The organism is Acinetobacter nosocomialis (genome assembly GCF_041021905.1).
In the GTDB taxonomy this organism is placed as follows: domain Bacteria; phylum Pseudomonadota; class Gammaproteobacteria; order Pseudomonadales; family Moraxellaceae; genus Acinetobacter; species Acinetobacter nosocomialis.
The window spans coordinates 2,364,527-2,420,743 of record NZ_CP157432.1 but is presented as its reverse complement, the minus strand read 5'-3'; the positions used below and the strand labels follow the sequence as shown (position 1 = coordinate 2,420,743).

At 36.9% G+C, this 56,217-nt stretch carries 66 protein-coding genes (2 of these 66 only partly in view); 40 read left to right on the top strand and 26 right to left on the bottom strand.

All coding sequences use genetic code 11. The annotated features are described in order from the left end of the window. Window positions 1-826 carry the 5' portion of a transaldolase gene (gene tal, locus ABLC00_RS11315; protein WP_004886642.1) on the bottom strand. The gene continues 164 nt to the left of window position 1, outside the view, so 826 of the gene's 990 nt are visible here — the first part of the coding sequence; the start codon lies at window positions 824-826; its stop codon lies beyond the left edge, outside the window. Between the two features lie 130 nt (window positions 827-956). Then, a complete protein-coding gene (locus tag ABLC00_RS11310; RefSeq protein ID WP_004886644.1) occupies window positions 957-1,850 on the bottom strand; it encodes a LysR family transcriptional regulator in 894 nt (297 codons plus the stop codon). 90 nt (window positions 1,851-1,940) lie between these two features. Here ABLC00_RS11310 and aceI point away from each other — a divergent pair, with 90 nt between their 5' ends. Beyond that, entirely contained in the window at window positions 1,941-2,375 is a 435-nt protein-coding gene (gene aceI / locus ABLC00_RS11305) for a chlorhexidine efflux PACE transporter AceI (protein ID WP_004886645.1), read from the top strand. Window positions 2,376-2,442: 67 nt separating this feature from the next. Here the strand turns inward: aceI and ABLC00_RS11300 are convergent, their stop codons facing one another. Continuing rightward, a complete protein-coding gene (locus tag ABLC00_RS11300; protein ID WP_033846008.1) occupies window positions 2,443-4,011 on the bottom strand; it encodes an acetyl-CoA C-acetyltransferase in 1,569 nt (522 codons plus the stop codon). A gap of 235 nt (window positions 4,012-4,246) precedes the next feature. Here ABLC00_RS11300 and ABLC00_RS11295 point away from each other — a divergent pair, with 235 nt between their 5' ends. From ABLC00_RS11295 to ABLC00_RS11285, 3 genes are all read left to right on the top strand, one after another. Continuing rightward, window positions 4,247-5,638, top strand: a complete 1,392-nt coding sequence (locus ABLC00_RS11295; RefSeq protein WP_004886646.1) for a 3-oxoacyl-ACP reductase — start codon at window positions 4,247-4,249, stop codon at window positions 5,636-5,638. Between the two features lie 74 nt (window positions 5,639-5,712). Continuing rightward, the gene (locus tag ABLC00_RS11290) at window positions 5,713-6,567 is read left to right on the top strand and encodes a MaoC/PaaZ C-terminal domain-containing protein (protein WP_004708236.1); all 855 of its coding nucleotides are present in this window, start codon (window positions 5,713-5,715) and stop codon (window positions 6,565-6,567) included. Between the two features lie 71 nt (window positions 6,568-6,638). Next, window positions 6,639-7,898 carry a serine hydrolase gene (locus ABLC00_RS11285; RefSeq protein WP_033846007.1) on the top strand — a complete coding sequence of 420 codons (1,260 nt, stop codon included), beginning with the start codon at window positions 6,639-6,641 and terminating at the stop codon, window positions 7,896-7,898. Window positions 7,899-7,950: 52 nt separating this feature from the next. On the opposite strand, the gene ABLC00_RS11280 is transcribed toward ABLC00_RS11285, so the two are convergent. Further along, window positions 7,951-8,529, bottom strand: coding sequence for a TetR family transcriptional regulator (locus ABLC00_RS11280; RefSeq protein ID WP_004708240.1), 579 nt, complete (start codon window positions 8,527-8,529; stop codon window positions 7,951-7,953). Window positions 8,530-8,655: 126 nt separating this feature from the next. Between ABLC00_RS11280 and amvA the strand changes: the two genes are divergently transcribed. From amvA to ABLC00_RS11250, 6 genes are all read left to right on the top strand, one after another. Further along, window positions 8,656-10,134: a multidrug efflux MFS transporter AmvA gene (gene amvA, locus ABLC00_RS11275; RefSeq protein WP_032011776.1), complete on the top strand. Its 1,479-nt coding sequence runs from the start codon at window positions 8,656-8,658 to the stop codon at window positions 10,132-10,134. A gap of 256 nt (window positions 10,135-10,390) precedes the next feature. After that, window positions 10,391-12,172 (top strand): metalloendopeptidase CpaA, encoded by a 1,782-nt coding sequence (gene cpaA, locus ABLC00_RS11270; RefSeq protein WP_004886650.1) that lies wholly within the window; start codon window positions 10,391-10,393, stop codon window positions 12,170-12,172. Between the two features lie 22 nt (window positions 12,173-12,194). Beyond that, window positions 12,195-12,809 carry a metalloprotease secretion chaperone CpaB gene (cpaB, locus tag ABLC00_RS11265; RefSeq protein WP_031952701.1) on the top strand — a complete coding sequence of 205 codons (615 nt, stop codon included), beginning with the start codon at window positions 12,195-12,197 and terminating at the stop codon, window positions 12,807-12,809. 123 nt (window positions 12,810-12,932) lie between these two features. After that, a complete protein-coding gene (dnaX, locus tag ABLC00_RS11260) occupies window positions 12,933-15,122 on the top strand; it encodes a DNA polymerase III subunit gamma/tau (RefSeq protein WP_369028945.1) in 2,190 nt (729 codons plus the stop codon). Window positions 15,123-15,268: 146 nt separating this feature from the next. After that, on the top strand, window positions 15,269-15,421 hold the full coding sequence (locus ABLC00_RS11255; RefSeq protein ID WP_153564820.1) for a hypothetical protein: 153 nt from the start codon (window positions 15,269-15,271) through the stop codon (window positions 15,419-15,421). 26 nt (window positions 15,422-15,447) lie between these two features. Next, window positions 15,448-17,676: a phosphocholine-specific phospholipase C gene (locus ABLC00_RS11250; protein WP_004886658.1), complete on the top strand. Its 2,229-nt coding sequence runs from the start codon at window positions 15,448-15,450 to the stop codon at window positions 17,674-17,676. Between the two features lie 49 nt (window positions 17,677-17,725). Here ABLC00_RS11250 and ABLC00_RS11245 read toward each other — a convergent pair whose 3' ends face one another. Next, entirely contained in the window at window positions 17,726-18,160 is a 435-nt protein-coding gene (locus ABLC00_RS11245; RefSeq protein WP_002053618.1) for a thioesterase family protein, read from the bottom strand. Next, on the bottom strand, window positions 18,160-19,317 hold the full coding sequence (locus tag ABLC00_RS11240) for an iron-containing alcohol dehydrogenase (protein WP_002053664.1): 1,158 nt from the start codon (window positions 19,315-19,317) through the stop codon (window positions 18,160-18,162). Before ABLC00_RS11240 ends, ABLC00_RS11245 begins: the two co-directional genes overlap by 1 nt. A 294-nt stretch (window positions 19,318-19,611) precedes the next feature. On the opposite strand from ABLC00_RS11240, the gene ABLC00_RS11235 reads away from it, so the two are divergent. Together ABLC00_RS11235 and ABLC00_RS11230 are read left to right on the top strand one after the other, a co-directional pair. Further along, window positions 19,612-19,971: a YcgJ family protein gene (locus ABLC00_RS11235; protein WP_002049049.1), complete on the top strand. Its 360-nt coding sequence runs from the start codon at window positions 19,612-19,614 to the stop codon at window positions 19,969-19,971. A 280-nt stretch (window positions 19,972-20,251) separates the two neighbouring features. After that, window positions 20,252-20,794 (top strand): cysteine hydrolase family protein, encoded by a 543-nt coding sequence (locus ABLC00_RS11230; protein WP_348941283.1) that lies wholly within the window; start codon window positions 20,252-20,254, stop codon window positions 20,792-20,794. Window positions 20,795-20,995: 201 nt separating this feature from the next. Here the strand turns inward: ABLC00_RS11230 and ABLC00_RS11225 are convergent, their stop codons facing one another. Continuing rightward, window positions 20,996-21,469, bottom strand: a complete 474-nt coding sequence (locus ABLC00_RS11225; RefSeq protein ID WP_004886664.1) for a helix-turn-helix domain-containing protein — start codon at window positions 21,467-21,469, stop codon at window positions 20,996-20,998. 62 nt (window positions 21,470-21,531) lie between these two features. Here ABLC00_RS11225 and ABLC00_RS11220 point away from each other — a divergent pair, with 62 nt between their 5' ends. The 5 genes from ABLC00_RS11220 to ABLC00_RS11200 all read left to right on the top strand — a co-directional run bounded on the left by ABLC00_RS11220 (window position 21,532) and on the right by ABLC00_RS11200 (window position 25,780). Beyond that, a complete protein-coding gene (locus ABLC00_RS11220) occupies window positions 21,532-21,759 on the top strand; it encodes a 4-oxalocrotonate tautomerase family protein (RefSeq protein ID WP_004886667.1) in 228 nt (75 codons plus the stop codon). Window positions 21,760-22,059: 300 nt separating this feature from the next. Then, entirely contained in the window at window positions 22,060-22,563 is a 504-nt protein-coding gene (locus ABLC00_RS11215) for a low molecular weight protein-tyrosine-phosphatase (protein ID WP_004708263.1), read from the top strand. Window positions 22,564-22,582: 19 nt separating this feature from the next. After that, window positions 22,583-23,617, top strand: a complete 1,035-nt coding sequence (gene murB / locus ABLC00_RS11210) for a UDP-N-acetylmuramate dehydrogenase (RefSeq protein WP_033846004.1) — start codon at window positions 22,583-22,585, stop codon at window positions 23,615-23,617. 4 nt (window positions 23,618-23,621) lie between these two features. Continuing rightward, complete coding sequence (locus tag ABLC00_RS11205; RefSeq protein ID WP_002052109.1) at window positions 23,622-24,752, top strand: YdcF family protein; 1,131 nt, start codon at window positions 23,622-23,624, stop codon at window positions 24,750-24,752. Then, entirely contained in the window at window positions 24,752-25,780 is a 1,029-nt protein-coding gene (locus ABLC00_RS11200) for an alpha/beta hydrolase (RefSeq protein ID WP_002052112.1), read from the top strand. Before ABLC00_RS11205 ends, ABLC00_RS11200 begins: the two co-directional genes overlap by 1 nt. Window positions 25,781-25,840: 60 nt before the next feature. On the opposite strand, the gene ABLC00_RS11195 is transcribed toward ABLC00_RS11200, so the two are convergent. From ABLC00_RS11195 to ABLC00_RS11185, 3 genes are all read right to left on the bottom strand, one after another. Continuing rightward, window positions 25,841-26,344, bottom strand: coding sequence for a hypothetical protein (locus tag ABLC00_RS11195; RefSeq protein ID WP_079377094.1), 504 nt, complete (start codon window positions 26,342-26,344; stop codon window positions 25,841-25,843). Between the two features lie 56 nt (window positions 26,345-26,400). Further along, window positions 26,401-27,456, bottom strand: a complete 1,056-nt coding sequence (locus ABLC00_RS11190) for a linear amide C-N hydrolase (protein WP_348941284.1) — start codon at window positions 27,454-27,456, stop codon at window positions 26,401-26,403. A 210-nt stretch (window positions 27,457-27,666) separates the two neighbouring features. Continuing rightward, window positions 27,667-29,340, bottom strand: coding sequence for an FMN-binding glutamate synthase family protein (locus ABLC00_RS11185; protein ID WP_033846003.1), 1,674 nt, complete (start codon window positions 29,338-29,340; stop codon window positions 27,667-27,669). Between the two features lie 526 nt (window positions 29,341-29,866). Between ABLC00_RS11185 and ABLC00_RS11180 the strand changes: the two genes are divergently transcribed. The 4 genes from ABLC00_RS11180 to ABLC00_RS11165 all read left to right on the top strand — a co-directional run bounded on the left by ABLC00_RS11180 (window position 29,867) and on the right by ABLC00_RS11165 (window position 34,620). Further along, complete coding sequence (locus ABLC00_RS11180) at window positions 29,867-30,298, top strand: hypothetical protein (protein WP_004886671.1); 432 nt, start codon at window positions 29,867-29,869, stop codon at window positions 30,296-30,298. A 534-nt stretch (window positions 30,299-30,832) separates the two neighbouring features. Continuing rightward, on the top strand, window positions 30,833-31,363 hold the full coding sequence (locus ABLC00_RS11175; RefSeq protein WP_004886673.1) for a spore coat U domain-containing protein: 531 nt from the start codon (window positions 30,833-30,835) through the stop codon (window positions 31,361-31,363). 91 nt (window positions 31,364-31,454) lie between these two features. After that, window positions 31,455-32,165: a molecular chaperone gene (locus tag ABLC00_RS11170; RefSeq protein ID WP_004886675.1), complete on the top strand. Its 711-nt coding sequence runs from the start codon at window positions 31,455-31,457 to the stop codon at window positions 32,163-32,165. 40 nt (window positions 32,166-32,205) lie between these two features. Then, window positions 32,206-34,620 (top strand): fimbria/pilus outer membrane usher protein, encoded by a 2,415-nt coding sequence (locus ABLC00_RS11165; protein ID WP_081404967.1) that lies wholly within the window; start codon window positions 32,206-32,208, stop codon window positions 34,618-34,620. Window positions 34,621-34,630: 10 nt separating this feature from the next. On the opposite strand, the gene ABLC00_RS11160 is transcribed toward ABLC00_RS11165, so the two are convergent. The 16 genes from ABLC00_RS11160 to ABLC00_RS11085 form a co-directional block, all read right to left on the bottom strand. After that, on the bottom strand, window positions 34,631-35,839 hold the full coding sequence (locus ABLC00_RS11160; protein ID WP_004832869.1) for an IS256-like element ISAba26 family transposase: 1,209 nt from the start codon (window positions 35,837-35,839) through the stop codon (window positions 34,631-34,633). 43 nt (window positions 35,840-35,882) lie between these two features. Beyond that, a complete protein-coding gene (locus ABLC00_RS11155) occupies window positions 35,883-36,161 on the bottom strand; it encodes a DNA-binding protein (protein WP_348941142.1) in 279 nt (92 codons plus the stop codon). Beyond that, a complete protein-coding gene (locus ABLC00_RS11150; RefSeq protein WP_000993702.1) occupies window positions 36,162-36,644 on the bottom strand; it encodes a methyltransferase domain-containing protein in 483 nt (160 codons plus the stop codon). After that, entirely contained in the window at window positions 36,641-37,027 is a 387-nt protein-coding gene (locus ABLC00_RS11145) for a hypothetical protein (protein ID WP_006581312.1), read from the bottom strand. The genes ABLC00_RS11150 and ABLC00_RS11145 overlap by 4 nt, the downstream gene beginning before the upstream one ends. After that, a complete protein-coding gene (locus ABLC00_RS11140; protein WP_000655910.1) occupies window positions 37,024-37,311 on the bottom strand; it encodes a hypothetical protein in 288 nt (95 codons plus the stop codon). The genes ABLC00_RS11145 and ABLC00_RS11140 overlap by 4 nt, the downstream gene beginning before the upstream one ends. 5 nt (window positions 37,312-37,316) lie before the next feature. After that, entirely contained in the window at window positions 37,317-37,682 is a 366-nt protein-coding gene (locus tag ABLC00_RS11135) for a hypothetical protein (RefSeq protein WP_000434519.1), read from the bottom strand. After that, the gene (locus ABLC00_RS11130; protein ID WP_000986112.1) at window positions 37,683-37,973 is read right to left on the bottom strand and encodes a hypothetical protein; all 291 of its coding nucleotides are present in this window, start codon (window positions 37,971-37,973) and stop codon (window positions 37,683-37,685) included. Between the two features lie 137 nt (window positions 37,974-38,110). Beyond that, window positions 38,111-39,139: an ead/Ea22-like family protein gene (locus ABLC00_RS11125; protein WP_033846509.1), complete on the bottom strand. Its 1,029-nt coding sequence runs from the start codon at window positions 39,137-39,139 to the stop codon at window positions 38,111-38,113. A gap of 12 nt (window positions 39,140-39,151) precedes the next feature. After that, on the bottom strand, window positions 39,152-39,832 hold the full coding sequence (locus tag ABLC00_RS11120) for a PolC-type DNA polymerase III (protein WP_000644002.1): 681 nt from the start codon (window positions 39,830-39,832) through the stop codon (window positions 39,152-39,154). A 170-nt stretch (window positions 39,833-40,002) separates the two neighbouring features. Continuing rightward, window positions 40,003-40,374 carry a hypothetical protein gene (locus ABLC00_RS11115; RefSeq protein ID WP_017815855.1) on the bottom strand — a complete coding sequence of 124 codons (372 nt, stop codon included), beginning with the start codon at window positions 40,372-40,374 and terminating at the stop codon, window positions 40,003-40,005. Next, window positions 40,371-40,700: a hypothetical protein gene (locus tag ABLC00_RS11110; RefSeq protein WP_001072368.1), complete on the bottom strand. Its 330-nt coding sequence runs from the start codon at window positions 40,698-40,700 to the stop codon at window positions 40,371-40,373. The genes ABLC00_RS11115 and ABLC00_RS11110 overlap by 4 nt, the downstream gene beginning before the upstream one ends. A 58-nt stretch (window positions 40,701-40,758) precedes the next feature. Then, entirely contained in the window at window positions 40,759-41,019 is a 261-nt protein-coding gene (locus ABLC00_RS11105; RefSeq protein WP_033846510.1) for a hypothetical protein, read from the bottom strand. A gap of 85 nt (window positions 41,020-41,104) precedes the next feature. Then, the gene (locus ABLC00_RS11100) at window positions 41,105-41,908 is read right to left on the bottom strand and encodes a DUF2303 family protein (RefSeq protein ID WP_033846511.1); all 804 of its coding nucleotides are present in this window, start codon (window positions 41,906-41,908) and stop codon (window positions 41,105-41,107) included. A gap of 39 nt (window positions 41,909-41,947) precedes the next feature. Then, entirely contained in the window at window positions 41,948-42,280 is a 333-nt protein-coding gene (locus tag ABLC00_RS11095) for a hypothetical protein (RefSeq protein ID WP_000080848.1), read from the bottom strand. A gap of 215 nt (window positions 42,281-42,495) precedes the next feature. Continuing rightward, on the bottom strand, window positions 42,496-42,771 hold the full coding sequence (locus tag ABLC00_RS11090; protein ID WP_000922095.1) for a hypothetical protein: 276 nt from the start codon (window positions 42,769-42,771) through the stop codon (window positions 42,496-42,498). A gap of 11 nt (window positions 42,772-42,782) precedes the next feature. Next, on the bottom strand, window positions 42,783-43,472 hold the full coding sequence (locus ABLC00_RS11085; protein WP_000550612.1) for a S24 family peptidase: 690 nt from the start codon (window positions 43,470-43,472) through the stop codon (window positions 42,783-42,785). A 126-nt stretch (window positions 43,473-43,598) separates the two neighbouring features. Here ABLC00_RS11085 and ABLC00_RS11080 point away from each other — a divergent pair, with 126 nt between their 5' ends. From ABLC00_RS11080 to ABLC00_RS10990, 19 genes are all read left to right on the top strand, one after another. Further along, window positions 43,599-43,832: a helix-turn-helix transcriptional regulator gene (locus ABLC00_RS11080; RefSeq protein ID WP_000335919.1), complete on the top strand. Its 234-nt coding sequence runs from the start codon at window positions 43,599-43,601 to the stop codon at window positions 43,830-43,832. A 32-nt stretch (window positions 43,833-43,864) separates the two neighbouring features. Continuing rightward, complete coding sequence (locus tag ABLC00_RS11075; protein ID WP_000818521.1) at window positions 43,865-44,239, top strand: hypothetical protein; 375 nt, start codon at window positions 43,865-43,867, stop codon at window positions 44,237-44,239. Between the two features lie 33 nt (window positions 44,240-44,272). Beyond that, the gene (locus ABLC00_RS11070) at window positions 44,273-44,473 is read left to right on the top strand and encodes a hypothetical protein (RefSeq protein ID WP_000290738.1); all 201 of its coding nucleotides are present in this window, start codon (window positions 44,273-44,275) and stop codon (window positions 44,471-44,473) included. Next, complete coding sequence (locus ABLC00_RS11065; RefSeq protein ID WP_000200037.1) at window positions 44,470-44,655, top strand: hypothetical protein; 186 nt, start codon at window positions 44,470-44,472, stop codon at window positions 44,653-44,655. The genes ABLC00_RS11070 and ABLC00_RS11065 overlap by 4 nt, the downstream gene beginning before the upstream one ends. Then, window positions 44,652-45,107, top strand: coding sequence for a hypothetical protein (locus tag ABLC00_RS11060; RefSeq protein WP_000575717.1), 456 nt, complete (start codon window positions 44,652-44,654; stop codon window positions 45,105-45,107). Before ABLC00_RS11065 ends, ABLC00_RS11060 begins: the two co-directional genes overlap by 4 nt. Then, complete coding sequence (locus ABLC00_RS11055; protein WP_000218441.1) at window positions 45,104-45,733, top strand: hypothetical protein; 630 nt, start codon at window positions 45,104-45,106, stop codon at window positions 45,731-45,733. The genes ABLC00_RS11060 and ABLC00_RS11055 overlap by 4 nt, the downstream gene beginning before the upstream one ends. Next, window positions 45,730-46,269, top strand: a complete 540-nt coding sequence (locus ABLC00_RS11050) for an HNH endonuclease (protein WP_000817336.1) — start codon at window positions 45,730-45,732, stop codon at window positions 46,267-46,269. The genes ABLC00_RS11055 and ABLC00_RS11050 overlap by 4 nt, the downstream gene beginning before the upstream one ends. Further along, window positions 46,266-46,874: a hypothetical protein gene (locus tag ABLC00_RS11045; protein ID WP_000078472.1), complete on the top strand. Its 609-nt coding sequence runs from the start codon at window positions 46,266-46,268 to the stop codon at window positions 46,872-46,874. Before ABLC00_RS11050 ends, ABLC00_RS11045 begins: the two co-directional genes overlap by 4 nt. Before the next feature lie 5 nt (window positions 46,875-46,879). Further along, complete coding sequence (locus ABLC00_RS11040) at window positions 46,880-47,266, top strand: hypothetical protein (protein ID WP_004708298.1); 387 nt, start codon at window positions 46,880-46,882, stop codon at window positions 47,264-47,266. Beyond that, entirely contained in the window at window positions 47,263-48,741 is a 1,479-nt protein-coding gene (locus ABLC00_RS11035) for a DNA cytosine methyltransferase (RefSeq protein ID WP_004715049.1), read from the top strand. The genes ABLC00_RS11040 and ABLC00_RS11035 overlap by 4 nt, the downstream gene beginning before the upstream one ends. 3 nt (window positions 48,742-48,744) lie before the next feature. After that, window positions 48,745-49,788, top strand: coding sequence for a hypothetical protein (locus ABLC00_RS11030; RefSeq protein ID WP_000124477.1), 1,044 nt, complete (start codon window positions 48,745-48,747; stop codon window positions 49,786-49,788). Then, on the top strand, window positions 49,785-50,549 hold the full coding sequence (locus tag ABLC00_RS11025; RefSeq protein ID WP_006581303.1) for an ATP-binding protein: 765 nt from the start codon (window positions 49,785-49,787) through the stop codon (window positions 50,547-50,549). The genes ABLC00_RS11030 and ABLC00_RS11025 overlap by 4 nt, the downstream gene beginning before the upstream one ends. Further along, entirely contained in the window at window positions 50,546-51,079 is a 534-nt protein-coding gene (locus ABLC00_RS11020; protein ID WP_000991091.1) for a hypothetical protein, read from the top strand. The genes ABLC00_RS11025 and ABLC00_RS11020 overlap by 4 nt, the downstream gene beginning before the upstream one ends. 455 nt (window positions 51,080-51,534) lie before the next feature. Continuing rightward, entirely contained in the window at window positions 51,535-51,990 is a 456-nt protein-coding gene (locus ABLC00_RS11015) for a hypothetical protein (protein WP_001136753.1), read from the top strand. Between the two features lie 962 nt (window positions 51,991-52,952). Continuing rightward, window positions 52,953-53,642 (top strand): RusA family crossover junction endodeoxyribonuclease, encoded by a 690-nt coding sequence (locus tag ABLC00_RS11010; protein ID WP_000592658.1) that lies wholly within the window; start codon window positions 52,953-52,955, stop codon window positions 53,640-53,642. Then, the gene (locus tag ABLC00_RS11005) at window positions 53,643-54,329 is read left to right on the top strand and encodes a helix-turn-helix domain-containing protein (protein WP_001085639.1); all 687 of its coding nucleotides are present in this window, start codon (window positions 53,643-53,645) and stop codon (window positions 54,327-54,329) included. A 13-nt stretch (window positions 54,330-54,342) separates the two neighbouring features. Further along, the gene (locus tag ABLC00_RS11000) at window positions 54,343-55,179 is read left to right on the top strand and encodes a hypothetical protein (protein ID WP_006581302.1); all 837 of its coding nucleotides are present in this window, start codon (window positions 54,343-54,345) and stop codon (window positions 55,177-55,179) included. A 115-nt stretch (window positions 55,180-55,294) separates the two neighbouring features. Next, a complete protein-coding gene (locus tag ABLC00_RS10995) occupies window positions 55,295-55,558 on the top strand; it encodes a hypothetical protein (protein WP_000172662.1) in 264 nt (87 codons plus the stop codon). An 82-nt stretch (window positions 55,559-55,640) separates the two neighbouring features. Continuing rightward, window positions 55,641-56,217, top strand: the start of a protein-coding gene (locus tag ABLC00_RS10990; RefSeq protein WP_031952648.1) for a phage tail tip lysozyme. 1,667 nt of this gene lie beyond the right edge of the window; only the first 577 of its 2,244 coding nucleotides appear in the window; its start codon is at window positions 55,641-55,643; its stop codon lies off the right edge, out of view.

Here is a 56,217-nt window from a genome sequence, read left to right as displayed (position 1 = left end):
TAATCGCTTCTGCTTGTTTTGCTTGAGTTGCATCAAGTGCAGCTTTAACAGCACGTGTATCTTGCTCAAGTTGAGTAAGTAGTCCCGGCGAAATTGTTAGCAAGTCACATCCTGCAAGGCCAAGCACTTGATCGATACTACGGAAGCTCGCACCCATCACTTGAGTTGGAATATTTTGCTGTTTGTAATAGGTATAAATTTTCTTAACTGAAACTACGCCTGGGTCTTTTTCGATTGGGTAAGAGTCGACACCTTCAGCTTTTTTGTACCAGTCTAAGATACGGCCGACAAATGGTGAAATTAAAGTCACTTTCGCATCTGCACATGCCTGAGCTTGGTGTAAACCGAAAAGAAGAGTGAGGTTACAGGCAATACCTTCAGCTTCGAGTACTTTAGCAGCCTGAATACCTTCCCAAGTCGACGCAATTTTAATAAGAATACGTGACTGATCAATACCATAACCTTTGTAAAGTTCACATAATTCATGTGCTTTTTGAATGGTTGCTTCAGTGTCGTATGAAAGGGCAGCATCAACCTCTGTTGAAACTCGGCCTTCAATGAGTTTTAAAATTTCTACACCAAATTTTACGGTTAAAATATCAATGGTTCTTTCGATCAGCTCATCATTTTTATAGCCTTCTTCTTTGGCTTGATAATAAGCATCTTCAATGAGCTCTTTACTTTCTGGTTGTTCTGCTGCCGCAGTAATCAATGAAGGATTCGTTGTAGCATCTAAGGGACGAAATTTACGAATAGCATCAAGGTCGCTACTGTCAGCAACAACGGTCGTTAATGTTTTTAATTGGTCAAGTGCTGTATGAGTCATTGATATTCAACATCTTCAGTAATAAATCTTATGTTTTCTTTATAGCACAAACTCTATCCATACTGTCGATATATCAATTGTTATGTTTCAAAGAAAAACGTTTATGTTCTGCATCTAAATTGAAATTATTTTAAGGAACCTGCTGCATTCGCTTATTACGAATATAGTCAATCAGGAAGCGTGCAGCAGCGCCGAGTTCACTTTCACGACTCCAGACCAAATCAACGTAATATTCAAAGCGCGGTGTAAAATCAAATACATCTAATGCTTTAAGCTTGTTGTTTAACTCAGGGTTTTCTTTAAACATCTCTTGCGGCAGTACTCCCCAACCCAAATTACGTAAAATCATTAAGCACGCAGAGTGGTGGTTATCTGTACGCCAGTAATGTTTTGAAAATAATAATTCGGGTTTTAAGGTTTCATCTCGACTTGCTACCACAATTTGTCTCGTACCCAAAATCTGCTCATAAGAAACATGCTCTTGGCTTGCGAGCGGATGGGTTTTTGAAATAACAGGAATTAAGACTTCACGTTTGAGTTCAACAAACTGCTCTCTATTGTCTAAATGCTCACGTTCAAACATAAGGGCCAGTTGGGCAGAGCCATCTAATAACATTTGAAGCGCATCTTCTTGAGGGGCAGACACAATATTAATTTGTAAGTCTGGAAAACGGCTTTCTAGTAGACAAACATAGTCGGTCCAATTGGTATGTAACAGCTCAGACACTACAACAATAGTAAGATTTGGTTCCAGCCCAGTACTTAATGCATGCGCGTGCTGTTTCCATTGATTCATTTCAATCAATAGTTGTGCCGTCTTTTCATATAGCACTCGTGCTTCGGCTGTAGGAGTAGGTTCGCGCCCTTTGCGTTCAAATAAAGTCAGGTTCAGATCGATTTCTAAATTAGCAATCGACATGCTCACAGCAGAGGGGACTTTACCGAGTTTCCGTGCTGCTGCTGAAAATGAACCTGTTTCCATAACGGCTTGGAACATGAGAAGTTGTTCTTGATTAATATTCATCTGTCAAAAAAATTGAAAGAACCTGATTGGATTAATCAAAATTATAAAAATAAAATGCACATTATCCAAGTTATTATTGAGTATTTAAAAATGTTGATTTCCAAGAGAAGACTCATTCATGCAATCAGTTATGAAGGAATTTTGTTGGTCATCATTGCGATTGCATTAAGTTTTATTTTTGACATGCCGATGGAAGTGACTGGAACACTCGGTGTGTTTATGGCAGTGGTTTCTGTTTTCTGGAATATGATTTTTAACCACTATTTCGAAAAAGTAGAGCATAAATATAATTGGGAAAGAACGATCCCTGTGCGGATTTTACATGCGATTGGTTTTGAGGGTGGTTTGCTGATTGCGACTGTTCCAATGATTGCATATATGATGCAGATGACAGTGATTGATGCATTTATTTTAGATATTGGCTTAACCTTATGTATTTTGGTTTATACCTTTATTTTCCAGTGGTGCTATGACTATATTGAAGATAAGTTTTTCCCAAATGCTAAAGCGGCATCACTTCATTAATTCACATAGATTGAAATGAAATAAGCACCCATCTGGGTGCTTATTTTGTTAGGTCGATAAATAGAAATTATTTTTCTACAATCGCCACCACACCTTCACCACCTGCTGTACAGATCGAGATTAATGCGCGGCCTGAACCTTTTTCATTAATCAATTTAGCTGCAGTAGCCAAGATACGACCACCAGTTGCAGCAAATGGGTGACCCGCACCTAAAGATGAACCATTTACGTTCAATTTAGAACGGTCAATTGAACCTAAAGGTGCATCTAAGCCAAGACGTTCTTTACAGAATTTTTCATCTTCCCAAGCTTTTAAAGTAGAGAGTACTTGAGATGCAAATGCTTCATGGATTTCGTAGAAATCGAAGTCTTGCAGTTTAAGGTTAGCGCGCTTAAGCATACGAGGTACTGCATAAGCAGGAGCCATTAACAAACCTTCTTTAGGACCGTTCTTACCAATGAAATCAACAGCTGCTGTTTCTGAGAAAGAAAGGTAAGCTAAAACTTCATGACCGTTTTCTTTTGCCCATTCTTCAGAAGCAAGCAATACCACAGACGCACCGTCAGTTAACGGAGTTGAGTTACCTGCAGTCATTGTTGCAGTTTCGCCTTTACCGAAAACTGGTTTTAACTTAGCAAGTTTTTCAACTGTACTGTCCGGACGTAGGTTGTTGTCACGGTTAAGACCTAAGAATGGAGTCATTAAGTCATCAAAGAAACCGCGGTCATAAGCAGCAGCAAGTTTTTGATGGCTACTTGCAGCTAGTTCGTCTTGTGCTTCACGAGTGATACCCCATTCTAATGCAGTGATTGCTTGGTGCTCACCCATTGAAAGGCCAGTACGTGGTTCACCATTGCTTGGTGCATCAAGAAGCTTTTTAAAATCAATTTTTGTTAAAGCTTTAAAGCGGTCTTTACCTGTTTTAGCAACATTAAGCTCAAGTAAAACTTTACGTAAACCATCACCTACAGCAATTGGTGCGTCAGAAGTTGTATCTACACCACCTGCAATACCTACGTCGATTTGACCAAGGGCAATTTTGTTGGCAACAACAAATGCTGCTTGTAAACCTGTACCACATGCAATTTGAATGTCGTAAGCAGGAGTTTCTGGAGCAAGATCTGTGCTCAATACAACTTCACGAGTCATGTTGAAGTCACGGCTATGTTTTAAAACAGCGCCCGCAACAACTTCGCCAATACGTTTACCTTGTAAGTTAAAGCGCTCAACCAAACCATTCAATGCTGCTGTCAGCATGTCAGAATTAGACGCTTTAAAGTAAGCGGTATTTGAACGTGCAAATGGAATACGGTTGCCACCAAGGATTGCAACGCGGCGAACAGTGTTTTGACTCATGGTTTTATCCTGTTGAACAGAAGTTTTGGTTTTTGTTGCTTTTGGTGCTGCAGCTACATTTGAAGATGTAGACGGGGTTGCTGAAGCAGCGCTCTTACTACGAGGGCTACGTGCAGGTGCAGTCGTTGAACGAGTACGTGTCGTTTTTGGTGTATTAGTTGCTGCTTTAGGAGTAGTGCTGTTACGCTTAGCCGTGTTAGAAGCCGACTTTGATGTATTTGACACTTTTTCCTGAGCAGAATTCTCGACTGCTGGATTTTCTTGAGTTGTTTTGCTCATAAGGCTTTTCCAAGCATAATAACGATATTCTTGTAAGCTACCTTAACACAATTCAAATAGACCTGTATTGACTAGAATGACATTGTAGATAGCATTCAGGTCAAGACATCAAAAGATGAACTCAAGTATGATTTGGAGTAACTCTAATGAACGACTGCTTTCATATTGTTTCTTTCCATCTCATAACATAATGAAGCCTGTCGTAGAAAATTCATTTCTTTGAGAGATAATAATCATGACTGATCAATACCAAGCATTTACGCAATCTCCTATTGGTAAATTCGTTGTTAAAAATCTGGGTTTACCATCGCCAGTTGTATTAGAGCGTTTTGAAAGTGCTCAGCCAGTAGTGAATGGTGCAGTATTGGTTGGCGCAGCGCCGTCAAGTGTTTTGTCTGGTGCGATTGCACAAGTACTTAGCAATATTCATGCTGACAGCTATGTAGGCAATAATGTTGCATTACAACAAGAAGCTGCAAAAGTTGGCCTAAATTTACGTCCATTCAATGCGGGCGATAAAGAATCAAAATTCAAAGCAGTTGTATTTGATGCATCTGGTATTCAAAACTCAGAACAGTTAAACGAACTTTACAAATTCTTTAATCCGATTGCACGTCAAGTTGCGACTTCTGGTCGAGTGATTGTGATTGGTACAACACCTGAAACTGCAAAAACTGTAAAACAGGCAATTGCTCAGCGCGCACTTGAAGGCTTTATCAAATCTGTAGGTAAAGAATTTAAAAAGGGTATTACTGCTCAAGTTGTTTATGTTGATGAAGGTGCTGCTGCAAATCTTGAATCAACATTACGTTTCTTGCTTTCTCCACGTTCAGCCTATGTATCTGGTCAAGTAATTCGTGTATCTAAAGCAGATGTAGTGGATGTCGATTGGGCAAAACCGCTTGCTGGAAAAACTGCGTTAGTGACTGGTGCGAGCCGTGGTATTGGTGAGGCAATTGCACACGTGTTGGCACGTGACGGTGCTCATGTTATTTGTCTAGATGTACCACAACAACAAGCTGACCTTGACCGTGTAGCGGCTGATATTGGTGGTTCTACATTGGCAATTGACATTACAGCTGCTGATGCGGGCGAAAAAATTAAAGCTGCTGCGGCAAAACAAGGCGGTTTAGATATTATCGTTCATAACGCCGGTATTACACGTGACAAAACTTTGGCAAACATGAAGCCAGAGCTTTGGGACTTAGTAATTAACATTAACTTGTCTGCTGCTGAACGCGTAAATGACTACTTATTAGAAAACGATGGTCTAAATGCAAATGGTCGTATTGTTTGTGTATCATCAATTAGCGGTATTGCAGGTAACCTTGGTCAAACCAACTATGCTGCTTCAAAAGCTGGTGTAATCGGTTTAGTAAAATTTACTGCACCTATCTTAAAAAATGGTATTACCATTAACGCAGTAGCACCTGGCTTTATCGAAACTCAAATGACTGCGGCAATTCCGTTTGCAATTCGTGAAGCAGGTCGTCGTATGAACTCAATGCAACAAGGCGGTTTGCCTGTTGATGTGGCAGAAACAATTGCATGGTTTGCATCAGCTGCTTCTACAGGTGTAAATGGCAACGTTGTACGTGTGTGTGGTCAAAGCTTGTTGGGCGCTTAAGCACTCTTAGCTAAATAGGGGTGCTTGTGCATCCCTTTTTTATTCAAGAATCTATAAATTATAAAAGGTTAGGTATGAATACTCGTCATTTTAGCCAACTACCAAAAGCGGCATTGGCTTATCCAAAAGTAGTACAAGGCTTAATTTTTAAAAAGCCGCAGGGGCCAAAAATCTTACCACAAGTTGAATATGTGGTAGACCATCTTGAAATTGATCAGAGCCATCTCAAGGCTTATAACGAAGTATGTGGCTTTCAAAATAATGGCTTTGTACCGGCAATTTATTTAGCGGTACTTTCTCAAAGCTTGCAAATGCACATGATGACAGCAGAAGCCTTTCCATTTCCAATTTTAGGTTTAGTGCATATCCGTAACCAGATTAAACAGACTAGACCTATTGGTGTAACTGAAAAACTAACTTTGTCATGCAAATTTGGGGAATTAAAACCGCATGATAAAGGCGTTCAGTTTGACTTTATTACCACGGCAAAAGTTGGCAATGAAGTAGTGATGGAAGGCTTAACGACTTATTTATCTCGCCAAAAAGTCGAGAAAAGAGTGGGTGAGAAAGCCAAAGAAGAACAAGCACCAGTTTATGTTCCAAAGGCCCAGTGGGATATTTTAGAAAACACAGGCCGCCGTTACGCGAAAGTGTCTGGTGATTTTAACTTAATTCATATTCATGCCATTACTGCAAAAGCATTTGGCTTTAAGCAAGCAATTGCACATGGTATGTGGAGCAAAGCTAAAGCACTAGCGAATCTTGAATTACCTAATGCTTATGAAGCAGATGTCTGGTTTAAGCTACCAATGTTCTTACCATCAAAAGTTGAGTTTTTAACTGCCAATACAGACAAAAAGACTGACTTTTTGATTCGTAATGCAAAGTCGCAAAAACCGCATGTTGCAGGAACAGTAAAAGCATTATAAAAATATCAGCAGCCTGAACACAGGTTTGGGCTGCTTTTGAGCAAAATAACAAAAAATGCAAGGAACTTCATGTGATTAAAGAGATTTTACTGGCCGATACCCATAACTATCACGGTATTTTAGATGAACGTTTTATTGATTTAGCTCACCAGTTCAGCCGTCTTCAAGATGCTAGAACAGGACAAGGTGGAGCTGCTTTAGCGGTTTATTTTAGAGGTCAGAAAGTTGTAGATATCTACACCGGTCTAAAATCACAAACTGAAGCTTGGCAACCTGATACTTTGGCAGTTTGCTACTCTACAGGGAAAGGTGTACTTGCAACCTTAGCACATATTTTAGTCAGTGAAGGTTTTTTAGAATATGACAAACCGATTGCGACTTACTGGCCTGAGTTTGCTCAGAATGGTAAAGAGCAAATGACTTTGCGTCATGTCCTAAGCCATCAAAGCGGCATGTTTGATATTCGAAATATTATTGAAAGTGCGAGGGAAATGCTCGACTGGCGACATATGTTGGATGTAATGGCTATGTCCAAGCCAAGATTCATTGCAGGACAGGGCAACGCTTATCAAGCTTTAACATTTGGTTGGCTTGTTGGTGGAGTACTTGAAAAAGCAACTGGTCAATCTTTAGATCAACTCATGCAAAAATATCTCATTGAACCGTTGCAGTTAGATGGTGCTTATTTTGGTACGCCTGCAAGCCAGTTGGAACGGGTAGCTCGTTTAATTATTCAACCGAAACCAGAAAAACCAGCATCTGCTCAAGCTGAAAAACCTAACAAACCTCAGCCACGCAAAAGTTCACTTTCTGAAAAAATGATTACATGGACTGGGCAGGACCCGCAAGATTTTCAGGATGCTATGATTCCAAAAGGAATGAAGAATTTTAGTTTCTTTAGTGATGAAGGATTGCAAGCTGTTATTCCAGCAGCAAATGGTACATTTACTGCGAATAGTCTTGCTAAAATTTATGCGATGCTGGCAAATAAAGGCGAATGGGATGGACAGCAACTCATTCGCCCAGAAGTATTTAAAGAGCTGAGTACCATTCAAAGTTATGCACGTGATCGTGTCATGCCAATACCGATGAATTGGCGCTTAGGATATCACCGTATTATTACGATGGGTAAACGTGCTAAAAATGGCTTTGGGCATATTGGCTACAATGGTTCAGGGGCATGGTGTGACCCTGAGCGTGATCTTAGCTTTGCTTATACCCATAACTTTCAGATTGGTTCAATCACGGGTGACTATCGTTTATGGGGATTGACTCAAGAAACCTTACGCTGCACTGACCAAGTTTTAAAAGGGCGTAAAGGTTGGTTCTAAATTTTATGTAATCAATAAATGCTGGTGTTTTTTAATAAATGCCAGCTCCCATTTATAATAATTCTAGACGAATAATTGCTTCGGTATGACGCTTAAAGTCGTTTTCAGCTAAACCTTGTAATCCAAGTTGATAAATACCTTCTAATCCACACACAAAAGCAATGAGTCGCCATGCTATGTCTGTTGAATTAGATATATTTTTAAATTCACCTTCTTTCTTACCGAGTTCAATTGCTTGCACAATAGATTCATGCCAACTTTGCATAGCAAGGTTATAGGCCTTTTGTATTTCTGCATCTTGTTCAATTAAGAGTTCAGCTTCATTCCATAATCGTAAGTAGGGCTGAAGTCTATCTATGTTTTCTGCGCCTAATAAGATGAATAGCCTTTGAAATTGGCTAGTGGTTTTTAGGGTTTGTTCAATTTCATCAAGTTGTTCCATCAGCTTTAAAAAAGCTTCAGCTTTTAAATGAGATGCCGAAGAAAAATGATGATGAACTTGTCCGGTAGAGGTTTGTGCTTCTGTTGCGATTCTACGTACCGTCATGGCTGTAAAACCTTCAGCCAAAGCAACTTGCATGGCAGCTTGCAAAATCATTTCTCTGCGTTGATCGCGATTAAGATAGGCCATGTTTCTTTCACCTGACTGAATTCGACACAAACTACATTAAATTTAAAAATTGGACAAGTGTCCAATTGTGTATATAATAACCATGATTTGAACACATGTCCAATTTTTGGATATTAGAAGAATGTTATGCAAAAGAAATGGTTAATTCTGACAATTATTGTCCTTATTTATTTACCTGTGACAATCGATGCAACAGTGATGCATGTTGCTACACCGACTTTAAGTGAAGCATTAAATTTAACTGCCAATCAGCTTTTATGGATCATTGATATCTATTCACTGATTATGGCGGGTTTAATTTTGCCGATGGGTGCACTTGGTGATCGTATCGGCTTTAAAAAATTATTATTTATCGGAACTGCCGTTTTTGGTATTGGTTCTCTAGCTGCGGCTTTTTCTCCAACGGCCTATGCCTTAATTGCTTCACGTGCTGTTTTAGGCCTAGGGGCAGCGATGCTTATTCCGGCCACTTTATCAGGCATCCGTAATGCTTTTACCGAAGAAAAGCAGAGAAATTTTGCACTCGGTCTCTGGTCTACAGTAGGTGGCGGTGGGGCAGCTTTTGGCCCGCTAGTTGGAGGATTTGTGCTGGAACATTTCCATTGGGGAGCTGTATTCCTCATTAACATTCCGATTATTTTAGTGGTTCTAGTTATGATCGTAATGATCATTCCTAAACAGCAAGAAAAAACTGATCAGCCAATTAACTTAGGACAAGCTTTAGTTTTGGTGGTAGCCATTTTAAGCCTGATCTATTCGATTAAATCGGCTATGTACAACTTTTCAATGCTCACTGTTGTGATGTTTGTGGTGGGTATAAGCACATTAATTCACTTCATTCGAAGCCAAAAAAGAAGTACGACGCCAATGATTGATCTGGAATTATTTAAACATCCGGTGATTTCTACCAGCATTGTTATGGCGGTTGTTTCAATGATTGCTTTGGTTGGCTTTGAATTACTACTGTCTCAAGAGTTGCAGTTTGTCTATGGGTTTTCTCCCTTACAAGCAGCGATGTTTATTATCCCATTTATGATTGCAATTAGTTTAGGTGGTCCACTAGCAGGAATCTGTTTAAATAAATGGGGACTTAGACTTGTATCTACTGTTGGTATTTTAATAAGTGCACTCAGTTTATGGGGACTTGCCCAACTTAACTTTTCGACTGATCACTTTTTAGCGTGGACGTGTATGGTCTTTTTAGGCTTTAGTATTGAGATTGCCTTACTGGCTTCAACTGCTGCCATTATGTCATCTGTACCCCCACAAAAGGCGAGTGCAGCAGGTGCGATTGAAGGTATGGCCTATGAGCTTGGAGCTGGTTTAGGCGTCGCTATTTTTGGTTTGATGTTGTCTTGGTTTTATAGTCGCTCAATTAGTTTACCGGCCGAGCTTCCGTCAAACTTAATTGAAAAAGCGAGTATTTCAATTGGTGAAACTATGCAATTAGCATCTAGCCTTGAAAAACCTTTAGGAGAGCAATTAGTTGCGGTTGCGCAGCAAGCTTTTAGCTATGCACATAGTTGGGTGCTTACTATCTCAGCCATTTGTTTCTTCCTGTTAACTGTATTTGTCTGGTTTAGTTTTCCTAAGAAAGTAAACTAAAATAAAGGGTAAAAAGAGAGATTTATCTTTCTTTTTACCCTCAAATGTCTTTTTAATATTTTCTTTATATTCAATTTAGTTATTTAATTCTCATAAACAAACTATTATTTAATAAATTTCATGTTTTTATTTCAAAATGATTCAAACATCATCTTATTGAAATTTAATAAAAAATTAATGATTTGAAAATTGACTGCAAAAAAATGGTTTGTTAACCTGCTATTCGAAAATCTAAAAACAAATAAAAGAGGCTACTGTGAATTTTAAATTAAAAACATCACTTATTATTGGTGCAATTGTTGCATCTTCACTTGTATATGCTGCAACCGTACTCTCACCAAATCAGAATAATAATAGTGGATCAATTCCGACGGGTTATTCAGATTTAGAGTTTTCTTTAGCTAATGGAAATTGGGTAAAAAATCTCTCTTTACCAACAAATGCTAATAATTCAGACAAAATTACAATTCGTTCTAGTGCTGCTTATAGTAGTTATTTAGACACTTCTAATACGAATATTCCGTTAGAAGTGTTGAAGATAAATAGCGGAGATATCTATCAATTCATTTTTAATAGTAGTCAAAATAAATGGATTGCTCAGCTAGCAACGGTTAGTCCTACTACAGGGGCTAACTATGAGTTAATACCGTTAACGACTGCAACCATGCAAAAAGTACTTATTCAAGATGGCAAATGGGCACAAACCATTGCTTTACCAAGTGATGTGCGTGACGGAACAACCGTACAAGTTGTTTCTACAGCAAGTGTAAGTTCGGATATTGATAAAACCAACTTACTATTCCCGAGCAGTTTTACATTAAAAAATGGTTCTGAATATTGGTTTAAATATTATTCTGCTTTAGGAAAATGGGTGCCAGAATACATAAAACCTCAGAAGTTAAATGTTCAGCAAATTGGAACATCTTTAGCAGCCGTAAATAGCCCACTTACCGAAATTGCATTTGGAGATGGAAATTGGGTTTCTAATTTCACTTTACCTACCACTGCAAATGATCGGGATAGGATTATTATCAAGTCTACTGCAACTTGGTCTGCAAAAATTAATAATACCAATGTTAATAGCCAAGCGACCTTAACCCTTAAAACAGGCGATCAGTATGAGTTTATGTATGTAAGCGACAAAGGCTATTGGCAGCTCATCTCTTCACCAACAAAAGTGATTGATTCAACGGCAACAATTCCTGCAATTTTACCGAATATGACCCAACCCACTTTAAAGGTAAAACTGTCTACATCCAATTGGCAGCCGACCTTGCAGCTACCAGTTCAAGCTCAAGTCGGAGATAAGGTGGTCATTGTGTCGAATTCATCGGCCGACACCTATATTAATGCTGCTAATGGTTTGTCGACAGCAATTAAAAATGGTGAAAACCGCCGTTTTATCTACACCGCTCAAGGTTGGACAGTAGATAGTTATACAATTGATATGTTGTTGGTTTCTAGCCCAGAAGTAAACTCAATTTTAGGTGAGAGTGCAGCAAAACTTAGAATGATTGAAGGCGTAAATTTAACAAACTTAACCGCTGAAAATTCAAATGCACGTTTTTACTTAAGAGATGTGGGCTATTTAACTTATAAAATCCCAGCTACTACTTTAAAAGAAGCAATCTCGACTGGACGAGATGACACGACGGTACAAAACGAGCGGAAACGTGTATTGGCAGACGGTGTTTATTATCAAGGTAATGAACCTGGGGATGGCGGTTGTGGCTGGGCTTGGATTAACGCTTCGGCATATAACATGATTGGTGCAAATGATATTGCAGGTTGTTCTTTTGCAGCCATGCGTCATGAAGTTGGGCATAATCTTGGTCTATATCATAATGGCTCAACCAATATCGGTTCAGGTTTTGCTCATCCCTTAGGTAGTACTGCAATGGGTGGCAATAATATTAATTTTTATTCTAGTCCATACCTTTACAATCCTAAATATGGTGTTCGTTTGGGTGAAGAAGGAAAAATTGATGCGGTTAGTGTGATTAACCTGAACGCACAAAAAATTTCTCTATATAACTAATCTCTATTTTTAGCTGTAAATAATGAAGAAAAATAAGTTGTTAATAGGAACTGCTATCGCTTGTGTGGCGTTAGCAGTTTTAGTCTGGTTTGCTTTTTCACAGCAAAGCTCTTCTGCTTTAACGTTCTCTCCAGAAAGTCGGCAACAATCTGGGGCAAAAATGATAGAGAGTCAAAATATTCTGAATTTGAGTCCGTCAGAAAAAGAAAGGTTGTCTCAGCAACAAATTGTTTTTAATGAAGTAGAAAAAGATCAATTGCATTCTAAAGCTAATTTTCCCTTGCTTAAAAATGCTAAAGGTATGGCCATTAAATATGATCCAAATGTGATCGAACTTAAAAAAGTCGGGGACACTGTTAAATTTCAGATGTTGGAATATGGCATTAATCGTACAGGGAAAATTGTAGAGATCGAACCTGTTGATCAGGATATTATTCGATGGACTGGTAGATTTGATCAAGGCGATCCGAACCAAAATTTCTTTACCATTACTCAAAGTCAAAAAGACCACTATACGATCATGCAAATTTTTACCGAGAAAGGAAATTATTCGGCTGAAATTAAAGATGGTGTCGGGTTGGTACAAACTATGGATGAGGGGGTTACGGATCAAGAATTACATCATGATCATCCATAAAGGAATAAATGATTTTGGTAGAGAAAAGAAGCCAGTTCGCAGTTTATCTGTACGGATATGAGCTTTATGCGTTCACACTCTTTTAAAAACAAAGTATGCTTATGCCTGTAACAAGGAGCATACATGTATCAAGTACTTGCTAGAAAATACCGTCCACGTAATTTCAATGAGTTAGTGGGACAAAACCATGTTTCTCGTGCATTAAGTAGTGCATTGGAACGCGGTCGTCTTCACCATGCTTATTTATTTACAGGAACGCGTGGTGTAGGTAAAACTACAATCGCCCGTATTTTAGCCAAGTGTTTGAACTGTGAAACAGGTGTGACTGCTACACCATGTGAAGTCTGTGCAACCTGCAAGGCGGTAAATGAAGGCCGTTTTATTGACTTAATCGAAATTGATGCTGCTTCAAGAACAAAAGTAGAAGATACGCGTGAACTTTTAGATAATGTTCCTTATGCGCCAACGCAAGGTCGTTTTAAAGTTTACCTGATTGACGAAGTACATATGCTTTCTACGCATTCTTTTAATGCGTTATTAAAAACACTAGAAGAACCACCAGAACACGTTAAGTTTCTGTTTGCAACGACTGATCCGCAAAAGCTACCAATTACGGTTATTTCACGTTGTTTACAATTTACTTTAAGACCTTTAGCGGTAGATGAAATTACCAAACACCTTGGCGCTATTCTTGAAAAAGAACAGATTACTGCTGATCAAGATGCAATTTGGCAAATTGCTGAATCTGCTCAGGGTTCACTGCGTGATGCGCTATCATTAACTGACCAAGCCATAGCTTATGGCCAGGGTTCTATACATCACCAAGATGTGAAAGAAATGCTTGGCTTGATTGACCGTACGATCATTTATGATTTGATTTTAGCGGTTCATCAAAACCAACGTGAAAAAGTAAGTCAGTTATTACTCCAATTTAGATATCAAGCCTTAGATGTATCGTTAGTGCTTGATCAGCTCATTTCAACATTACATGAGTTAGCTTTATTACAGTATTTACCAGAGCTTGGCTTAAAGTATAGTGAAGAAATTAATGCCAAAATTCTTCAACTTTCTAAGTTAATTTCTGCTCAAGATTTGCAGCTTTACTACCAAATCGCATGTAAAGGCCGTTCAGACTTGCAACTTGCTGTAACGCAAGAGCAAGGTTTCGAAATGTGCATTTTACGCTTATTGGCTTTCCGCCCTTTAGCACTAAATGAAATTTTAGTTTCAGAGCCTGTTCAACAAAATGTACAAGCAGAAGTAGATTTAAATTCGCAAGCTCAGCCAATAGCTCAAGAGATTACTCCTGTGAGTGCTGTTCAGCCTGTTGAAGTTATTAGCCAACCCGCTATGGTTGAACCTGAACCTGAACCTGAACCTGAACCTGAACCTAAACCTGAACCTGAACCTGAACCTGAACCTGAACCTGAACCTGAACCTGAACCTGAACCTGAACCTGAACCTGAACCTGAACCTGAACCTGAACCTGAACCTGAACCTGAACCTGAACCTGAACCTGAACCGCAGTCTAATCAGGATTTAATGGTATTTGACCCAAACCATCATGAGTTGATTGGGCTTGAGACAGTACCTGTTCAAGAAACGATTAGTGTTCTAGAGGAAGATTTCATTCCAGTACCAGAACAAAAGGCAGTACATGTTCAGGCTGAAACCCAAGCCAAACAAATTGAACCTGAGCCAACATTTACTGCTGAGCCGCAAGGTTTGTTTGAAACATCTGATACTGAATTTTCTCTGGGTCAAGATGCACCTGTAACTCATGATTTGGTTTCTGAGCCTGTTATTGAGCAGCAAACATTGGTGCAAGCTGAAGTGGTGGTTGAAACTGCTACAGTTATCAAAGAGTCTAGTGCAACTGATAACGCGCAATTGATGCCTCAGGATATTTTGAAGCTTTCTGCTCAAGTTTTAGAAGGCGAGTGGACACTTGAAAAGTGGGAATATTGGTTTAGAAATAGTCAGCTTTCCCCAGCCGTTCAAGAACTTGCTCAACATGGTGTGATGACTGGTGAAATTGGAGGCAACACGATTTTCCATATTCCTCAAGAATATGAAAATATGTTAACCCAATTACAGCAAGGCCTAATTGATGCTTTAAAGCAACAATGGGCAGATACACAGTTTACAGTTGAATATGGTGCAGTTCATACATCTACACCTTATGTTATGCAAAGCATTCGTAAAGAAAAAGCTTTCCATAGAGCGACAGAGCTATTACAGCAACAACCCGTTATTAAAAGTCTTATAGAGACTTTTGATGGTGAACTACAAAATATTCAATTAAAGCCTTAATTCCAATTGAGTTTTGATTTGGTGAAAAATATGGAAATAATAGAATTTTCATATTTTTCACTGGATTGAAATATTCAGGTCACGCCACTGTCATTGTACTTTTCTATGTTAGCCATTTTAGATTTTAAAATGGACTATATATCGTCATGAAAAGGCAATGTACAGGAATAACTTCCTTTAAATATTCATATTTCTTACTCATCGGTGCACTCTTACTGAGTGGTTGTAACGACTCTGCAAATGATAATTCGAATACACCAGACACAGGTAAAAAGCCTGTCATGCGCTGTGCTCCATAACCTTAAATAATAAAAAGAATTTGATCATGATTACACGTCGTAAATTTTTAAATTACTCTTTAAATATGGGCTTTGGTGCTGCAGCGTTGGCGGCTTTCCCATCAAGTATTCAAAAGGCTCTAGCAATTCCTGCAAATAATAAAACGGGCACCATTCAAGATATTGAGCACGTTATTATTTTGATGCAGGAAAACCGATCTTTTGATCATTACTTTGGTACGTTAAAAGGCGTTCGAGGTTTTGCTGACCGCTTTACAATTCCTTTGCCAAATGGTCGTAAGGTTTGGGAGCAGCTTAGACGCAATGGGCAAGTTTTAACGCCTTTTCATTTAGACGGTACAGCCAATAATGCACAGCGCGCAGATGGTACGCCGCATACGTGGAATGATAGTCAGTTGGCTTGGGACAATGGCCGTATGGCGAACTGGCCAACCCATAAAACTGATATATCCATGGGCTATTTTAAAGAAAAAGAAATTCCATATCAGTTTGCACTTGCCAATGCCTTTACGATTTGTGATGCCTACCATTGTTCCATGCACACTGGAACAGATGCGAACCGATCTTTTCATTTAACTGGTACCAATGGGGCAACACCGACTAAGCGTTCATTTGTAAATAATGAATGGGACTGGATTGATGGTAATCCCGCTACGGCAGATCGTGGTTATACATGGAAAACCTATGCTGAACGCTTAGAAGAAGCAGGTGTTAGCTGGATTTGCTATCAAAATATGCCGGATGAATGGGGCGATAATATGTTGGGTGCGTTCCGTTCTTTTAGAAAGGCCAACATTGCATCCGGTTATCCCGTTTCAAGCGGTGGAGAGCCGAATAAACCGTATGCCGATACGGGTCAAAAACTACCGTATAAAGCCTATGATGCGGCTACTGATAATGCCAAAAATCCACTATATAAAGGCATTGCCAATACGCTACCGGGCAATAAACCAGAAGAGTATCTTGACGCTTTTAAAAGAGACATTCGTGAAGGGAAGTTACCTCAAGTTTCTTGGATTAATGCGCCATCAATTTACTGTGAACATCCGGACCCTTCAAGCCCGGTTCAAGGAGCTTGGTTTATTCAAGAAATTATTGATGCATTAACTGCTGTACCAGAGGTGTGGAGTAAAACAGTACTACTTATTAACTTCGATGAAAATGATGGTTACTTTGACCATATGCCGTCGCCATCAGCACCATCTCGACTCAAAAACGGCCAGTACGCAGGTAAGTCGACACTAAGCAATGCTGATATGCAGGATGAATATTTTGATCATGCTGCACCTGAGGGGAGCCATTCACAGCCTACACCTGATGGACGAGTTTATGGTCCAGGTCCTCGTGTTCCTTTATATGTGATTTCTCCATGGAGCCGTGGAGGTTGGGTGAACTCACAGGTGTTCGACCATACTTCTGTGCTCATGTTCTTAGAAAAACGTTTTGGTGTAATAGAACCGAATATCAGTCCATACCGCCGTGCAGTGTGTGGTGATTTGACCAGTGCATTTAACTTTAAAACACCAAATGCAGATGTTTTACCGCAGCTTAATGGTAAGCAAACCCGTGTGCAGGCAGATGCGCTAAGGGAAAATCAAGAAGCTTTGCCAGCTGTTCCCGTACCAACTGACATTAAATTACCAATTCAGCAAAGTGGCATACGTCTGTCGCGTGCGCTACCTTATGAGTTACATACCAGTGCACGTTGTAGCACTGATGGTAAAGTGCAATTAATTTTTTCTAATACAGGTACGCAAGCAGCGGTTTTTCATGTTTATGACAAACTTAACTTAGACCGTATTCCAAAGCGATATATTGTCGAGCCGAATAAAACACTAGATGATGAATGGGATGCTTTAAAAGATAACTTAGGCCGTTATGACCTATGGGTACTTGGTCCAAATGGCTACCATCGTCATTTTAAAGGGGATACTCAACGTATTATCGATAGTGGTGTTAAACCTGAAATTCGAGTGTGCTATGACATCGCGAATGGTGATGTGTATGTCGAACTTATGAATGAAGGAACCAAGGATACAATATTAACGGTAAAACCTTGTGCATATCGACAAGATGCGCCATTACAACTGACCGTAAAAGCGGGACAAGTTGTTAAGCAACATTGGTCGTTGGCTGATGTTGGGCATTGGTATGATTTTGAAGTAACTAATCAAAGTGATCCATATTATTACCGACGTTTTGCTGGCCGAGTCGAAACGGGAGAAGACTCTTTTAGTGATCCTGCAATGATGTAAGTTAAGACGAGGCAAAAAGAGCAAATTATTTTCTTTTTGCCTCATCTTTTTATAATAAAAAATTATCTAAAACTTCACGAACTGACTCGGAAATTGGCACAGTCTTGCGTGTTTCGCGATCAACAAACACATGCACAAAATGTCCTTGAGCTGACGCTTGGTCTTGACCTTGTTTAAAGATTGCCAATTCATAGCGTAAAGATGTTGTACCAATTTTACCAATCGCAACACCTACTTGAATAACTTCTGGAAATGATAACTCTTGAAAAAAGCTACAAGCTGAGTCGACGACTAAACCAATTGATTTTGCTTCATGAATATCAAAACCTGTTTTTTGAATGAGTAAAGCATTGGCAGCCGTATCGAAGTAGCTATAGTAAGTCACATTATTTACATGACCGTAAATATCATTATCGGCCCAACGAGTTTGAATATCTAAAAAGAACTTAAATTGATCACGGGTTTTTAAAACGGGTTTAGTCATTAATAAATCGCCTGATAAATTGCTAAAGCAGCGGCTTCTGTCATATCACGTGGGTTGTTTTGTAGTAAGCGGGTTTGCAACATGGCATCTTGAGCAAGTCTTGGTAAGCTAGACTCTTCAATACCCAAATCACTAAGTTTTAAAGTCAAACCGCTACGGTCTAAGTGATTTTGCATATGGTCAATAAACAGATCACATAACCCATCGGTGCTGCCATTACTATATGGATCTAGCCATTGCATAAGTTCTGCATAGTATTTTTTTGCATTCGGCGCATTAAATTTTAAAACTTCAACCAGCACTAAAGCATTGGTATGTCCATGCGATAAATGAAAATGTCCACCCAGTGGGTAAGCTAGAGCATGCACAGCTGCAACAGGTGAGTTAGCAAATGCCTGACCTGCAAGCATTGAGCCGAACAGCATGTTCTGACGTGATTCTAAATCATTACCATCTTTAAGAACTTTCGGTAAATTATGGTTCAATAATTTCAGTGCATGTTTGGCTAAAATATCGGTATAAACATTTTTTTTGTGTTTAGAAGTATATGCCTCAATGGCATGGACCATCGCATCGATACCAGTTGCAGCGGTAATATGTGCTGGAAGGTTTTGAGTAAAAGTTGCGTCAAGAATTGCTGTATCAGCATATAATACTGGGGAAACAATCCCCATTTTTGTTGTCTCGCCAGTAGTTACAATTGAGATTGGCGTTACTTCTGAACCTGTGCCCGCAGTAGTAGGAATCAAAATAAGTGGTAGACGAGTGGTTGTTACTTGGTTTACGCCATACATCTCTTGCAAACTTTGAGTTTGATCAGGATGCGAGAGCAAAGCGATTACTTTTGCCACATCCAAAGAGCTACCACCTCCAAAACCAATAATGACATCTACATTTTGCTGTTTTGCATAATTGGCCGCATCTAAAACGACTTGTTCTGGCGGATCAGCCTGCACATCTGCATAAATGACATATTCAATATTGAGGGTATCTAAAATTTGCAGGATGGGACGGTGTAATTGGTTTTTAACCATACCAGCATCTGTGACTAGCAATAACTTACGGTAAGATTTTGAAGACAAAACATTCTGTAATTCTTGTATAGAGCCTAAGCCAGAGATGATATTTGGAACAGTTTGAAATTGAAAATGGCTCATATACATTATTTCCTTATTCTTGAAAATTATTGTTGAACGGTTCTATTCAATCTTTAAGTAACTTAGCATAAGACGCTTTAAAATAAAGTAGTTCTAAGGCAATTATGTTGAGGGTTGTATGAGGTGAGCACTGTTTGTATGTGCTCGAAGAGGAATATTTAACAGGTGTACAAGTTATTTAAAAGGCCATTGAACCGTGGGCTTTTTGTTATTTGTGGCCTTGTGTAGATTTTCGAGCAGGCTAGTAATTTTATATAATGTCTTAACAATTTATAATTTTATTCGGTTCTAAAAATGAAAATTTCTAAAACTTTACTTAGTGTTATTGGATGTACTTGCTTCATGCTTAGCTCTGCAGCGATGGCGAAAACTAACTCTGGTGTATATTCACCTCAAAAGGGTGTCATTTGTGATAAATACATTTGTGCGGACAAAAAAGGCGTCTCTAAAAAACTTACAGCTAAATATTTAGGTCCTTATAAAGCGAATAAAGCTTTCTCTCAAGGCGATTTTGATACTTCAGCATTTACATTCTCAAATGGTGTGTTTTGTGATACCAAAACAAAGCTATGTCATGTCGATCGATACTTTCAAAATGGGCATCGTAGCAAAATTGATAAAAATATGACTGATAAATTATTCAAAAATAAATAATTTTCCTGTATTAAATAAGGTTTGACTAAAACGATCAATAACTTAAAAGACAAAATTTTGTGTTTTAAGAAAAAATTATGCTATGTTTAAATACGCTTTAATGATGAGCAAGTTTAATTCATGAACTGTTTACCAAAAAAAATCAATACCACCACCACGACCTTTAAAAAAGGCTGCGTGTGATTTTTTATTAGAGCGACTTAATAAGATACCTCAACCCAGCCAATAATGGCTGGGTTTATTTTTCTCTGCTCATTATTGGCTTTTTCAGAGAAAGATTATGGATCAAAGTTATAACTCAAAATCAGTTTTAATCATCATTGATATGCAAAATGGACTATTCAAAGCAAAGACGACGCCATATAACCATCAATTTGTACTTTCAAATATTCTTAAGTTGATTAATTATCACCGTTCCAATAACAAGCCAATTATTTTTGTCCGTCATATTGGCGAAAAAGATACGCCTTTAGATCCCGATAGCCTAAATACTCAGTTGATAACAGAGTTATCTTGCAATCCAGATAAAGATATTGTCATTGAGAAAACATATCCGAGCAGTTTCAAGCATACTGTCTTAAAAGAACTATTAGAGAAACTTGATATTGATGAAATTATAGTGACTGGGATGAAAACGGAATATTGTATAGATACGACTATTAGAGCTGCTTCAGAGTTTGGATACAAAGTAACTTTAATCTCTGATGCCCATACAACATCTGATTCTACGGTTTTAGATGCGCAGCACATAATTGATCATCATAACCAAGTTTTAAACAATGCTTTTGCTAAGGTAAAAACTACTGAAGAGTTTTTCCACTAAATAATGATTATTAGCTATTGGTAGGGTTTTAATTGTTAAGTATTTCTGTAAAATTGAGATGTTGCCTTAAACAACAATAAACCTTAATGATCAGCGCAAAGTCATAAGGGGAAGCCTACTTGAAAGAGTAGGCTTTTTTTATATTATCTATAAATATCTTTCATTTAGGCTTAAACATAAAAGAAAGGAACATACAAAAATTTATTTCTTATGGCTACGATGAGTTAGTTTCAGTTCCAAATGATTAAAATCTATAACTTGGTCAGATGAATCAACAAGTTTCAGTTTGAGTTCATCATCTGAATTTTTCTTAAAAACTTTAACGACATCCCGATCTGCTTCAATAAAATTACCGCCAGATTCAAGCATAGCAAGCAAAACAATATTTAGGCTTTTACCTTTTTTGGTAAGTAAATATTCTTTACGTTCCCTTACACCTATTTCTTTATAAATAGATAACTCAAATATTTCTAATTCAATAAGATGTTTGAGTCGATTAGATAAAATTTGTTTTGATATTCCTGTATTTACTAAAAAATCATTAAATTTTGTTACCCCATAGAAAGCTTCTCTTAACAAGAGGATTGTCCATCTGTCATTCATTATTTCAGTAATTTTAAAGATTCCACATACATCTACGGGAAATTTATGGTCTGGAATAATTTGATTTGACATTAGAGGAAGCTCCAATTAGGATGAGTCTATAATTTAGACCTAGCATTAATTCAGGTAGCATTATGCCATTTATAAATATACAAACTATAGAAGGTTTACTCGATAAAGACAGTAAGGCCGAACTTTTTAAACGGATAACAGACTTATTTGTAGAAATAGAGGGTAAGGGTAATCCTGCTTTTCGAGAGCATGTTTGGATAAGAATTGATGAATATCCACCTGAACAGTGGCAATTAGGTAGCTTAAGTCCAACAAAACAAATGATTGAGTTAATGACTTCAGCAAAATGATTTGTTTAAAGCCCTTTAAGTAGGGCTTTTATAATTGAGCGGGCTTTGCTCAAAATATTTTTGATACCACTATTTAAAATAAAAAGACAAAATTAGCTAGTTTATCGACTGATTTATCAACTTTTAATCTATTGATAAACATTATTTTCCTTTTCAACACAAGTGAGTTTTGACAAAATGCAACAGGTCATCAGGATCAATACAGACTTGGCCAGATTTATAGTTTGTTAGCATTTTGCAGTAACTTTGCAAGTAACCTGTTTATTTCTATGTAATTCAAATGTTTGGAACTAATTTCTAATGGAAACACAATATAAGGTTTTATGTGTCTGTTTAGGAAATATTTGCCGTTCTCCCACCGCTGAAGTGGTTTTCAGACATTATTGTGATAAGCATCAACTCAATGTAATCGTTGATTCGGCTGGAACGAGTAATTATCACCCAAATAAAGCCCCTGATCAGCGTAGTCAAAAGCATGCTAAGAAAAGAGGCTATGACTTGTCATCTTTACGTGCTAGACAACTTTCAACTCAAGATTTTTTAGATTTTGATTTGATTTTGGCAATGGACCATCAAAACTTTGAAGATATTCATGATTTATTGCAAAACGCTATCTTTCAGTTTGGTAGCCATCGAATTCGAGCAAAAGTCGCATTAATGAGTGAACATGATCCCCAATATCCAAAGCAAGCTTTGCCTGATCCTTACTATGGTGGTGATGACGGCTTCGAGCGTGTACTTGACCAATGTGAATCGAGTACTCTCGCATGGATTAATGTTTTGAAAAAACAATTGAAAGTTTAAGAATAGGTTTATCAATACAATGCAAATTCAAAATCAAGTACAGCTTAAGCCATTCAATACTTTAAGTTTAGATGTAACAGCTTCTCATTATACTAAGATTACGTCTGTTGAAGATATTAAAGAAGCTTTGGATTTTGCTAAACAGCATGAGCTAAATGTACTTGTTTTATCTGGCGGTAGTAATATGTTGCTGCCACAGCAAATTAATGCGTTAGTCATTCACCTTGATATTCAAGGTATACAAGTTTTATCAGAAGATCAGAATTTTGTTCGAGTCAAAGTAGGTGCAGGACAGGTTTGGCACGATTTTGTTTTATATAGTACACAGCAGAACTGGTTTGGTTTACAAAATTTAGCTCTTATTCCTGGCTTAGTGGGTGCTTCACCAGTACAAAACATTGGTGCCTATGGCGTTGAAGTTGGTGAGTTTATTGAGTCAGTACAGGTCTATGACCGTAAACTTGGAGAGACACAATCAATTTTAGCAGCCGACTGTCATTTTTCTTATAGACATAGCATTTTTAAAGATGATCCGACGCGCTATATCATCACGCATGTCACCTTTAAATTACTCAAGCAACCTCATTTAAAGTTGAATTATGGTGATTTAAAGGAAGCAGTTGGAGACAATCTCACTGCTGAAAATTTACAAAATCAGGTCATCCTTATTCGTCAAAGTAAATTACCTGATCCAAAAGAATATCCAAATGTAGGAAGCTTCTTTAAAAACCCGATTGTAAGTGCTCAAGAATTTGAACGCTTAATCACACAATTTTCAACAATTCCACATTATCCTCAAGCCAACGGTAACGTTAAAATTGCAGCGGGTTGGTTAATTGATCAAGCAGGTTGGAAAGGTAAACAACTTGGTGTGGTGGGGATGTTTCATAAACAAGCCTTGGTTTTGGTGAATTATGCCAATGCATCTCTTGCTGATGTAAAGAAAACTTATCAAGCTGTACAACACGATGTTGATCAGCGTTTCCATGTTATGTTAGAACCAGAACCTGTGCTTTATAACAGTTTAGGTTTAATTGAAAATCATACGGAATAGTTCTATGCCAAAAGTACACTTGATGGTACGTTTTGTACAAGTAGTTACTGTGCTATTTGTACTATTGGGCTGTTTCGTGGTTTTTCTATATTCGCCATTTTATTCAAAACTTATTGTAGCTGGACTTAACTATTTTGTTCCAGTAGATGTGAATGAAGTGGCAGCGGAAAGCCAGCGAAAAGCTGCATTAAGTGAACATGATAACTTAGAGCCTGGTTCAAACTTATGGATTGCTCGTCAGGCTTATTTAAAGCTTACCGAAGATGCTATACGTGAAAAAAAGACAGCAGACTTGGGCTACATACAAGAAAACTATAAAGCTTTGCAGCAAATTATTCTTTTAGAAGAAAAAGAACAAGAGATGGAAGAAGAGGAAGAAACTTCAGCTGTAAGTGTTCCATTAGTCGCGAAAAACTCAGAAATTGATGCAGCTGATGAAACAAGTAGCCCTATAGATGAAGCGCTTTTTATTAACAGTTCTGAAAACAAAGCTCTTACTGAACAATATACCGAGTTTTTAGCAAGAAAACCTGTAGTACCTGAACATCAAAAAGCGGTAAGTGAGCCTGAGCAAAAAGTTGAATATGTCCGTAAAAATCCTCTGCCAACTCAACCTAAAAAGTTAACAGAACCGTATGCTATTGTAGTACTAGGTGGCGGTTTAACTTTAGATAAAAATGGCAAAGATATTGTAGTTAATAGTTATACCCGCTTAAGACTAGAGAAAACGTTAGAAGTTGAAAAGCAAAACCATCTACCAATTGTATTAAGTGGTGTTGAAGCACCATATATGCAAGCATGGTTAAAAAAACGTGGTGTCGATGCAAAATTATTAGAACAAAGAAGTATGAATACTTGTGAAAATACTCGTTTTAGTTCATTACTGCTTCAAAAGAAAGGCGGTGCACCTACAGTAATGTTAGTTACAGATGAATATCATATGCCGCGTACGCGCCGTTTATTTGCTCTGAATGGTATCGAAACGATTCCAGTTATTGCCCCTATGCCAACACCGCTTACACGTTGGCAACCGAGTATACAAAACTACGATCATAGTCGTCGTGCAAATTATGAATTACTTGCGACAATTCGTGACATGTTATTTGGTTCAAGTGATTGTCGAGAGGTGCCTTAATGTCTGAGATTCCATTTCTCAATCCTGCCGTATTAAAACAATTAGATTTACCGGTACCTAACCGTGATCTCACTCCACAAGTTTTAAGTCCACTCAATTTAAATACATTAGAAGAGCCTTCTCGTGAACTTTTAGCATACCGCAAATTATACGGTTTGCATTTACTCGACTGTGACCATTGGCAAGGCTATGTTCAAATGCCTTTATTTCGTCTGCATGTCCAAGTTTTTAAGCCTAAATTAGACAAAGTACAGGGGACTGTATGTTTGTTGCATGGCTATCTTGAACATAGTGGGATTTATCAACCTATTATCCGTGAAATTCTTGAACAAGGCTTCAGTGTAATTACTTATGATTTACCTGGTCATGGTTTAAGTAATGGTTCACCTGCAAGTATTCAAAATTTTGATCATTACCAGCAAGTTCTAATGGCTGTTTATCAGTATGTCAAACATGCAGATCAGTTACCAAAACCGTGGGTGGGTATCGGCCAAAGCACGGGTGGAGCAATCTGGATGCATCACTTGCTCGAGTATGCTGAAAAAAGACAAGATCCAATTGTTGATAGAGTTCTGTTACTTTCACCTTTAATTCGACCAGCTAAAACAGCATGGTGGCATAACCCAGTGGGACTCGGCATTATTCGTCGTATTAAACGCCAAGTACCAAGACACTTTAGACGCAACAATCATAATCCTGAATTTTTACGTTTTGTTCGTTTAAAAGATCCATTACAACCACGCATGATGGGGATGGACTGGATTTTAGCAATGTCAAAATGGATGCAAGAAATGGAAGAGCGTCCAGCTTGTCGTATTCCTGTTTGGTTAGCACAAGGGGCATTAGATCAAACGGTAGACTGGCGCTATAACATTGAGTTCATTCGCCGTAAATTTAGACTTCAAACCTTGTTAATGCTTGAAGAGGGGTCTCATCAATTAATTAATGAACGTGCAGATATACGTGCAGCTTTAACGGGTTTAATTCCAGCCTTTTTACATGCTAAGCCAAAGCATTTTTATTATTAAAAAAATAATGCACTCATTCTAGTAAATAGATTGAGTGCATCAGTTAATCAAATCAGATGATTATTTTAAACTTTGATAAAGTTCTACGAAATTTTTATACACTGAAGATTGTTTCTGCGGTGAATACATATTCCGCTCAATAATACCTTTATCAGTCTTAACTAACACGTTAATGTTTTTTGCATTTTTAAATTCCTGTAAGAACTGACTTGGAATAATAAAGTACGTGGTCGAGTGTTTAGGAACAAATCTGCTAACAGTAGTTTTCTCAGTGGCTTGAGCTGGGTTATAGCTAAATTGTTTTCCATCAATATCAAATACTAATGAATTAATATCATAGAAGTTATAACTACTGCTTAAATGTACATCTACACGGACTTGGTTTTTCTGTTTCTCATTCCATTTAACAAGTAAGCTTGGACAAAGTTCTGTAGGTAGGCAATTGAGCTGACCCGCTGTTTTTAGCTCAGATGTTGCTGTCGTGGTAGTAGATTTATATGAGGTCGTGCTACAAGCTGTTGTAAGTAAACAAGTACCTAATAAAAATAGGGCTTTTTTCATAATGTAATTCCAAGAAAGCAGATATTATTTATCTTATAGGTGATAAATTTTACCTTTTATTAAAGAGTTTTTGGGCTTAAAAAAGCAAATGGTTTTGCAATTTTAAAATCAGAAGTCGCATCTCCAGCATAGATATGGCTCTGCTCGGGACCGAGATCCAGTCTACGGGTTTTACCATCTTTAAAATTTATTTTCTTCAAGTCCACCCAAAATACATTGGGTGATAAAGCGGATTCAAAAAAATAAAGCATCTGTTTATGGTCTGCAACAGTTCTCCAACGGGTCGATGAAATATTAGGCTCTTCTTGTGTATTTAATCCATATGGAACAGAGGCATTTCGAATAACGCTAAATACAGAAGCCTGAGCTTGTTTCATATCATCATTTTTTGGAATTGCATTAATATAAAATGATGCTCGTGCAAAACGGTCAGAAGCACGGTTAGTACCCGGAAGCATAACGGTACCGCCGATTTGTTTCCAATATTCAGCAAGTGCAAGCTGTTTATCAAATGTAGGGGAGTTAGTCATGATTTGATAACTTCGGCTGTGATGAATCACTTGTTTCCCGCCAATATATTCAATGATTGCACTATCACCTGTTTTATCGGAAATAGACAAATGAAGTGTTGTGAGTCTTGATTCGCCAGGAACACTGTCTGTTACGATTGTATAGGGTTCATTCTCAAGAGCTTTAACGGCTTCATCAACGGTGGCGAAATTATCGAGTACATACTGTGCCCAAGCTGCGATACTTAATAATGGTTTATTAGAATTTTTTACATCTGGATACTGAGATTCGACTAACCATAAGACATTAGCGACTAAACCAGCTTCATTCATTCCGTCGGTTGTAGAGACTTCATAACCTGTTGCAATAACGCTGCCATATTTAGAAGTCCATTTAATTGAATTTGGTCCTGCACTTCCATCACGAGCAACACCACTCGGTAAAATCCATAAATTTGTGCCATTATCAACTTTCCAGTCCATTGAACGGGCTGTAATAATATGTTGATTGTTGCCTAAATATACCGCACGTGTACAAGCCGATGTATAGCTACTTAACCCTACAGCAAGAGCAATAAAAGTGGGAATGAATGTTTTTTTAAACATGAGTGAATACCTTCTTGTTATTACAGTTTGAGGATATTTATTTAATAAAATTAAAGCGTGTATATTATTTATACTTTTATAGTAGGTGAAAAATATATTAAATACAAACTAAAAGAAGAGGCTATTTAAAGCAAAAATCATATATAAATTTAAAATATGAGAGAGCATCACATTTTAAATATGATGCTCAAATTATTAAGTTAGTATGAATTAAAAATGATTGGCATCAGCCATATTCCACATACGATAATAAAAATTATCATCATCATTTTTTAGTTCAGATTGTAAAAGTTCTCCTTCTTTCAAGAAGAAATGTAATTGAGCATAGTTCTTGATTTCACGGTCATTGACTCGTTGAGCCAAATGATGGGCTTTAATATCTGAAGGATGACGTAAACCGGCAGCAGCAATCATTTCTGATAAAGCATGTAATGTATTTTTATGGAAATTAAATACGCGCTCTGCTTTGGTAGGTACATGGAGTGCTTTTTGACGATCTTTATCTTGGGTTGCTACACCTACAGGACATTGGTTGGTATGACAACTTTGCGCTTGAATACATCCAACTGCAAACATAAAACCGCGTGCTGAGTTAACCCAATCTGCACCTAATGCAAAAGTACTAGCAATATCAAATGCGCTAATAATTTTACCGCTTGCACCAATTTTAACTTGGTCTCTTAGTCCAGCACCTACAAGCATGTTGTGTACAAAACGTAAGCCTTCACGTAAGGGAGTACCAATATAGTCACTAAATTCAATTGGTGCTGCACCAGTACCACCTTCAGAACCGTCTACCACAATAAAATCAGGCACAATTTTTGTTTCAAGCATTGCTTTTACAATACTCATAAACTGCCAAGGTTGCCCAATACATAGTTTAAAACCAACAGGTTTGCCGCCAGATAAAGTGCGTAACTTTTGCAAAAAGTGCATCATTTCAATTGGTGTGGAGAAGCTAGAATGTTTTGCTGGTGAAATACAGTCATGATCACGTGAAACACCACGAATTTCGGCAATTTCAGCAGTAATTTTATGCTTAGGTAAAATACCGCCATGCCCGGGTTTAGCACCTTGTGAAAGTTTTAACTCAATCATTTTGATTTGTGGCAATTGAGACTGTTTAGCAAACTTTTGTTCGTCAAATTTTCCATCTAAAGTTCGACAACCAAAATAGCCACTGGCAATTTGCCAGACAATATCACCACCATTTTCTAAATGATAAGGGCTGAGACTTCCTTCACCAGTGTCATGATAAAACCCACCCAACTGTGCACCTTTATTTAATGCACGTATTGCATTTGCACTTAAACTACCAAAGCTCATGGCAGAGATATTCATAATAGATGCACTATAGGGTTGAAGGCATTGTGCATTACCAATTTGAATACGAAAACTCTTAGGATCTGCTGGTGGGCATGGACTAATTGAGTGAACAATAAAGCGATAATCTTGTTGATAGACATCTATGATTGACCCGAAAGGTTTATCGGCATTTTCATTTTTTGCACGTTGATAAACTAAGCTTCTTTGCATACGCGAGAAAGGTAGAGCATCTTGATCGGCTTCAATAAAGTATTGGCGAATTTCTGGACGTATATCTTCAAATAAAAAACGAAAATGACCCATAATTGGGTAATTTCTTAAGATAGAGTGTCTATTTTGTAAGACGTCATATAAACCCAATAAGCTTAATGCACCAGTAACGACCCATAAACCATTGAGTAGAGTATCTGAAATAAAATAATAGATACTATGAGGCGTATATACGGTTCTAAACCATGTGATACTAAGTGCCGTAAAAATACACAAGAACCAGAGTGAATGGCGTGAAAAGAATGTATTGAGAAATTTATGTCGAATGATTTGTGCTGGACTCGCCATATGTGAACAAATTCCTAATGTTTTACTGGCACATACCTTGCCAAGAAGCAGCTTAAACTACAAGTAGGGAATTGTTAGCTGTAAGAGCATATATCAATAGTAAATGATTATATTTAAGATTAAATTGAATAGAGTGTATTTAATTTTCTATAAGCTGGGGCGTAATAATTTTAAGATAAAGTTGGTTTTATAAATAATGAACTTTTATAATTATTGCTTTGATTATAAAATATATGAGAGTTTTTTTATGGTTTAGATTTTTTAAATAAGCCTGCTATTATTTAAAAAGCTAGTTAATAAAAAAATCTAAATAAATCTGGGAATTAATCTAAACAGTTTTTTAACTTTATAAATTTAATCAAGTCTGAAATTTGCTTGTATGAGTTTGATCAAAAATCTAGCTTTTAAGTTGATGGCTTTATGTTTTTTTAAACATTTTTTGATAGTATTTGTCAATTGAAAGGATATTTTCAATAGATTTTATTACAACTATATAGCATTCTAAAAAATCAAGTAAGGGTTTGAAATGAGCTGGAAATTTTTAACATTTTCTGTTTTTTTTACTGATATTTTTTTATTGTTTTTAATGTTTTATCTTGGCTATGACTTCGAAACTTTTAAAAAAGTAGCTTTAGCTGAAACTTTACTAGTTATTATTGCCCTAATATTTGATTCCATGGAACAAAAGAAGAAACCTATTTTTCCTGGTTGTATCGTCTATCCATTGTTGGGCATTTTATTCATTTTAGGATTTACACCTATTCTTGATTTTTTTGCAGAACGACCAAAAGGATTCCATAGTTGGGATATTAAAAATATGTGGATGATTAATGTGAATGAAGGAAATTATCAATTAAATAGACTTGCTTGGTATGGTAAAGCTTATGTACAACTGGGCTTTGCAATGGTAGGGGGAATTTTAGGATTTATTTTTCATTTAGTCTTTAGAAATACTTAAAGCATATTTATCTTTTTTGCTAAAGCTAGATGACATTTCTTACCTCAATTTTGGGAAAAGTGATTAAACCACCTTTCACTTCCTTAGAATTCTTATTCATAGAATATTATTTTCTTATTCATTTAAAATATATAGAACAAACAAAAGCTTAAATTTTGCTCTCCTAGTGGAAGGGAAATTTTAATAAATGATAAACTATAAAAAATGATGGTAAAATTTAACTAATGAAATTTTATGATTTTTTATTAAAACTAATAAAAAAGTGAATAAAATTACCGGAAATTTCTACAAAAAGTGGTATAGACCATATAAAAACACATAATTGAGAAATCCATCGGATTTTGAATTGTTAATAGATATTTAAAATGAAACTAATATCAGCATTTTTGTTGTTTTTTTGTATGATGCGCGCACAGTAGAGTAAAAAAAAAGACGCTTTGAAAAAACAGTCAGAAAAGCTAGTGATTGGATTGGGGAAGGCTAGTTTTTACATCTATTAATTCTTATTGGCGTAATGTAAAAAGGTTTTCAATCATGAAAAAATCTCTCATCGGTTTAACAGCAATTGCTATGGGGTTAATGTCTATCAATGTCGCAAATGCTGCAACGGCTACAGGTACATTAACTGTTAAAGCAACAATTACAAATAGTTGTGTATTGAATACATCAGCTACGGGTACAACTGCTAATGCAGTTTTAGATTTTGGTACTTTAAGCTCTCTTGCTAGCAATGTAGATGCAGATACGACTACTACGGGCGGTACAGCTATTAAAGTGTTATGTAACAATACTGTGCCATGGACTTTAGCTTTTGATGCAGGCAAAAATGCTCAAACAACTCAACGCCGTATGATTGGCGGTGCAACAAGTAACGAATATATCCCTTATAACCTTTTCTCTGACACTAACCGTGCAACAGCAATCGGTATTTCAACAACAGCCTATAGTGGTACAGGTACTGGCGCAGTACAAACAGTAAACGTATATGGCCGTATTCCTGCTGGCTCAACTTTGCCAAGTGCAGGTAGTTATGTTGATACTGTGACTGTTACTGTTACTTATTAATTTTAAATAAGTTCTATTCATTGTTGACGCTAGCTCTTAATTGAAAGAGCTAGCTTAAGTTTAATTTGAGAAAAGTAATTCTGGGCAAATCATGAGAAAAAATATCTTTGTTGCTACAAGTTTATTATTATTATTTTTGCCTAGTATGTTAAATGCTGCCTCAATACGTCTTTCTCCTGTAAATGTTGAAATATTGAGTGATCAGACTGCATCTTCAATTAGCTTGTATAACCAGTCAAATGAAAGTGCTGATTTACAGGTACGTATATTTGAATGGACTCAAAATGCTGGGCAAGATCAATTAATTCCTACAGATGATATTGCAATTAGCCCACCTTTTTTAAAATTAAAACCTAATGATTCTTATAATTTACGAGTAGTTAGAATTAAGCCGGAACCAATTTCTGGTGAGAAAACCTACCGTATTATTATTGATGAATTACCCAAGCCTATTGATAGCCGAAAAGCTTCTCAAGGTGTAAATGTATTGCTTCGCTCATCATTGCCTGTGTTTGTAGTCAATAAAGATGCGATGACTAAGCTGACTTGGTCAATACAACAAGAACAAAATAGTGCTTATCTTTCCATTAATAATATTGGCAATCGCCATGCACTGTTAAATAATTTAACGCTTGTAGATACTACTTCAAACAAAAGTTATCCGATTAAAGTAAATACCGTAAATGGTTATATTCTTTCCGGAAAATCAAGAAACTTTAATATTAGTTCTGATTTTAAATTTCAAGCTGATCATAAATATAATATTTCATTGAATATTAACGGTAAGCCAGCATCTCTTTAAAGAGGCACATATGAAATATCTCGTAAGTGCTTTATGTGTTATGTATTTGCCGATTCATGCTTTTGCTGAATCATTACAAGATAACACCAATGCTGCTTTACCCAATATTCCGGAAGTAACAAACTCCGCTTTTCAGGCATCTGGTTCTGATAGAGGTTATATTCAGTTATTTTTAAATATTTCGATCAATTCTAATACATCTACTGATTTAATATCGGTACACCAAGATCAAGATAAAAAGTTATATGTTCGTGCCCGTGACCTAAAAGCTTTAAGGCTAAAAATGGATGAGCATATTCCAGATAGTCAATGGGTATGTATTAATGAACTTAAAGGAATCCAGTTTAAATATCTGGAAAATGAGCAATCTTTAAACTTGCAAGTTCCTTCGAGCATGTTGAGTGACTATTCCGTTGACTTAAATGGTCAATCGACTACAAACACTAACTTGCTGAAAATGAAACCCTTAAATGCTGCAATCCTGAATTATAGCCTGTACCATACTATAACCAATGATGAGAGTATTTTCTCAGGTTCAGCTGAAGGAATTTTTAATAGTGCACTCGGTAACTTTTCATCAGGCGTTTTATATAACGGTAGTAATGAAACGAGCTATAGCCATGAGAAGTGGGTGCGTCTGGAAAGTAAATGGCAATATGTAGACCCTGAAAAAGTCAGGATATATACCCTAGGTGACTTTATTTCTAACAGCTCGGACTGGGGCAGTAATGTACGTCTTGCCGGTTTCCAGTGGTCGAGTGCCTATACCCAGCGTGGTGATATTGTTACCTCGGCGTTGCCGCAATTTTCTGGTTCGGCGGCACTGCCTTCAACACTGGACTTATATGTTAACCAGCAAAAGATTTATTCAGGACTTGTTCCGTCAGGCCCATTTGACATTAAGCAGCTGCCGTTTATTTCAGGAAATGAAGTCACACTGGTGACGACTGATGCCACAGGTCAGCAAATCATTACTAAAAAACCTTACTACTTTTCATCGAAGATTCTGGCAAAAGGCATAAATGAGTTTTCAGTAGATGTTGGGGTTCCACGCTATAACTATGGGCTGTACTCAAACGATTATGATGATGCCACCTTTGCCTCTGGTGCAATTCGTTATGGTTATAGCAATTCACTAACCTTAAGTGGGGGTGTGGAAGCCTCAACAGATGGTCTTTCCAACGTAGGAACAGGTTTCGCCAAGAATTTGTTTGGTGTGGGGGTGATTAATGCCGACATTGCTGCTAGTCAGTATAAGGATGAAAACGGCTATTCAACTCTGATCGGTTTAGAAGGGCGTATTAGCAAGAATATTTCATTTAACACCAGTTACCGCAAAGTATTTGATAACTACTTTGATCTGGCCCGTGTATCTCAAATCCGATATTTAAAAGAAAACCAGATTAGTGCTGAGCCACAGAACTATCTTAGCTATAGCGCGCTGGCAGATGAGATTATTAGGGCAGGGATTAACTATAACTTTTATGCAGGCTATGGTGTTTATGTCGGTTATAACCAGATCAAGTACAGTGATAACTCGTATAAGTTACTGTCTGCCAACTTAAGCGGAAGTTTAAACAAGAACTGGGGTTTTTATAGTTCAGCTTATAAAGATTATGAAAACCATAAGGACTATGGCATTTACTTTGCGCTGCGCTATACGCCATCTACAAAAGTTAATTCAATAACAAGTTTTTCTAATGACAGTGGTAAAACAACGTATAGACAAGAAGTAAATGGATTTAGTGATCCACACATTGGCTCATTTGGATGGGGTGGATATGTAGAGCGAGATCAGGATGCGCATACTAACAATGCATCGATCTATGGTTCTTATCGAGCAAGGGCTGCGTATCTGACAGGTCGTTATAACCGAATTGGGGATAATGACCAGGTTGCACTTTCAGCGACCGGATCGTTGGTTGCGGCGGCAGGACGTATATTTGCGGCCAATGAAATAGGGGAAGGTTATGCTGTTGTCACCAATGCCGGACCGCAAAGCCAGATTATAAATGGTGGAGTAAATTTAGGAGAAACTGATAAGTCGGGAAGATTCTTAATTGCTAATTTAAGACCGTATCAATCTCATAATATTTATCTAGATCCATCTTATTTACCATTGGAATGGGATGTGACGACTACCAATCAGACCGCACTTGTGGGCTATCGTCAAGGAACCTTGGTTGACTTTGGTGCACATCGGGTTATTTCAGGCTTGGTGAGAATAGTTGATAAAAACAATACACCATTATTACCAGGCTATAGCGTTCGAATTAATGGACAGCAAGATGCTGTAGTGGGCTACGATGGTGAAGTATTCGTTCCAAACTTATTAAGACAAAACAAACTTGAAGTAGATCTTCTCGATCATGGTACTTGTCAAATTAATTTCACTTATGAAAGTAAGCAATACAGTGCTAAAAAATTAGGGGAGCCTGTAAATTATTTTGTGTAAGTTCCATTTTTTATAAATGATCTTTTAATCGATCATCGAACTGAATCGTAAACCAATTCATTGCTAAACGCCAATTTTGAATTGGCATCGTCCATTTCTTCGCAGCATTTGATGTTGCTAAGTAAATGACCTTCTTTACTGAGTCATCAGATGAAAAGATTTTCCTTTTCTTCGTTGAATGGCGTATTACGCTATTCAACGACTCAATCGCATTTGTTGTATAAATTGCATGACGTATTTCGGCTGGATAGCTAAAGATCGTTCGGATATTTTCCCAATTGGCCCGCCAGGATTCTCCAATTTTGGGATACTGGTGATTCCATTGATCACAGAAGATGTCTAGGGATTTTAAAGCATTTTCCTCTGTACTTGCCTGATAAATCGCTTTCAGACCCGACGTAACAGCTTTGTAGTCTTTCCAGCTTACAAATCTCAGGCTATTGCGTACAACATGCACGATACACAGTTGAATATCAGTATGAGGGTAAACAGAGGTTATCGCGTCAGGGAAGCCTTTTAATCCATCTACACAGGCAACAAGAATGTCCTGTACTCCTCGATTTTTTAGCTCTGTCATGACTGACAGCCAGAATTTGGCACCTTCTGTCTGAGCAATCCACATACCCAGTAATTCTTTTTGCCCATCCATATTGATGCCTAAAGCAAGGTATACGGACTTGTTAATCACATTGGAGTGCTGACGGACTTTGACAACAATACAGTCAAGATAGACAACAGGATAAAGGCTATCTAAGGCTCTATTTTGCCACTCAGTCACTTGCTCAATCACAGCATCGGTAACTTTGCTGATGAGAGATGCTGACACATCGGCATCGTACATTTCTTTGAAGAAGGCTACAATTTCCCTATTAGTCATTCCTTTTGCATACAGTGAGAGGATTTGGTCATCCATACTGGTGATGCGTGTTTGGTGCTTTTTTATAATTTGTGGCTCAAATGAACCTTCTCGATCACGGGGAATATCTAAAGCCAGTTGTCCATCTTGAGTTGTAATGGTTTTAGAACTAAACCCATTACGGCTATTTGAGCCTTTCTTGGGCTGATGCTTTTCATAACCGAGATGGTCTGAAAGTTCAGTATTGAGTGCAGTTTCAATCATGAATTTTTTAAAGACTGCTGTCATTTGGTTTAAGTCTTCTGGTGTTTTTAGACCTTTAGCCAATTCGGCAGCCATACTTTTGATTGTTGCTTCATCCATGTGAAGTACCTTTTGTAATTATCCTCTGAAGGATAAATGAAAATTAAGTACTTACACAAAATTTAGAACAGTCCCTATTAAGCACAGTCTTGCTTTGCTCATACTTCAAAACGTCTTTCTTTTTATATGAAACACGTCTCCCAATTTTCGAGAAAGGCAGTGATGATTGATCACAACGCATTCTAGCTAATGTCCAAGGCGAGCAATCTAAATAAAGTGCCACAACTTCTTGAGGAAACTTCTGTTCTTCATTAGCCATTATGAAGCGATCCAAATATTCTTGTTGCTCTGCATCAGATAGATTTCTCAGATCTTTTAACATTTACCCCTCCTTACTTTCCGCTTTCATAAAAGTAATCCAATGTGTATTGCTGCGCTTTCCACTAATGTGGCCAAACAATGGCTTTTGATCTGTTAGCTCTAAGATTTCACTAACTTTGATCTGTGTTTCATTCCATTTGAAAATTAAAACTCCACCTTTCACTAAAACACGGAAGCATTCCGAAAAACCTTTTTGTATATCCTCACGCCAATCCTGTGACAATTTTCCATATTTGGCAGCTAACCAACTTTTCTTTCCAGCTTGCACAAGATGGGGAGGGTCAAAAACGACTAAAGAAAATTGCTCATCGTTAAAAGGCATTTTGCGAAAGTCCATTAATACATCTGGTTCAATCACTAAGGTACGACCATCACATAATGTATGTTCTTCTTTTCGAATATCTCCATACACTACATTTGGGTTGTTTCGATCAAACCACATCATCTTTGAACCGCAGCATGGATCTAAAATTTGTGCATTCATCCCTCAGCTCCCGATTCGCTAACACCCAACTTAATGCAACCTTCCTCAGGTAAATCAGCATACCAACAGTAGTATCCTTCACCGTCATAACCATCTTGGAGCCATTTGATGGTCATTTCAGTTTCCATCTGGAATTGATCTTTCTCACCATCAGGGGCTCCAAAATCAAAGGCATCTTTCAGTTCGGCGCAGGTTAAAGTTACTGCTCGTGTTTCAGGTAATGCTACTTCCTGAACTTTGGCTTTTATCTGCCATAAATCCCAACCTAGCTGTGACTTTGAATTTGTATACTCTCCGCCTTCAAATTCAAGTTCACGCTGTTTACCACCAACACTCAAATAAGCTTCTTCAAATGCCACTCTTTCCTTATTCAAATCTATCATCCGCCTTCACCCAAAAAAGTTGTCTCTAACCACCAGTTTTTGTTGTCTTGAAGATATTTTTCATGGTCTTCTTTGCTTCCTTGCCACTCCTCAAAAGTAATAGCATCAGCAATGCATTGACCGACTGTTGGAAAAGCTTGTAAGGCTTCTTTCTTAAGTCGGTAAACAAGCTGTTTACCAATTTTTTGAGTAGGTACCGGATGTAAAATGGGGCTAGATTCAGGTTCTTCAGGAATATTTACGCACCATAAAGTCGGAGTAATTTCTGTATTAACATCTTTCATATAGGTCATCCAATAATTGAAAATTTATAATTTTTCAGATTGATAGCAGTCATTTTTTGGCAGTGTTGACACTTAGTACGAGCCCGCTTTTTGAGCTCATCAAGATCTTCTTTAATCTGCTTTTTTTGCTCTGTTATCTGAGTTTGTTGTCTTGACCAATATTTCAAAGTATCTTTAATCCAGATTACGGGATTAACTTTTGCCTTGCATTTCATACAAATAAGTTCTAAAGCCTTGCTATCAATTTCGACTTGTATATGCTGGCACTTACGTAGGTTAGAGCTTGGAAAATTAACAATATTTTCCTCCATATTTAGAACAATATGGTCTTGAAAGGGATAGTTCATGTTCCCTTTATATTCCTGTTCCATTTATGCCACCAACTGATAACTTTTTTGATTTAATCTTGCTAAACCACGCAAACGTAATTGCTCAATAAAGTGTTTATCTCTGTTCATCCATGCTCTGCAGAACGAGGCAAATTTCTTTTGGCAAATATCATTCATTGGGAAACCGTATTTTGTTTCATTCATTGATATCTTTGCTACTTCTTTGCCACGTTTTAAAACCATGAATCCATTTTTATGAGATGGATAAAATCCGTTTTCACACATCCATACTGTGAACGGAAGCGACAAAGAGTCTGGGATGTTACGCATCATTTACATTCTCCAAATAGAATCTTTAAGTTTCGCTTTGAAGAGCAAAGCTTCTGTTTCATTAAGTGAAACATTTAAGAAAACTTGGGTTCGTTTACCTATCACAGTAAAAGTTCTAGTTTTGCTGTTATAAATTTGAATCATTGAGGCGACTCCAATAAAAAGTTACCTTCAACCTCAAGTTCTTTTCTTCTTTTTATAACCAGCTCCATTAGGGGTTCTTGAATACGTTCATCTGTTTCTGAAATATCAATTTCAATCGCATCCAACGTAGTCAGGTCTGTAGCTCGTTTGACTCGTTCAGAAATTGAAATATTTTCTTTCGATTGACCAGCAATGATGACTAAGTGTTTATTTAACTCAGTTAAAAAAGATTTTTGATCTTCAGAAGCCCAGTCTTTCGTTTCCTCAATGAGACTATTAGCTGCATCTGCAGTTTTAGTTTTCTTTAGCTTTTCAATAAGGCCAGCTAACGGAGACTCAACAGGTTTGTCATTATGGTAACGAGTCCAATTTTCCTCTTTGTTATTGGCCTTCTTCGCAGTTTTTTTTGCTTGAGTTGAGATAGTTTCTTTATCTGCTTTAGGTTCAATTGGTCCCAAAACATTTAGGATGTTGTCGTCATCTATACTTGTCAAACCTACTTCACCACTAATAATTGCGTTAAGTAAATTCTTAAACTCCTCACACCAATATAGTGACTTAACAAATACCCGCAATTCACCGAAATCATGCGATTTTCGTTTAATAAATGCATCTGCAGCTGAACGAGTTAGATGGCAATTAACATCTTCCCAAAAATATTTACCATGGCAGATATGAATATTGCGGTCATACCAGTCACTTAAAATGCTTATTTGAGTAGTTGCTTTTACATCGAGAAATAGTTCGTCTTCCTCTTCAATTGCAAAGCCATTTAAATCATGTTTTTCTGCAGCTTTTAGTGAATCAAAAAACTCTTCAACTGATTTATATTTTGATTCCTGATCTACATCTACAATATTCGTAATTTCAACTGAATCGCTTGCAGGGTCTAAACCCCACACAATATTTTTTGATTGAACAACGAAAATAGGTGAATCTGTACCAGCGTTATCATTTTCCCAAGAATTTTTGAGTTGTTGGGTAAACTCCGCCCATGTTTCAGGCGTAAATAGAGTAGGTTTCATAGTTGCTAACCTTTAAATATTTTGAAGCGCTTTACGCAAATGTGGGTCAAGGTCTTCTTTATTCAGTAGCCATGAGATATATGGGCGCGGTAATTCTTTAAGAGGTGTTCCTTTGTGTTTACCCCAAGTCATTATTTTGGGTAAACGAACTGCTTCAGACATAAGATATAAAGAATTAAGGTCTTTAATTCCCAGTCGTTCAATTAGAGCTATAAGGATAATCCCAGTAAAATAAACATCCGCCCGTGCTGAATGTGCATGTCTTAAATGCTTGCGTGCTTCTTCACGGTTACTCATTACGAAATAGTACAGAACAGCCAATTTATGACTTGTTAAATCAGGCCATACGTCCCTTGCTAAAGCTAAAGTACATATAGTCTTTACCTTAATTGCTGGTCCACATTTATTTAGAGCTTTGATGTCGTAATCAATATTGTGGCCGACAATGAACTCAACACCTTCAGGTAACCGGAACGATTCGCAACTTGGTTGACCTTCAATATCCGTTTCAATGATGTTGTGTACAGCCATTGCTTCTAAATCAATGGGTTCAGGACAAGAATAGAAACGGTTAAAAACCTCATCCTTATGAACTAACAATTGACCATTCTCTAAGCTAAAAGGCGCATAAGCGATTTCAATTGGATAACCATTTAATTTGTTGGTTTCCGTATCTAAAATAATTGCTTTCATTGATCATGCACCATTTAACTGTTAGGCCAACAAAAGCCGCAGTTGTGACATTCCCATTGAGCACCAGAGCCAGAATGACTAACACCTAAAGTGCATTTGTCATTAGTACATCTTGGACAAGTACCATAAATCACACGAAAAGATTTAATAACTAACATAAATATCCCCAACTAGCGTGTACCAAGAAAACCTCGACGAATTTTGTAAGCTTTTCGGTCAGGGGAAGGTATGTGCGTTTTTTGAAGAATTTGACCTAATTCACGTCCTCTACGATATTTAATTTCGGTTTCTAGATTTCGTAAAATCCACTCTTTTGTATTTAACGTATATTGTGAAACAGGAGTTAATTCATTGTTTTCATTAACCGTATAAACACGAGTTAAAGTGTGATTTGCAGCATAAACTGTATAGCCAAGACGGACTTTGTATAAACCATGTTCTTCATCCTTCCCTAGGAATTCACGGAAAGTTGATTTTTGGTTTACTTGACCATTCAGATTATTTTCGTAACGTTTAGATCCTCGTAAATAGTTTGTTCTCATTGTGCACCACCTAATTTAACTACATGTACTTGAACATCAACAGGTTCGCCTGAGTTAAATTGTTGTTGCCAATGTTGCGTCTTCTGCTCACGCACTTGAGCCTCTGCATCACATGCATAAAGGAAAGCAATAGCTAATGCACTAAATATAAGGAAGCATAAAACATACGGCCATTTACTATCTTTTTTAAACTTTAGATCCTCTGCTGATGGATGCTGATAAAGTTTAGAAGTAGCTGGTTTATTTGTTTTATTCCCGCTAAGTTCAGGCACGAAACAAATAGGTGTAGATGGGGTAGATTGACTGTTTATATATTTCTGATTCATAATAATTTGCCTTTATACGTACAGTATTGGTAGAAAAAGCCTCGATAGCCGTCCAAAGTCATTGAGGCTTTTTCATTTGTGTTAGGTCAGCATTTACAGACATTTGCGAAGGTTTATATCTGTACTTAAAGCCGTTTTTATTAATGCGCTCTTCATCAATTAAATTTTTCGCATTAATATTTGTGATTTCCATGTCCTTCCAATTTGGAAAGTCTTTACTTGAACATTGAATAACACGACCACAAGCCATAGCTCGTAACGCCTCCGAAACGCTAATCAAGCCTTGTTCGTCTATAACTTTGTCTTTGTAGTGATCCATGAGAGTTCACCTTTTGACGATTACGTAGTATTGGTTGAAAAAAGCCCCGATAGCCGTCCAAAGTTTTCAGGGCTTTTTTTATTTCTTAAGATTTAAATGACCCGATTCGAACAGGGTTCTCAGGGAGTAAAGCTATTACTTTTTCTTTGAAATCTTCAATAATTTCATTACGTAATAACTCTTCTTTGACAATTTGAATGGCAAACTGAGGTGTGCTGCCAGTGCTATTCACAATTAAACGTAATTTGATTTCTCGTTCTGCAAGACCTAAGTAAGCTGAATCTTGGATGGTGAAATAAGCAGGTAATACGCCTTTTTTAGCTGACGCCGCAATTTGGGCCATTTCAGATTGAACCTGACGTGTGTTTTCTACTTCAGCGTTACTAGTAGTCGATGCTTCAATTTGCATATTTCGTACTGCAACAAGGGCATCTTTAATATCAATAGCATTATTATTTTCATCAAATGCATTAAGTACTTGAGCCCAATCTTCTATGAAAACAGCAAAGTTACGTTGATCTAACTTATGGTCTTTAAGTTGATTTAATTTTTTCCATACAACAGTTGATTCTAAACATAAAGAAGCTAAGTAGTCACAATGGCCTTGGGCTTGTCCTTCACCATGGAAGTTAAGAACTGCAATAGCTTTTACGTCATTTTGATTAACAAAAATTGGTGTATCTTTACCGCCTTCTGCAATTACAAAATCCTTAAAGTCATTAAATGTTGGTGTAGTAAATTCCCCATGAGGACGGAAGCGAGCTTCCATAAATTTTTCAGCAGCTACAACACTATAGTCATGATGCAATGCTACAAGCTGACCACGCTCAAGTGGAATTACAGGTTTAGCTAAACCTAGAAATTTTTCGATTTCGATTTTTTCAGACATGAAGGTCTTTCCTTTAGTTGAGTAAAAAGATTTTAAAAATTAAGCTTTTTCTTCAAAAAGCTGGTCAGTGTGTTTAGCAAAAAGCGATACATCACCACGTGTGTTTACATACATAGGTGTTTTGTCACCGTGTTCTTCGACACTTTTACCTTTTGGGAGTGGGGCATTTGAAATTAGTTTGTGCTCTACAGTAACGTTGTTGTGACCAACGCCTTTAGAGAACTTTAATTTAATTGTGATCTCGCCGACTTTTTGTGTATCAACAGCAGCACTGGCAACCTTACTAACTGCATAGCCAAGTTGTTTTGCAAAGGCTCCGCCATCGATGTCATTGATAAATTCTTCGCAATCTGTGGAGCGTAATTGACTCATTTTTTATTCACCATGAGATGTGTTGGTGAAATTATTATTCATCAATGAATAGATTAAATCAACAACAAATTATTCACTAATGAATTAATTGTATATAAAACAACCAATATGATTTATTTAGGGCAAAAAAATACCCAGTATTAAACTGAGTATTTCGTATATATTTACATGTATTTACAAGGGTTAACATTCAATTGAACGGAATCCAATCATTTTTAGTTTTTGATCAAATTATTTTTAGTCAAAATCATTAATCTTGCTAACTCATGATTAAAACTATTTAAAGCTTCTTTTATATTTAAAGATGCTAAATCATGGTTTTCAAAATTATCTAAGATGAAAGATTGTTCAACTAACGGATGGTGTTCATTAGAAATATTTTTAATATTTAAAAGAATATTAGCAGCTAATTCAGGTTGAGTTTTTATAACTTCTTCTGCAAAAGTTGTTAAAACAGTATTAATTCCTTGAAATTCAGTTACTTTCAACATCTTATTTATCCTTAAAACTCTCTATGCATACCAACGACTTTACCAACCAACTTACATTCTTCTGTTAGCTTAATAATTTGTTCAGGCCATTTAGTATTTAGTGGCTCTAAATATTTTTCTTCTCCATCTTCAATTATTAATCTCTTAAATGTAGCTTGTGTATCACCAGCACAAGAAACAATAACTAAATCATTGGTTTTTAAATCAAAAACTGGGTAGTCTGGATTTACATATATTCGATCACCTGGTTCAAATTTAGGTAACATTGATGTACCAGTTACAATAAGTCCATAACCATTTTTTCCAGCTTTCTTCATTGGTGGAAGCCATTCAAGTACTTCAGTGTCCTTCAATACTGTTTGAACATCTGTAAATGAACCTGCTGCAACCCAAGAAATAACTGGAATTTGCTCTCCATCTAATTTGATTTTATTTGATAGATTTACATTGTTATCTAACACCAATTCATCTAAATCATTATTAATATTATCAATGGCTTCTAAGTCATTATTGAGCAGTGTATTGGCATCATAGCCTGCCCAAGAGGCTAATTTTTCAACGGTAGATATCTTTGGTTCTTTATATTGCCCATTCTCCCAACGAAAAAGTGTAGGTTGTGGTACTCCAGACTTTTTACTAAGACCTGTAGTAGTAGTGCTGTATTTTTTTAACAGGTACTTAACGTTTTTTTGAAGGTGCATTTTTCCAACTCCAAGATGGATAGCTAATTTTATTCAAAAATGAATATTTTTTGTGAAACAATTCATTAATGTATTGACAACTATTCATTAGTGAATAAAAATATGCCTTAACACGGAGGCATTTATATGTGCATGAATATTCAAGATAAGGTTATTTACCTTTCAAATAGTCGAGGTTTGACTCAACAGCAAATCTCAGAAAGAACTGGGATTTCTCAAAGTTCTGTTTCAAAAATTGCAAGTGGCGAACAAAAAGAAGTTGCTTATAACAAAGGTGTTGCTTTAGACGCGTTAGTTGCCTCTGAACAGAAAAGAGAATATGAGGAATCCAAGACAAAACAATTAAATCGATCTGCATAAAAACCAATTTTAGGAATGTATGAGGCATAACCATGGCTGAAAAACTTCTTGCAAATGCATCATCGAAATTAACTTTAGAAGAAAAAGCAAAGATGGAATGGATTGCCAAACTTGAAGGCAAGAATTCCTTATCTAATCTCATCCGTTCTATGTGTAAGAAAAAGATTTCAGAAGTAGAAGGTGAGATGGCAGGTAAAAGCTCTCTCGAGGTAATAAAAAACATTTGCACTAGAAAAGTCTCAGAAGCTGAATCTGAATATCAGTTTCTCAGAAATGTTTTTTGTGGGTCAAAAGATAACGGGTATACCAGAGATACCTTCGAATTAGTGCCTTTACGGGCCGAAAAATCGCGGCATACAAATGCTAGTGATAAATCAGTCCAGCTTGATCTACTTAGCTGGAAATAAAAAACCACTCCCTGCGCCAACAGGAAATGGTCTATGGCTGTTCAAACCCTTGGAAGAATGAACGTGAGTAATTTAGCAAATCATCCCTGCTCAGGCAAATGCACTGATTTTAAAGAAGAACAGTGCTCAACTTGTCTTATAAATCAAGATGCCCCGCATCAAATCGTAAACACTCAAACCGATGAAGAGAAATTTCTAGATCGTGCATTCAATGCACAAAAGGAGATTTCATGACTTCAGAAAAAAAGGTTTGGCCGTTAGGAACCAATCACACTGATTCTGAGGGAACGCCGTGGAAGCGTGACGAGCAGAACAATTGGTGGTTTTGGCAAGAAAACTTTGGCTGGTCACGTTATGTAGGTCCAGTGAACCAAGCTTTCTTAGATTTACGATTTGAGGTAGGGACTGAACAGTGATTTTTGAATTAATAAACCTTAGTGATAAATGTACATTTGAAGCACCAAATTTAAAAATTGCTGCTTTAGTTACTTGTGTACTTGGAAATGGTCAATACTCCGCGAAGGGGATAAAACATGATTTAGATGTTCCGTTCTTTCTTTTCGGTGGACATGAAGAATGGTTTATCTCTAAATTTGGAACAAATTTTGAAGAAACACTTATTCAAGTTCGAGATGAAGAAAAACAAGATTTAGCAGATAGCTTTAATAGCGTTTTATTAGGTTCCTACCTTGACCGAACAGCTTTTTTCAAAGCTTACAACTTAATTAAAGATCCAGCTGAACAAAAAGAATGGCGTAAGCAGTGGTTAGATGAAAGACGCTCTTCTTTTAATAATATCTGTGAACGTGCTTGGAATTATGCTGAACAAGTGAGCTTGTATAAACCAGCTCAGGAAGGTGCAGCATGACTGTACGACCAATTTTATTTAATACAGAAATGGTTAGGGCCATTTTAAGTGGCAACAAAACTCAAACTCGTCGAGTTATTAAGCCACAACCTACACTTAGTCAATCTTCTGGTTTTAATTGGAAAGGTCACTCTTACGGTATTAATTCTACATATAAAGGTACGATTAAAAATTTTGTAGATAGCAATCAAGTATGTCCCTTCGGAAAGGTAGGTGATCAACTTTTTGTACAAGAAACTTACGGCACCAAAATTAGAAGTTTAGGTGGAACTCCTCATGAGTCATTTGTCTACAAAGCAGATAACCCAAATGAAATTGCTTATTACGACTGTAAGGGAAAGGGGTATCCAGTTAGATGGAAGCCATCTTCTCGTATGCCTCGTAAAGCATCACGTATTTTGCTTGAAATAGTTGATATCCGTGTTGAGCGTTTACATGAAATTAGTGATGTAGATGCTAAGGCTGAAGGTTTTGATAAACCTAAAACTGATTCAACTATGCAAAGCAATAATTCTCATAACCCAGTTCTTAACTTTCAAAAACATTGGGAAGCAATAAAAGGTAAAGAATCTTGGAATGAAAACCCTTGGGTTTGGTGTATTTCTTTTCGGAGGATTGATCAATGAAAAGATGTCCATCGTTTAACAGTTACTCAGTCACTGCAGATGGGAAAGTTTTTACACACCGTCGCAAGGGTAGGTTAGCCAAAGGGCTAAATAGAGTTGATTTTTCATACTCAAAAGAACTATCGCAATTTACCACTTCAAAAGGATATCGCACCGTTTCTGTATATATCGGTAATGGCAAATCAAGACCAATTGGTGTTCATCAACTTGTTGCAGATGCATTTATTGGGCCTGTTCCAGAAAATCAAGAAGTACGCCATCTAAATGGGATTCCATCCGATAATCGTTACGAAAATCTAGCTTATGGCACAAAACAAGATAATGCAAATGATAGGGTTCAGCATGGTGGATATAAGCAGGGGGCATCACATATAAATGCAAAACTTAATCAAGGGCAAGTAGAGAGCGTTAGGAAAAAACGTGCATCAGGCTCAAAAGTTAAAGATTTGGCAAAAGAATTTGCTGTAAGTACTAGCACTATTGAGTCGGTCCTCTATGGCAAGTCTTATAAAGTTAACCAAGGTGGCGCCTCATGAGCCAGATTGTATATAGAGAAGACAATTTCATTGGGGAACTTTTAATGGAAAAGTTCGTCTTTAAAAAAATAGGTGAATATAAGTCAGACTGGGCTTTAGCTTATGTTGATCCAAATAATTTATATAGTGCTGGCGGTGGACGTCTAACAGTCGTATTAAGTAGTTTTACCGGTTCCGCTTTCTTTTCTCATGTTGGTCAACCAACTTTTAAAGAGTTCATTGCCCAATGCTATGCTCCTTATTTACTTAATAAACTTTTTCCTAAAATTGAAAAGTGGGTAGATGTTGAGGATGGTAATGAAGTTATTGAATATATAGCTATCAATAAGCTATCTGAATTAAAAGATGGTCGATCAAGTGGCGCAATTTCCAAAAGAGATCTTAGAAATTTTTATGAACACCTTAAAGAAATTGAATTCGAATGTTTTTCAAATTTCTTTGACCAGCTCACTTTTAAAGACCGATCAATCATGTGTGAACTATTTGGTGAAGACTGGCTTTGGGAAAGTGGGCCATCCAAATTAAATCCTGATTACGTATACCTCGAAAAAATGCTGGTAGATGTGATTTCTGAATTTAAGAAATTAATTGGATTGGATGGGTGAGCGATATGAAAAATAAACTCATCGTTGACCGCAACCAAGCTAAAAATATCCGCGATAGGGAATTATGCGAAATAGCGGTAAATATGCGAATTAAGGAAGGGGAAAACAATCAATTTCGTGCGAGAAAAAAATTTCTCAATCAAGTTTTTTGGGTAGCTGAACCCCTTTGTAGCATTAAATGTGGACCTGAAAAATTCTACGGTCATTTTTCCTGTGATCCGATTCCTGAAGGTTGGAGCCGTTATACACTTGATAGACCAGGAAGTAGGGTTAATTTTGGTGAACATCGCTTTTTAGTTGAGTGCACTGAAGTTAAGACATTTAAATATTCTGCAGGTCAATTATTCACTGTTTTACTAACGCTTAAAAAAGTTAATGGTGGTGCATTATGAATATGTGCCTCAACCTTAACTTATTACCTCATGAATTGATTGTTGATAATTTTGCAGGTGGGGGGGGAACATCTACTGGCTTAGAAAAAGCCTTTGGCCGTCCCGTTGATATTGCTATTAACCACGATCCTAAAGCAATTGCAATGCATCGTGCTAATCATCCAAATACTCGTCATTTTTGTGAGGATGTTTGGGATGTTGACCCTGTAAAAGTTACTAACAATCAGCCTGTAGGACTGGTTTGGCTTAGTCCAGATTGCAAACACTTTTCTAAAGCAAAAGGTGGAAAACCGGTTGAAAAGAAAATACGTGGTTTAGCTTGGATTGCTCTTAGATGGGCTGACTTTACACGACCACGTATAATCATGCTCGAGAACGTTGAAGAGTTCAAAACTTGGGGCAGACTAGGAAAAGATGGATTCCCGAGTAAAAAGCACAAAGGTGAAACATTCAGGTGCTTTGTTAATGCATTACGTCATCAAGGTTATAAAGTTGAATGGCGAGTAATGAGTGCTCGGGATTACGGATCTCCAACTCTAAGAAGACGGTTTTTTCTAGTTGCTCGCCGTGACAACTTTCCTATAGTTTGGCCCAAGCCTACGCATGCTGCACCAGATAGCAAAGCAGTTAAAACTGGGAAATTAAAACCATGGCGAATCACTGCAGAATGCATAGATTGGTCAATTCCTTGCCCAAGTATTTTTACTCGTAAGAAACCTCTAGTTGAGGCAACTTGTCGCCGTATAGCAAATGGTTTAGTCCGTTATGTGATCAATAATCCAGAACCATTTATTGTTCCAATGGATAAGGTTAAAAGCGTTGCCCCAGTACTTACTGAGTGTGCAAATGCATCTAGCCCAAGATGTATGCCTATTGATGAACCTTTACGCACAATTTGCGCAGGGGTGAAAGGTGGGCATCATGCGTTAGTTACTGCGTTCATTGCTAAGCATTATACGGGTGTAGTTGGTAGTGATATTCGTGAACCACTTCATACGATTACTGCAAAAGATCATAACAGTTTAGTCGTCAGCAACCTGGTGAAACTGCGTAATAACAACATTGGTCAACCAGTAGATGAACCATTACACACCATTACTACAAGTGCGGGTCATTTTGCATTGGTACAAGCATTTTTAACTGCCTTCTACGGTAGTGAGAAAGACGGAAATAGCATTCATGAGCCACTTCGTACGATACCAACACGTGATCGTTTTGGCCTTGTAATGGTTAAAGGTGAGCTGCACCAAATTGTTGATATTGGCTTCCGTATGCTTCAGCCAAGAGAACTATTCACTGCACAAGGTTTTGAACCTACTTACATCATTGATCATGGGATCGATGAACATGGAAACACTATCAAATTAACTAAGACAGAACAGGGAAGAATGGTAGGTAATTCTGTACCTCCTCAATTCTCTGAAGCTTTAGTACGTGCAAATTTTGCACATGAACACTTATATGAGGCAGCTTAAGAAATGGCAAGATCTAGAAATATTAAGCCCTCATTCTTTATGAATGAAGACATTATTGAATTACCTTATGAAGCACGATTGCTATTTATAGGGCTTTGGACTTTAGCAGATCGCGAAGGCCGACTCGAAAATCGACCTAAGAAAATCAAAATGTCTTTATTTCCTGCAGACGATATAAACGTTGCAGAACAGTTAGAGAACATTTCTAAGTTTGGTTTTATCGAGTTATATAACGCTGATGGTATTGATGTTATCCATATCGTTAACTTTGTTAAACATCAAAACCCACATGGTCTTGAGAAAGATAGTGAGCTACCTGACAGAAATGGCATCTACACTGTCTATCAACGTAATCCAAAAAACAAAACAATTGTTGGAAAGGCAATTCAGCTAAATAAAGCTGATCTAAAGCATTTTTACGATAAAACAGGTCCATTTGCCCCTCAAAATACTGGTTCTGCTGTTGAAAACAGTTATCAAGAAAGCGAATCGAATCAAGCAAACAGTAGTGGAAACACACAAGAACAGTTAGATAACGGTTCTAAAACTGTTTCTATCTCAGACCAAAACGCCCTGATTCCTGATTCCTTTAATCTGAATCCTGATTCCCTTAATCTGAATCCTGATTCACTGAATCCAGAAGGGAATAACAACTCCGCCGTTGGCGAAGTTGATTCATCGACTCAAGCAAAATTTAGTTTCAAGAGTGCTTTGAAAAAAAATGGTGTACCTGAGAAAGACGCTGCTGAGTTCTTACAAGTACGTAAAGCCAAGAAAGCTCAAAACACCGAAAACGCTTTTGACGCACTTTTGAATGAAGCCCAAAAAGCAGGAATCACACTTCAGCAAGCCGTCGAATATTGTTTGAAAAGACAAAATCCTTGGGGTGCCTTCAAAGCATCTTGGTACCTAAACGAAAAACCCGAAATGACTACTGGTCAACAGTCTAACCATCAATCGTTACCACGCAACGTAAATGATCAATGGGGAGCGCCAAAGAAATATGAACCGGTTGCTCACACAGCTGTGAAGGGTGAGTTGATATGAACGCAGTGCCTCAAAAATTGGAATATAAAATTTCCCATACAAACCAGATCTGTAAGATCCACAAAGAATACATGATCAATGTACATGGTCGAATCGTTTGTCAGTCTTGTGTTGAAAAAATCATGAAGCAGTCAAATGAAAAATATGAAAGCGATAAGAATATTCGTATTTTAAATTTGAAAATGGCTCGAGCTGGTATCCCTAAAAGACATGTAAATAGCGGCTTTAGCAACTATGCAGTAACTCACAAAGGACAAGACAAAGCTCGTAAAACTTGTGAAAAGTTCACTATGGATTTCAATGCAGGTGTTTTTAGAAATTTACTCCTTGTTGGTCGTACTGGAACAGGTAAAACCCATCTAGGTTCATCTATTCTGAAAAATATCATCATTAAAAACTGGGAGGCTATTTACATTACGTCTGCAGACTTAGCTGAAGATATTGCGGGTGCCTATCGCCGTAGCGGTGATAGCGAAGATGAAGCACTAAAACGTTATGTGGGCAAAGATTTATTAATTATTGACGAATATGGCTTACATGACCGTGCTGAAAAACGTCCTCACCTGCTTGAGAGTGTTCATAAGGTTCTACTTACTCGTTATGACGAGATGAAGCCAACAGTAGTGATTTCAAACCTAAGCCTTTCTGAGGTTCGCGATGATCTTGGGGACCGGCTTTGGTCAAGATTTCAACATGATGGCTTAGATATTGTGGAATGTGATTGGGATGATGCTCGTATAGGTGGAGGTAAAGCACAGTGAACGCATTTGTTGATATGAAAAAATCTGAATACGCATTAGTTGCTTACTCAAACGTAGCAGCTAAATCTAAGGAGCGAAAAGCATTAGAAAAAGCAGTTAAGAAATGGCTGAAACATCCTGGTAATAAAATTCGACACGTTGAGTCTATAGGGCGTGATCTCAATATGCCTCACGGCACCGGACCTATGTATAAGCGTTTATGTTGTCGTTGCGAAACTTGTGTCGAATGGGCGCTTTCAACTGGTTTAATCAAATCTAAGCCAAAACCAGTTGTAAAACGTGGTCCAGATGCTCGCCAATTGCGTATTTTGGCACAGAAAAGCCAATTGACCCCCTACGCTACAGCTTTTAATGAAGATTGGGATTTACTGGCCTTAGAAGTGGATTATTCAGTTACGGCATTTCAACTTGAACGTATTTATCAAGGTCGTTCTGAAATTGATCACAACTTTGTTTGGAATCGAGTTAAGCGTGTAGCTGATCGTTTAGTTGCTGAAAAGTTAAGAGCTAAAGGGGGTGGGTGCAAATGAAATCTAAAGCAACCAGCAAAAAACGCTCAAAAAAATACAATCCAAACAAGCTAACCCCGACCCAAGTTCAAGCTAATCAGAAAAAGGCTTAACTACGAAGAGAAGCAGCTAAAGAATATGAATGCAATATGGGGTCCATTTCATAAGATGTAGGGACTAGATGGAAGCAGAGAAATTTAAAGAGAGAGGTTAATTGAGCATTTTCTAAATTACTTAATAGTACCAACTTGAATAAGGGCAGCTAATACTAAATCAGCCATTTTTAGGTTTGAGCGCTTTTTTCGCTAGGTCTATTTCTTAAAAAAGAAATAGACCTTTTTATTAGGAATTACTATCTTAATATTTTGATATTACTTCAAAATTTAAAATAAAAAACTTTGAGTAAATTCTTGTAATATTAATTTAATAATTCTATATTATAGAATAAGAGGAAATTATGAAATGGAATTTGTAACATGCCACAATATCTTTTTCTTGCTGAGACTATTTACAAAAAAATGAAAAATGAAAAACTATTTTCTAAAGATGTTTTAGAAAATATGTATATTCTTATGAAGGTGATTCGAAAAGAAATTAAGGGTACAGAATATAAGCTGAAATATAATTTTATTGATTTCAATGAAGTACTGAGTAAAAGTAAAAATGATTGTAAGGTAAAGATTGATGTAAGTTTGATTCCTTCTTATAATTTAAGAGAAGAATACATTTTATGGTTAGCTGGGTTTATTCAAAAAATTACTGAAGGGGGCCCTAAGCCACCCCCTCCTATCAAAGAATATATTCCCGAGTTTATAAATTTGGAATCGGAATTAGATTTTTTAACCTTAAATTTAGAAAAAAATCAAAATAATGGGGAAGAGATTGTAAATTATTTTAATTCCAAACATTATAAAGCAACTTTTAAAAAATAGTTTTCTTAGTCCCGTTAACTAATTTTAGAAGTTTTATTCTTTTTGAACTTTTACTTTTTTGTAGCAGCAAAGAAATTAACTTTGCTAAAAGCTATAATTATAATATTTGTAATAATTTTAAATTTTTTTAGATACTTTTTTAAAAAAAATATTGATTCTTCAAAGAAATTCATTTAATTTAATATTGCTAAGTAGCCATACTTAGTATTTCAGGTTTATGTGGATTTCATAAGCTCATTTCTGGTTCGGAAATGAGCTTTTTTAATTCTTTGTTATTTCTTATAATGGGTTTTTATAATCATGTAAAATAAAAATGATAGAATGATCAAAATTGCTGAGAGTACAAAAGCTACGATGATAGTTTTCATTTTTTGATGCTTTTTTATGAAGAAAACTTTTAGAGAGTAATATTTTAGCTTTTTTCTGTCAATATACTCCTATTATTTTAAGAAATATTATTCTAGTGAGTTTATCAATTAAAGAATCAAGCTTATTTAAGTTGTGGATAAATATAATATTTTATGTAATTTATGGTTGATGAAAAAGAGAATTTCTGAGTAAGAGTTATAAAAGTTTTAGATTTCTAAACAACCCCTAGGTAATAATTTTATAATAAAGGGAAACTAGATGTGGCCTTTAAAATTTTGGTGTGTGATGCAAATCCTACGTAAAAAGGGTTTGGATATTAAATTACTAAAAAGAAGGAAATGATAGGGGCCCCTATCCTAAAAGTGCTGACACATTGGTAAGTAGGACCAGCTCGATGTTTTTTTGAGGATCAATATATTTTGCATATATAAAAGAGAGCATTTTTTTACAAACAAAAATAATGAATTGGAACAAGGGTACTTCTAAATAAATCTAACGGTTAATAATTCTGGAACTAAGTGTTTTTAAGGATTATGTCATGCAAGAAGAGCTTCAAGTTTATGTAAATCTTACTTGCTTGATTTGAGGTCGTTATGATTAAAAAAAGTAACCGCCGTCAGTGGAGCGAGTTTTTCTCCAATAATAAAAGACAGGAATTCTTTAAGGATTTCAGTGTTTCATCAGGTAATAACAAAGTTAAAAAGCATAAAGCTAGCTCAAATAAACATGTGTTTTTCCCGTGCCATGTAGAAAAAGAAAATGATGGTGAAAATAGTGTGTATAGGGGAAGTACAGGTGGTGTTATCATTTTTGGTAAGCAATACATCACAATCAAATTGCCTTATGGATTAAGCGCTAACGAGATTTGGCGGGCTACAATTGATCAGAACGGAAAGCAAAGAAATAGTCTTTCAGTAGGTGCTAAAAAGTATAAGGACAAGGTTCAAAAACAATATGGACCTATGTTTAGAGCACTTAAGTTAAAAGCTATCGATCAACTTTGTGAAATACGGTTAATTGTTCAGCCACCACTTAAAACTCGTTCTTACAGCGCTAAAACTTATCCACGATTTGATATTGATAACTATCCAAAACTACTAATTGATAGTGTCAAAGGTGATGGCTTGTTATTCAAAGACGACAATATTTTCATAAGTGAACAAATTAAGCTGGCAGAACCATGTGAAGAGGGTTGTGTCTGGCTTTCGTGCGTTTTTACTGATGAAACTGATTGGTTGTCAAAAACTGTAGATTTTGATTGGTTAGCTGGGAGAAGCATTTAAATGGCGAAAAAGAGCGATTTGCAACGTCGAGTACTTATCGGAAGAAAACTTGCAATGGCGCGTGACATGGCTCAATTACGTCAAGAAGACGTAGCATTAGAAATATTCGGTACACCGCATAAAAATCGAATGAGTGAAATCGAAAATGGTAAGTTAATGCCAGATGCAGAATTACTTTCTTTGCTATGTCAAAAATATGGTGTTTCAGCTGACTGGATTCTTGGTTTTACGATTGAACCGGAACTAGATAAAACAGCTTCTGTAGCAGGTATTCTGTTTAACAGTCTTGGTGAAATGATGAGTGAATATACTCAAGCTATGGCATTTCAATTGAGTATGGCTGCGGCACAGCATATTACTTCTTTCCCTAAAGCCTTAACGGTTGAGTTACTTGAAGCCTCAAAGGGGCTTATTCAAGCATGTTTATCTCAAGAACAGTCTATCCAAGAAAAGGTTTTACCTGAACTTCACACCCTCATGCGTATAGTGCGTGAGTGTGAACAAAATCGTGCGAAACAAATCCGTAACTTAGAAATGGCTATCGATGATGTATTCCAACGCGAAGAGAACGATTTACAGCAAAAAGCTCTAATTGATCTGATCCAAAATAAAAAACGTTTTAGCAAGGCTTCTTTACAGCAACAAGCTATAGCTGAAGTAAAACAAATAGGTCTATTTACTGAATAAGGGATAGACTTTAATGGCTCGCAAGATTGAATACTCGGAAGAAATTTGGAACCGGCTAAAAGAAGTCTATGAATCTTCTCCTAAGATTACGTGGCAAGGTTTAGTTGATCAGGTTGGCGAAGAACTCGGTTGTGAGATGCCTTCGCCATCCGTTGTACGCCGTAAAGCACTTGCGGAGAAATGGAAAAAGAAAGCTAAATCTCTAGTCAAAAAGACAGCTCAGGAGCTTAATAAAGAGATTAAAAAATTGACCAAAAAAAACAATGGTCAAGAAGATACACAAGATACTGAAAAAACTGAAAAAAGTAATAGTCAAAATTCTGTCAAAAAAACGTCAAATATTGCTGAATTTAATAGTCAAAACTCAAAAAATAGTGGTCATAACAACGGTGGCCGTTCTACAGTCAACGAGAACTATCTAAAGTCAGCTTTGGTTGTCAAAAACAACCGTATAAGAGCTCATAAGCTTGGAGAGTTAATTACAGACACTATCGATAGTGTTATTCATATTAGAGATGAAGTACTGAATTTAAATAATCCAACTGAGGAACAATTAGCATTAGTCAAGTTCAAGATGGGACTTATATGTCAAGTTGTAGATTTAAACGTTAAGCAAAGTATCAGCATTTCTAACATTGCCAAGACAGAAGCAATGTTCTGGGGCTTAGATGTAGATGATCTTAAAGACCAGTCGGAAGTTCAAGCACGGCGTAGTTCTGTTATTTCGGGTGCTGAAGAAAGAATGGCAATCGCTAAAGCTAATATGAAGAAGAAAAAAGAAGAGGCGTTTATGCGTAAGTTAGCGCTAATTGAAGCAGGTGAAGTAGAGCCAGATGATAAAAATGAATAGATTTTATATAAAACTTTACACCATTGAAATTATTATCTTTCTATTAATTATAATGCATGTGGCATTTATATTTTACAAAGTGCTTAAAATCATTAATTAAATAGAGTATTAAGTTATGACCCTTATTTCAGCAGCAGAAGCAGCTAAAATCTCAGAATCTGCACAGCCATCTACACTTGAGGAATTGAAACAAGAAGTAGGTGTATTTATTACTTCTCTTGCCGCAAAAGGACAGAAAGAAATGACTTTCACCTTATCAAAATCAAGAGCTACAATGGCAGTAGTCAATGAGTTACAACAGTCCCTAATCGATCTAGGATACCAAATTGAATTAGATGTTTTGGATCATAATAATTATTTTCTAAAGATTAAGTTTTAATTAAATTTTTGGTTGGAACACTTAAAAATTCAAAAATAATTATGATTCAAAATGCCCTATATCAGTATGGGGCATTTTTGTTATGACAGATTCAAATCACAATAATCCAGTTTTATCTTATGATGAACTTGGTTTCATTATTGGTATGAAACGAGTTGAAAAAAAAGTAAGTACGATTGATTCAAATATTGAGAAGATCATAGATATTCTTACGCAAAGCTTTGAAGAGCAAAAAGCACAGTTTGCTAAGCCTCAGCCAAAACTTACTGAATTTCAAAAGATGCTTAATGCTGTCAATAATAGACCAGCTTTAGACTTCGAAGATTTATTAAAAGAAAAAGCTAATCCAATCACTCAATCTTTTGTTGTAGCAGACAAGCTGGTCAAAGACTTTGCTGATGTTTTAGAGCAATCAGTTAATGATCTTAATACAGTAAATAAAGAACAAATCAACCGACCTAAGGCACGAAAGTCAGCTATAGAAATTAATAGCCATGAAGATTTGAATAAGGTCGTAAGCTCATCTACACCAGAACGTGATGAGAAAGGGCGTTTTGTTTCTAATCAAGATGATGTTAAAAACCAATCCGCTATTAGCAAAGTTGCCCAAACAATTACCACGGCGGTAAAGGGTGTAATGCCGAACTCACCGCAAGGTG

Bases quoted from the DNA above. Each gene is read 5' to 3' on its own strand.
- ABLC00_RS11310 (WP_004886644.1), bottom strand. From the start codon at position 1,850: ATGAATATTAATCAAGAACAACTTCTCATGTTCCAAGCCGTTATGGAA.
- aceI (WP_004886645.1), top strand. From the start codon at position 1,941: ATGTTGATTTCCAAGAGAAGACTCATTCATGCAATCAGTTATGAAGGA.
- ABLC00_RS11300 (WP_033846008.1), bottom strand. From the start codon at position 4,011: ATGAGCAAAACAACTCAAGAAAATCCAGCAGTCGAGAATTCTGCTCAG.
- ABLC00_RS11295 (WP_004886646.1), top strand. From the start codon at position 4,247: ATGACTGATCAATACCAAGCATTTACGCAATCTCCTATTGGTAAATTC.
- ABLC00_RS11290 (WP_004708236.1), top strand. From the start codon at position 5,713: ATGAATACTCGTCATTTTAGCCAACTACCAAAAGCGGCATTGGCTTAT.
- ABLC00_RS11280 (WP_004708240.1), bottom strand. From the start codon at position 8,529: ATGGCCTATCTTAATCGCGATCAACGCAGAGAAATGATTTTGCAAGCT.
- amvA (WP_032011776.1), top strand. From the start codon at position 8,656: ATGCAAAAGAAATGGTTAATTCTGACAATTATTGTCCTTATTTATTTA.
- cpaB (WP_031952701.1), top strand. From the start codon at position 12,195: ATGAAGAAAAATAAGTTGTTAATAGGAACTGCTATCGCTTGTGTGGCG.
- dnaX (WP_369028945.1), top strand. From the start codon at position 12,933: ATGTATCAAGTACTTGCTAGAAAATACCGTCCACGTAATTTCAATGAG.
- ABLC00_RS11255 (WP_153564820.1), top strand. From the start codon at position 15,269: ATGAAAAGGCAATGTACAGGAATAACTTCCTTTAAATATTCATATTTC.
- ABLC00_RS11250 (WP_004886658.1), top strand. From the start codon at position 15,448: ATGATTACACGTCGTAAATTTTTAAATTACTCTTTAAATATGGGCTTT.
- ABLC00_RS11245 (WP_002053618.1), bottom strand. From the start codon at position 18,160: ATGACTAAACCCGTTTTAAAAACCCGTGATCAATTTAAGTTCTTTTTA.
- ABLC00_RS11240 (WP_002053664.1), bottom strand. From the start codon at position 19,317: ATGAGCCATTTTCAATTTCAAACTGTTCCAAATATCATCTCTGGCTTA.
- ABLC00_RS11235 (WP_002049049.1), top strand. From the start codon at position 19,612: ATGAAAATTTCTAAAACTTTACTTAGTGTTATTGGATGTACTTGCTTC.
- ABLC00_RS11230 (WP_348941283.1), top strand. From the start codon at position 20,252: ATGGATCAAAGTTATAACTCAAAATCAGTTTTAATCATCATTGATATG.
- ABLC00_RS11225 (WP_004886664.1), bottom strand. From the start codon at position 21,469: ATGTCAAATCAAATTATTCCAGACCATAAATTTCCCGTAGATGTATGT.
- ABLC00_RS11220 (WP_004886667.1), top strand. From the start codon at position 21,532: ATGCCATTTATAAATATACAAACTATAGAAGGTTTACTCGATAAAGAC.
- ABLC00_RS11215 (WP_004708263.1), top strand. From the start codon at position 22,060: ATGGAAACACAATATAAGGTTTTATGTGTCTGTTTAGGAAATATTTGC.
- murB (WP_033846004.1), top strand. From the start codon at position 22,583: ATGCAAATTCAAAATCAAGTACAGCTTAAGCCATTCAATACTTTAAGT.
- ABLC00_RS11205 (WP_002052109.1), top strand. From the start codon at position 23,622: ATGCCAAAAGTACACTTGATGGTACGTTTTGTACAAGTAGTTACTGTG.
- ABLC00_RS11200 (WP_002052112.1), top strand. From the start codon at position 24,752: ATGTCTGAGATTCCATTTCTCAATCCTGCCGTATTAAAACAATTAGAT.
- ABLC00_RS11190 (WP_348941284.1), bottom strand. From the start codon at position 27,456: ATGTTTAAAAAAACATTCATTCCCACTTTTATTGCTCTTGCTGTAGGG.
- ABLC00_RS11185 (WP_033846003.1), bottom strand. From the start codon at position 29,340: ATGGCGAGTCCAGCACAAATCATTCGACATAAATTTCTCAATACATTC.
- ABLC00_RS11180 (WP_004886671.1), top strand. From the start codon at position 29,867: ATGAGCTGGAAATTTTTAACATTTTCTGTTTTTTTTACTGATATTTTT.
- ABLC00_RS11175 (WP_004886673.1), top strand. From the start codon at position 30,833: ATGAAAAAATCTCTCATCGGTTTAACAGCAATTGCTATGGGGTTAATG.
- ABLC00_RS11170 (WP_004886675.1), top strand. From the start codon at position 31,455: ATGAGAAAAAATATCTTTGTTGCTACAAGTTTATTATTATTATTTTTG.
- ABLC00_RS11165 (WP_081404967.1), top strand. From the start codon at position 32,206: ATGTATTTGCCGATTCATGCTTTTGCTGAATCATTACAAGATAACACC.
- ABLC00_RS11160 (WP_004832869.1), bottom strand. From the start codon at position 35,839: ATGGATGAAGCAACAATCAAAAGTATGGCTGCCGAATTGGCTAAAGGT.
- ABLC00_RS11155 (WP_348941142.1), bottom strand. From the start codon at position 36,161: ATGTTAAAAGATCTGAGAAATCTATCTGATGCAGAGCAACAAGAATAT.
- ABLC00_RS11150 (WP_000993702.1), bottom strand. From the start codon at position 36,644: ATGAATGCACAAATTTTAGATCCATGCTGCGGTTCAAAGATGATGTGG.
- ABLC00_RS11145 (WP_006581312.1), bottom strand. From the start codon at position 37,027: ATGATAGATTTGAATAAGGAAAGAGTGGCATTTGAAGAAGCTTATTTG.
- ABLC00_RS11140 (WP_000655910.1), bottom strand. From the start codon at position 37,311: ATGAAAGATGTTAATACAGAAATTACTCCGACTTTATGGTGCGTAAAT.
- ABLC00_RS11135 (WP_000434519.1), bottom strand. From the start codon at position 37,682: ATGGAACAGGAATATAAAGGGAACATGAACTATCCCTTTCAAGACCAT.
- ABLC00_RS11130 (WP_000986112.1), bottom strand. From the start codon at position 37,973: ATGATGCGTAACATCCCAGACTCTTTGTCGCTTCCGTTCACAGTATGG.
- ABLC00_RS11125 (WP_033846509.1), bottom strand. From the start codon at position 39,139: ATGAAACCTACTCTATTTACGCCTGAAACATGGGCGGAGTTTACCCAA.
- ABLC00_RS11120 (WP_000644002.1), bottom strand. From the start codon at position 39,832: ATGAAAGCAATTATTTTAGATACGGAAACCAACAAATTAAATGGTTAT.
- ABLC00_RS11115 (WP_017815855.1), bottom strand. From the start codon at position 40,374: ATGAGAACAAACTATTTACGAGGATCTAAACGTTACGAAAATAATCTG.
- ABLC00_RS11110 (WP_001072368.1), bottom strand. From the start codon at position 40,700: ATGAATCAGAAATATATAAACAGTCAATCTACCCCATCTACACCTATT.
- ABLC00_RS11105 (WP_033846510.1), bottom strand. From the start codon at position 41,019: ATGGATCACTACAAAGACAAAGTTATAGACGAACAAGGCTTGATTAGC.
- ABLC00_RS11100 (WP_033846511.1), bottom strand. From the start codon at position 41,908: ATGTCTGAAAAAATCGAAATCGAAAAATTTCTAGGTTTAGCTAAACCT.
- ABLC00_RS11095 (WP_000080848.1), bottom strand. From the start codon at position 42,280: ATGAGTCAATTACGCTCCACAGATTGCGAAGAATTTATCAATGACATC.
- ABLC00_RS11090 (WP_000922095.1), bottom strand. From the start codon at position 42,771: ATGTTGAAAGTAACTGAATTTCAAGGAATTAATACTGTTTTAACAACT.
- ABLC00_RS11085 (WP_000550612.1), bottom strand. From the start codon at position 43,472: ATGCACCTTCAAAAAAACGTTAAGTACCTGTTAAAAAAATACAGCACT.
- ABLC00_RS11080 (WP_000335919.1), top strand. From the start codon at position 43,599: ATGTGCATGAATATTCAAGATAAGGTTATTTACCTTTCAAATAGTCGA.
- ABLC00_RS11075 (WP_000818521.1), top strand. From the start codon at position 43,865: ATGGCTGAAAAACTTCTTGCAAATGCATCATCGAAATTAACTTTAGAA.
- ABLC00_RS11070 (WP_000290738.1), top strand. From the start codon at position 44,273: ATGGCTGTTCAAACCCTTGGAAGAATGAACGTGAGTAATTTAGCAAAT.
- ABLC00_RS11065 (WP_000200037.1), top strand. From the start codon at position 44,470: ATGACTTCAGAAAAAAAGGTTTGGCCGTTAGGAACCAATCACACTGAT.
- ABLC00_RS11055 (WP_000218441.1), top strand. From the start codon at position 45,104: ATGACTGTACGACCAATTTTATTTAATACAGAAATGGTTAGGGCCATT.
- ABLC00_RS11050 (WP_000817336.1), top strand. From the start codon at position 45,730: ATGAAAAGATGTCCATCGTTTAACAGTTACTCAGTCACTGCAGATGGG.
- ABLC00_RS11045 (WP_000078472.1), top strand. From the start codon at position 46,266: ATGAGCCAGATTGTATATAGAGAAGACAATTTCATTGGGGAACTTTTA.
- ABLC00_RS11040 (WP_004708298.1), top strand. From the start codon at position 46,880: ATGAAAAATAAACTCATCGTTGACCGCAACCAAGCTAAAAATATCCGC.
- ABLC00_RS11035 (WP_004715049.1), top strand. From the start codon at position 47,263: ATGAATATGTGCCTCAACCTTAACTTATTACCTCATGAATTGATTGTT.
- ABLC00_RS11030 (WP_000124477.1), top strand. From the start codon at position 48,745: ATGGCAAGATCTAGAAATATTAAGCCCTCATTCTTTATGAATGAAGAC.
- ABLC00_RS11025 (WP_006581303.1), top strand. From the start codon at position 49,785: ATGAACGCAGTGCCTCAAAAATTGGAATATAAAATTTCCCATACAAAC.
- ABLC00_RS11015 (WP_001136753.1), top strand. From the start codon at position 51,535: ATGCCACAATATCTTTTTCTTGCTGAGACTATTTACAAAAAAATGAAA.
- ABLC00_RS11010 (WP_000592658.1), top strand. From the start codon at position 52,953: ATGATTAAAAAAAGTAACCGCCGTCAGTGGAGCGAGTTTTTCTCCAAT.
- ABLC00_RS11005 (WP_001085639.1), top strand. From the start codon at position 53,643: ATGGCGAAAAAGAGCGATTTGCAACGTCGAGTACTTATCGGAAGAAAA.
- ABLC00_RS11000 (WP_006581302.1), top strand. From the start codon at position 54,343: ATGGCTCGCAAGATTGAATACTCGGAAGAAATTTGGAACCGGCTAAAA.
- ABLC00_RS10995 (WP_000172662.1), top strand. From the start codon at position 55,295: ATGACCCTTATTTCAGCAGCAGAAGCAGCTAAAATCTCAGAATCTGCA.